Below are 57,671 nucleotides of genomic sequence, written 5' to 3'. Positions count from 1 at the left end.
CGCAGCCGCACCTCGGCGTTGTCCGTGCCGTCGAGCACGAGATCGCAGCCGGCAGCCGCCTTCTCCAGCACGCCCGGCGCCGTCAAGTCGGCGACGACCGCCTCCGCCGCAAGACCGCTGTCGACGCGACGCAGCTTTTCCACCGCCGCGACCGCCTTGGGCAGGCACTGCCGCGCATCCTCCTCGTCGAACAGCATCTGCCGCTGCAGATTGCTCCACTCGACATAGTCGCGGTCGGCGAGCACGATCGAGCCGACGCCCGCCCGCGCCATATGCTGTGCCAGCGCGCAGCCGAGCGAGCCGACGCCGGCGATCAGCACGCGGGAGCGGAATAGCGCCAGCTGGCCTTTTTCGCCGATCGGCGCGAACCGCATCTGCCGCGAGAAGCGCTCGCGCCGCTCCGCGCTCAGCCCTGCGACCGCTCCTTCCTCCGTCCGACCGACCTTTTCCATCCCGCCAGCCATCCCTGCTCTCGCTCCTGGCTCCATCCGTCCGGTCCCGCCTGCGACCAACTCTCCCTCCGTCCGACCGACCTCGCCTAAGACCGTTCCTTCCTCCGTCTGACCGGTCCCGCCTGCGACCGCCTCTCCCTCCGTCCGCCTCTCCTCACGCATAAATCTTGCCGCCGCCCGCCTTGAAGGCGTCCGCCTGCTCCTTCATGCCCGCCTCGATCGCCTCCGCTGTCTCCAGCCCCTCGCGCTCCGCATAGTCGCGGATGTCCTGCGTGATGCGCATGCTGCAGAACTTCGGTCCGCACATCGAGCAGAAATGCGCCGTCTTCGCGCCCTCGGCGGGCAGCGTCTCGTCGTGATAGCTCATCGCCCGCTCGGGATCGAGCGACAGATGGAACTGGTCGCGCCAGCGGAACTCGAAGCGCGCCTTGGACAGCGCGTCGTCGCGCAGCCTCGCGCGCGGATGGCCCTTGGCCAGATCGGCCGCGTGGGCAGCAATCTTGTAGGTGATGACGCCCTCCTTCACATCCTCCTTGTTCGGCAGGCCCAGATGCTCCTTCGGCGTCACGTAGCACAGCATCGCCGTCCCGAACCAGCCGATCATCGCCGCCCCGATCGCGCTCGTGATATGGTCGTATCCCGGCGCGATGTCCGTCGTCAGCGGACCAAGGGTGTAAAAAGGCGCCTCGTCGCACACCGCGAGCTGGCGGTCCATGTTCTCCTTGATGAGATGCATCGGAACATGGCCGGGGCCCTCGATCATCACCTGCACGTCATGCTTCCAGGCGATCTTCGTCAGCTCGCCGAGCGTGTCCAGCTCCGCGAACTGCGCTTCGTCGTTGGCGTCGGCGATCGAGCCGGGACGAAGGCCGTCGCCGAGCGAGAAGCTGACGTCGTACGCCTTCATGATCTCGCAGATCTCCTCGAAATGCGTATACAGGAAGTTCTCCCGATGATGCGCGAGGCACCACGCCGCCAGGATCGAGCCCCCGCGGCTGACGATGCCCGTCACGCGCTTCGCCGTCAGCGGCACGTAGCGCAGCAGCACGCCCGCATGGATCGTGAAGTAGTCGACGCCCTGCTCGGCCTGCTCGATCAGCGTGTCGCGGAACACCTCCCAGCTGAGGTCCTCCGCCTTGCCGTTCACCTTCTCCAGCGCTTGATAGATCGGCACCGTGCCGACCGGGACGGGCGAGTTGCGCACGATCCATTCGCGGGTCGTATGGATGTTCTTGCCGGTGGACAGGTCCATGATCGTGTCCGCGCCCCAGCGCGTCGCCCACGTCATCTTCTCGACCTCCTCCTCGATCGAGGAGGCGACGGCGGAGTTGCCGATGTTGGCGTTGATCTTCACATGAAAATGCCGCCCGATGATCATCGGCTCGATCTCCGGGTGGTTGATGTTGGCGGGAATGATCGCGCGGCCGGCGGCCACCTCGCTGCGCACGAACTCCGGCTCCATGCCCTCCCGGAGGGCGATGAACTCCATCTCCGGCGTCACGATGCCGCGCCGCGCGTAATGCAGCTGCGTCACGTTGCGGCCGGGCTTCGCCCGCAGCGGCTTGCGGCCGGTCGGCGGGAACCGCTCCGCGCCTTTTGCCGCCGCCTTCTCCGCATCTGTAAAGCCGTTGTCCTCCGGACGCACCTCGCGGCCGTCGTAGGCTTCCGTGTCGGCTCGCTCCGCGATCCAGCGCTCTCGCAAGGCGGGCAAGCCGCGCCGGATGTCCGCGACATAGCTTTCGTCCGTATACGGACCGCTGGAGTCGTACACGCGCACCGGCTCGTTGTGCACCTGCTGTCCGCGCATGTCGCTGTCCGTCAGCGCGATCTCGCGCACCGGCACGCGCACGCCCGGCGTCTTTCCGTCGATGTAGGCCTTGCGGCTCCCCGGCAGCGGCTTCGTCAGGATGGGCATATGAAAAAAACCTCCTCGCGGTTGTGGAATATCCGCTAGGAGGCTAGAGAGCAAAGAAAGCCGTGCTCGCGCATCGTTCCGTGACGGCTCGCCCTCGAGCCGGCACGGAGGGGCTTGGCCAGGTCTGCGCCCGCCGCCAGGTTGGGGCGGGCTTCGGGAGAAGGGTTCAAGGGCAGTCCGGATGGGAGTGATTCCCCCGCCTTCGACGCAAGGCAGCCGGCGAAGCCTTCCGACCGTGCCGCCCTTGTCTCTTTTGCCTTTCCCCTTCTTATCCGAACGTCGTCGCCTCCTTCCCATCCGCTTGGCGAGGCGCAAAAAAGCCGCCTCCCGGACAGGAAGCGGCGAATGGACGCAGACCGATACAAACGTTGCGCGATTCGACCACTTTCCTACGCTGGCATGACCCAGATCAGGTTCAAAGGGACCAAAGCTTCGCTTTATCTCAGCCCTTGCGGGCGCCCCTAGTGGATATCTTGGTTTTGAATATACGCTGTCTTTCAGGTGTCGTCAAGTTCGAACTTTTCATTCTACAAATAATAAAAAAAAACCACAAGGAGTGTTCTCGCATGTGGTTTTAAACTTAAGTTTCTAATCTATTGGTAGTTCAAACTAGCTCAAATCGAATCCGTTCATCAGCTTGGCCTTAAGGAGCCATTGGTACAGGGCTACGGCGGCGAATTCACGGTCAGCCGGGGCGTTGGGCTGATAATAGGTCTTGCCCGAAAGCAAGTAACCGTTCAAGACGCCCGCGTTCGTAAGCTTCTGGATGCTTTCTCTGGCATAAGCGGCCGCATGTGCCAGGTCTGTGTAAGCGACCGTTTGATCGGTCGTCAACTCGATGCCGGCAAGCTTCAATGCCCGCTCCAGGATAACAGCCAGATCCTGACGGGAGACTTTGTCATGTGGCGCGAATTTTCCCTTGCCGATGCCTTGGATCAACCCCGCTTCGCTGGCCGCCGCCACGTCGGCAGCAAACCAGTCGCCTTTTTTTACATCGGTGAAAGAGGCGAGCGCTGTTGACTTCAGACCGAGTGCCCGGACGAGCAGGGCGGTGAATTCGGCGCGGCTCAGGCTGGCATCGGGCGAATAAGTCGTCGCTGATGTACCGTTGATGATCCACTTGCCGGCCAAAGCCTCGATCACGCGAGCGGCGGCGGAGTCGTCAAGATCAGTAAAGTTCACGGTTCGAGTCGCCAAGGCGTACACCGAGAAGCCAGGGCGGCTGACGGTCACCTTCGTCGTGCCGTCCGCTTGCTTGCTCAAGATGGAAGCTACGGGAGAGACGGCACCGTCTTCTTCATACAGCACTCCTGCCTCGTCAAGCTCGAAGCTGCCGGGTACAGTGAATGTTCGGGTGATGAATAGATGGTTCGGGATGTCCACGGGCTTGCGACCGGCTGCAGTTGTCCAGTCGGCCTCAAATGAGACGGGTTGGCCGATTAGTTTGCCATTTCCTAAAGCAGTGACGAAAGCGCTGGAATCAGCAGCCGGCTTGATTTCCAATTCGAGACTGGAATTGGAGGGAGCGAGGCTCATCAGAGACAGCGGCAGAACAACGGACGATCCGCCAGCGCTGAAGACAACCGTGCTCTTCTTCGGCAAGGCTGAGAGCAGTTCGACTTGCCGGCCTGTCAATACAAGCTTGGCCTGCTCCTTGTTGGTCGAGATAACCAAGGATCCAGCGGAATTTCCAGCGGAAGCAATGGCTGCCGTCAGATCGGCGTCCGTGACGGTGACCATCATCATGCCGTCCTGAACGGTTTCGGTGCTTCTGATTGTATGTTCTGTATTCGAAATGACCGGAGACGGTTGCACGCTTGGAGCCGGCGACGCCGTCGGAATGCCCGGATCGGACGGAGCCGGTGACGGCGTCGGTGTTGATGACGGTGTTGATGACGGTGTTGATGACGGTGTCGATGACGGTGTCGGTGTCGGCGATGGCGTCGGCGTCGGAATATGAGGATTGTTGGCATCCTCATCTGAGATCACAGTAACCGTAGGGTCGATTCTGGATTTGTCGAAGGTTGCCCCTTCGGCATACCGGATCGTTCCTTTGCCCGTGACTTTTCCATTTACGACCAGGTCGCCGGACAAGAATAACACTTCATCTTCTGGAATGATCAGGCTGCCGTCTACGATCAGCTTGCCATAGATCGAGGTGGAAACCTGAGCGTGGTTCGGATTAAGCTCAGCTCTCGTCGAGCGATCGGTCGTGATGGTCGCCACTGCTTCTGCCGGTACGATGGAGCTGTCCAGAGTCGGAATGGTCGTGCTTCCGTCCCATTTTAGAGCCGGGAGCCGCTCCAGTGTATTGAACTTGACGAGGTCTTCCCGTTGAGAGTTCAGGACGACGGAGAGCTGCGCATCGTTGGAGAAGGTTCTCCATCCGAACGCATCGACCGAGCCGCCGAGTTTAGCTTCCTTGACTTGATTGAAAGCCCGAGACCCCAAATAGCGAACGGAATTCGGGATGGCGACGGAGGTCAAGCCGCTGTTGGAGAAAGCCTCATCCCCAATGTAGACCAATGAATCGGGCAGGTCGACCGAAGCCAATGCTTTTGCTCCCGAGAAGCCGCCGCGGTTGATCGCCGTAATCGAGTTCCCCATGACGATTTTCTTCAGGTTGTTCATAGCGGCGAACTGATACTCATTCACGAAGGTCGGACCGGCAGGAACCGTAATTTCCGTTTCTTTGATGCCGGCAAAGGCGCTGTCGTCAGCCCATTCGATTGATTGGGGAATTTCCAGATCGACGCCCCCATTATAGCCGGGCTCTTGTTGGCCGGAATAACCGAGCGCCTGGAAGCCCACTTCTTTCAGCTTTTTCGGATAGTTGAAGCTCTTCAGGTACAGATTCTGATCAAAGGCGCGCTCCCCGATGATTTCAATCGTATCCGGAAGCACGATCTTGGTCAAAGTCGGAACGCCCTTGGTCAGAAATGCCGCGATAGAGGTTACGGTATACGTCAAATTGTTTCCGCTGTCGGTTGCTTGCTCTGGAATGAACAGCTCCGATACCGTCTTGTTGTCAAGCGCTTGGACCTCGGCCGTCGTGTCGCTGGTCGGGCGGTAGAGGATGCCATCCGCCAGGAACAGCCCCGGAACATAATCAGCGAATTCGGAACCGCCGACGGTAATGGAAGCCGAGTAATTGCTACGGCGTATTTGCCGTGCCACCGTTTTATTGGCGGCGATCACATTCGTCTTCGCGCCGATGAAGGCATCCCGGTCAATCCGCAAGGCGTTGGCTCCAACCAGAATCGATTGGGAGGTCAGTCCCCTGAAGGCTTTCTCCCCCATTACCTGCACGGAATCGGGAATGATGACATCCGCCAGTTTCGCATTGAGATCCGAATAAGCAAAAGCTTCAATTCGGGTAACCGTAGACGGAATGGTCACGGAGGTCAGCTTGGATAATTGGAAGGCGCTAGGTCCGATAGCTTCAAGCCCTTGCGGCAGCTCAATGCTCGTAATTCCGGAGCCGTAGAAAGCTGCCCTCGGAATTCGTTTCAAGTCGCCGGGCAACCGGATTTCGCTCAACTTGGACGTGTTGATAAAAACATTTTCTCCAATGCCCTTGACTCCGTCAGGCAGATGCACCTTGGTCACCGAAGTCATCCCAAGCGCGCTATAGCCGAGCTCCTGAAAACCAGGATTGAGGATGACTTCCTTCAGCTTCTGATTGCCGGCGAAGGCATAGCGGCCGATGAACTTGACATTCTTGGGAATGTTGATCTCCGCGTTGCCCAGCCAGGAGAAAGCCTCGTCATCGATTCGCTCTACGGAATCGGGAAGAATGACCTTGGTCAGCTTGAAGGCAGAGTTGAAGGCTTGTTCCCCGATGATCTTGACTCCGTCGGGAACGATGACACGTTCTACATTCGAGGCAAAGTAGAAAGCGCGGTATCCGATGGAGGTAAGGCTGTATTCCTCCCCGCCATGCTCGATGGCTTTCGGCAGGATGATTTCTCCCTTTTTGTCGGGATAACGAGCCACAAAGGATGTAGGGTCTACCGTCTGATCTGCGATCAGCTGCACCTCGTGATGGCCGGTTACCCGATAATCAAGGCCGTCAGCTCGAAACACTTCGTTCAGATTGGCGACAATCTGGGCATGATTGCCCGCTACGGACAAATTGCCGTGCTGGCTGTCGTTGATATAGTTGGGCGGGGTTAAATTTTCATCCGTCTCTGTCATTCCTGTCCCATCCGGCAGCTCGGTATCGACATACAGCTTTGTCGTCGCTTTGAGGCCAGTGCCGGTCATAGCGGTAACGACAGCGATCCCCTTCGACTTGGCGGCAAATGTTCCGTCCTGGCCGATCGTTCCGACTGCTTCGTCATCCACGGACCAGACGACCGGATTGTTGCTGAATTTATCTGGCTTTACCGTGGCGTGAAGCTTGACGGCGGCACCCGATTTCACGCTCTGCGCCGGGTCCATGACAATGGTTTGCGGACCGAATTCGACATAATCAATACTGTAATTGGAAGCATAATCGTACGTATAGATAGCGATTTTTCCAGGATTGTAGCCTTTGCCCTGCATGTATTCGGCTAGGTTGCTGATGTCCACCCTCACCGTGATGTCTGACCCGTCTTGCTCCGGAATGTAATTGTCGAGAGCGTAAATATGTCCCGAGGTGTCGGTGAACATGAGATACTTGATATTCTGATTATCGGCAACATTCAATTCCAGATAGGTCTTGCCGTTTTCGGCGTAGGTCGTCGCGCTTGTGATCGAGGGGGCCGTGTTGTCGATCGTGAAGGGAAGGACCAGCTTCTGGATCGTAGTACCGCCCGCTACCGTAGCCTTAATGGTGTAATTCAGCTTCGTATTTTCCGGAACCGGCTTGCCGTTTTTGTCTTTGCCATCCCAAGCGGTCTTGGGAGAGGTCGTCGTGAAGCTGCCGCCGTTGGCGTAAAAATAGGTTTTGCGGGCAGATCCATATTCTTCGTGCCAGTATTCGGTTTTCCCGTCCTCACTGGTTACGGAGAAGTTCATGTTCTCCGCATTTCGAAGCAGGCTGATCCGAGAGGATAATCGGCCGCCGTCGGCTAGAACCGTGGAGAAGGCCAGCTTGTCCGTAAACGTTTTGGGAGTAGCCGCCTGGTTCTCGCCCAGCAGCCGTCCTACCAGACCATAGATGTCTTGATTGATTAGAGCGGTGTAAGCAGGAGACATCGGCATTCCGGCATACGGGGGAAGGTCAAAGATCGCCGGCTGATCCCAGTCGCCGTAATAGCCAAGAAACGGCAACGAGAGGTTGATTCCCTGCTCTTCCTGGCTCTCTAGCTGGACGAAGCCTTCCACATAGATGCCATTTTTGAATTGCTGCTGAAGCTCTTGTTTGACAGTATCGGATAGCGCAAGCGTTAGGGATACGTCCTTCTTGCCATGCGGCGGAACGGTGACCGTCTGGTCGCCGCTGACGACGATCTCCTCGGTCCGAAGCGTTCTCGGAGCCGTATCGAGGTAGATGCCACTTTTCACCTTGCCGGTCAGCGCAGTTGAATATACGGCGTAGGTCACCGTACGATCCGACGTATTGTTCACCGTGAAATGAATCGAATAAATCCCGTTCTCGCTCTCGCCTACCTCTGCCTTGGGGCGCTCCCCGTCGACGGTTAGATAAGCGGGAGAATGGACTGCCTTGAAGACATTGACCAGTCCGGCACCTTGCTGTCGGACCGGATAATAGTCACCGGAAGCATTCTTGATCGGAGATGCCGTGCTCATCTCAAGGTTGGTGATCAGCTTCGCCTTTCCCTCGGAGCTGAGGTCGCTGAACTGCGGATTCTCGTTTAAATATTGGCGGATCAACGCCGATACGCCGGCCAGATGCGGCGTTGCCATGGACGTGCCGCTCATAAGCTGATATTTGTTGCCATTCATGCTGGAATAAATATTTCCTCCTGGAGCGGTGATCTCCGGTTTGATCTTCAGATCGGGAGACGGACCGATCGACGAGAAGGATGAGATTAATCCACCGCCTGGGTTCTCGATGATGGATTCATTGGCTTTGGAGAGGTATATCGTCATGGGATTTGCATTCGCCAGAACTTCCCCGGCGTTCTGCGCCACCCCGACAAGGGGGATGATATTGCTGTTCATTACAGCAGGAGTAACGATCGCTCCGGGTTCATTATTCACGACAATGACAGCAACGGCTCCGGCCGCTTTCGCGTTCACGGCCTTTTGCTCAAAGGTAAGCTCCTTGCCGCCACCCCGATTGATGACCACAGCTTTTCCCTTTACATCCACGCCCTGATAGTCTTCCATGGATCCAAATTTATCTAACACGACATAGTCCAGCTTCTTGTCGTTGAACGTATTCGTAATCGGGAGCTGAGCATTCGTATTGGCATTCACGACATCGGCATAGGGAATTTTCACGCCGCCGATGTAGGTTGCCGAGGTGACGCTCGCTTCGCCTTCAGTCCCGTATGTGGCGTCAGTTACGCCGACAACCATATATTTGGACGAGAACATGACGTTTTCCGAGCTTGCTACGGACAGAGCGGAACGGACTGTGGATGGACTGCCGACGATTGCGGTGTCCGGATTATCGGCCGTATTCAGATTGAGGCCGGTCGTGTTGGAGACCGAAGACGAGCTGTCATTGCCGGCAGCGATGTCCAAATTGATGCCGGCGGCGATGACACTGGAGTAAACATCGTCCATATCCTGATCGCCGGTCGAACGGAAGCCTGCCGCTGCGCCAAGGCTCATATTGATGGTGTCGGCTCCGAGGGCGATGGCGTCCTCAAGGCCTTCGAGGATGATGTCATCCGAGGTAGAGCCGTTCCCATCCGAGAATACCTTCATCATCATCAGCTGGGCATCTGGAGCGACTCCCTTGAAAGCCTTGCTGGGGTCAGTCTGGCTGGACGTATTGTTTCCGGCGATAATGCCGGCCACGTGAGTGCCGTGATCCATCCCGCCGCGAACATTCGTATCCTTGTTCGCATAGTCGAATGCGAATGGAACTTTGTCGCTGACATAGGTCTTGTTGCCGCCAATGTCAGCCAGCTTCGAGGCTTGCAGAACCTTGCCGCTGATGAGCTCGGCAATCTTGTCTCTCGAATACTTCAGCGACGAAGCATCGGGCATTGTTTTGAAGGCTTCATGCTCTGTGTCCAGCCCGCTGTCGAGAATAGCGACAACGGTGTTTTTTCCCGTATAGCCGGTGGAATGGACCAGATCAGCGCCGATCATGCCTGAACTGTAGGCATCCTGCAGGGACGGAGAGACGTAGGCCGTCGTGTCGGGCAGCGCATAAGTGGCCACCTCAAAAACGGACCTCACGCCTTCGATCCGCATCACGTTTTCAATTGACTTGCGAGGCAATTCAACGGAGAAGCCGTTCAGAGCGACTGTGTACTGGACAGAGTCGACGAACGAGGCGCCGGCGATTTTGCTGGCAATCGCGCTCTTCACTTTTTTCTGCTCGTTCGCCATCAAGTCCTTCTCTCGCTGCGCTGCATCGCTCTGGATGTATTGCGATGGCGACAGCTCTGTGCTTGACAGGGAGTACTGGTCGATCAGCGACTTCTGCTTCAGCTTGACAATAACTTTAACTTGCTCATTCGGGTCGAGCATTCCCTCTATCTTGGCTGCTTGCTCAGCCAAATGAGAAAGATCAAGATCGGGCTTGCTCAGTTCCGCTGTGAGGACAAGACTTTTGGAGTCAGATAATCTCACGTCGCTTGCATAAGTCAACGATTGAAAGGGAAGAAGCAGAAGAGCAAAAAAGGAAAACAATGATCTCTTCCATCTAGCGTTAGACATTGTGCCAGCACCTCCTATTTAGTTTAGGAAAGTATAGCATCGACCTCCCTATAGTTCAATATGTTTCTAATTTACCATTAGACGACGGTCTAACAAATGAGCATGAAAAGAAACATCCTGCGATGCTTCTAGTAGAATGTCGATATTCAAGGAGAGCAGGCGGATGAAAAAGATGTCGCGAAATGCGAACAGAGGAAACGCCCGGCGGAAATATAGCTTCAGAAGAATACTCGTCTCAGGGACTCGAGCAGGTTTTGGACGACTTCGTGGTTCACTTTGTAGTCGATCCGCGTTCCATCCTTATATACATTGACCAATCCTTCGTTGACCAGGTTGTTCATATGATGGGAGACCGTCGCCGGAGTAAGATTCAATAGAGAAGCGATATCCTTTCCGCACATCGGCCCCTTCTTCAGTTCGCGCAAGATGCCGATCCGGTTGTTTTCCCCGATCGCCTTAAGTTGGCTGACGATCAATTTGTCATTGTTGCCGAACGTCTTGATCAGATCGCCTATCCTGTCATACAGGACCCCAATGAACACATAGATGCGGTTGGAGTACTCGTCATCGAATAGCTTGACGGCATTAAAACAAGTGACGGAAGGAATTCGAATCACTTCTTTGTCTTTCGTATCGCCAAGAATGCTGGAGACGAGTTGGTTGCAACTGTCCGAGTGGATGTCGATCCCGGAGTAACGACGGTAGAGCTCTTCATGATTCATGTACTCGCCTTCAACCCTGGCGATCAACTCAAGCAATTGATCCGTGATCTGCTTTGCATAATGGAGAAGGAGGATGCTTATCCAGCGTTTGTGATTGGAGGTCGGGAACCTGCGCAGGTACTCCACGATATCGTGGACGCTGTTGAGCGGCTTGAAGTTATCGAATTCGTCCGATATGACCTGCGAAATGACGAATTTGCGTTTTTCAAGTTCTACCTGGTCAAGCTGCTCTCCATCTGAAAATGGGTTGCCTGCTTGAGCAAAAAGATACAAATAGAAGGCAGGAGAGAAGTCAGCGGGCGACTCCACGTAAAAGAATTGATTGAAGTCCGACACGAATGAAGGAGCTTCGTAGTCGTTCAAAAACCCTTTTTTAGCCTTTTCGTAGGCTGAAGTTAGGCTTGTCGTCTCATCCTCGAAGCTGTCGATTGGGATATTATATTTCGTTGAAATCTCCTGCATGAGGATGGACGGGGAATTGCTGCTAAGATTAAGGTCCAGATAAAACTTCTCCAGCATGAAGATCGTATCGACATGAAGGCCTAATGAAAAAGTGGGATTCACCGTGCCAATTCTTCCTCTCCGATTAGGATTTTTATCGTTCTTCGCGATGCCATGCCTGTGGAGCGCTTTGCTTGATTATTCATTGTAGGCCCGAGCAAACATTTTTTCAATAGATCGCTGAACGCGCACCGGCTCGCGCACGCCCGGCGTCTTTTCATCGATGTAGTCCTTGCGGCTCCCCGGCAGCGGCTTTGTCTGGATGGGCATATGAAAAAACCTCCTCGCGTTTGTGGAATATCCGCTAGGAGGCTAGAGAGCAAAAAAAGTCGTGCTCGCGCATCGTTCCGTGACGGCTCGCCCGCGAGCCGGTATTTTGATATTGTGAAATAGCTAAGAAAGATTATTACTGCAAAGGGTATAACATTTAAGCATGTAGCTATGCGTACGCTATTTTTATTGAATTTATTACGGTAATGAAAAGGGTTAAGCATTTCAAATGTAACGCCCAACTCATTCCGCTGGGTAGGACTAGAAAGAAAGATCTTGAGGATCGCCCCCAAGGTCAAAGCAAAGTTATTCAAATTGTTGAAGGAAACTAGGTATCCAATCAGTTTTAGAATTATATTGCCTCTGATTAGTCTCCCATTGCTCTAAGAATTGAGATTTGCTTGAACTCCAGTCGGGGAATTTCAATTTGAAGGTAGATACAAACAACCCCTCTCCACCTAAAAGTGCATGTTCTTCATGTGAGATAATTACGCCCCACTTACCATTAGAAGAATAAATGGCATTTTCTAAAGGTAGCGTTAAATTGCAATAATCATTGTAACTTGTGTTAGCGTCTATTACCCAATGCCCCTGTTGATAGCCCTGTTCATTAGAAGGCTTTGAAAAGCAATCCCCCTCAATTTCAGAGATAATGAATATATTTTCATTAATTGAAAGGATTGCACTCATAAGTGCATTATATTGCTTTTCATTAAGATAATAACCATCGGTTGGAAACAAGATAATTTTTTGTTCAACTTCATTTGCAAATACAGATTCAAAGGGGTTTTTATTTTTGAATTCTTTTTGAAACACCTTTTCCAGTTCAGGAATACTATCTAGATTCACTTTTTTTATCATAATTAGTTCTCCGGTATTCTAACACCACCTACACCATTTACGTCAATTGTTGGCGGACCTGATTTAGAATCCGCCCTATACGCAAACGTTACTCCATTCGCATCTTCACCGACGTATGTGCCTGGTTTTACTTCCTTGAAATCTTTCACTTGTGCCTTGAAGAAATCAAAGGCATCCTTTGCGTCACCATAAATTTTTCCAATATCACTTTGGTCTGCCTTAGCAAGTTTCTTCAAGTCATCGTAACTTACTTTACCCCAACAAGCATTATGTGTCCAAACGCCTAAATTGGAAACAAAGTACGTGTGGGGTCTCTGACTTTACCCAACCTTTGCCGACAATCCAGAACGGATGCTCGTCAGTTGTCGTAATGACTTCGTCGCCAACGATAATATTATACGTTTCTTCAACGTCACGTTGGAAGAGCCATTCGACTTTCTTATTTGCGGCTCAAATTAGAAAAACCGCAAGAAAGCGAAGATAACAATAAACAGGTCATTCATAATGGTATCTGACCATAATGAACCTGTAATATGTAACGATAAAGCGTCACTAAGGTAAAAAAATTCAAGCATTTATGTGCGTACAAGCATATTAGAGGAATATCATCCGAGGGTGATGAGGGTTAAGTTCGTTCAGGACGTGCCGCCCGATTCATTCGGCACTGGGTGGGGGTAAAAGAAAAACCTTGAAGGAGCATCCCCTCAAGGTCTTTGAATTGGTTAATGTTATCGTTTAGTCAGTCCATTGATATGCCAATTACTCTTTCTTATGCTCAAACTAGCTTTCGACAAATCAGGTAAAAATGAAAGTGAATAATTTTCCGGCTTAAATTCATGTGGAGATAACTCAATTTCGGCTTCATGGTCACAAATAGCATAATCAAATTTCAATATCGGGTAAATTTCCTCAATGAAATCGATTATACTGTTAGTGGCTTTCTCCAAAGTTTGCATTGAATAGTTTGGCAACAACTTTTCTTCGTCTAATGATAAAAGAATTCCCCAATAATCCTCATGTTTATCTATCTTTATTTCCACACTTAAACGTGCGTACCGAAACAAATCAAAACATAGTTGAATTTGTCCGTAATAAGACATACTTATTTCCCCAAGAATAGTGTCATTAACTAGTGAATTATCCAATTCAGTCCAATTATCACCATCCGCATGCTCGCAATATTTTACAAATTCAATTTGACTATTTCTTTCTTTCATTAAATCAAGTATCTTCTTAATCCTGTCCTCAATGTTCGATGAATCACTATAAACTAAACCAATGTTTATGTTACTTCCCAAATGTCATCCTCCTCATTATTTTGTAAATAAAACCTGACCGTTGTTCGTATGGAATTCAACCTGAGCATCGCTAAACTTCCAACCGCCAACATAGTTACCATTCAAATCAGTATATGCCCCTAGTCCAGTATTCTTATCATAATAGACATATACATCATTTCCTCTATATTTGGATTTCCAAACATTTGATGCACCTTGAATATGTTTTTCTATTGCTTGTTGATATGACGCCCACCCGGCTTTGTTAGAGTTTCCGTTAATCCCAAAGTTTTTAGCATGTTTCCACTCATGCTGTAACTTTTGAGTCGTAAATGAAGTTACCGGAAGACGCTCAATATTATGAACCCAAATCCCTAAACTGCTTACAAAATACGTATGGAAATCGGCAACAGTAAAGTTATAGACCTTTACTTTCTCATCGTGATGTACAATTTCAATGTTGTCAATTTTTAGATGATTTCCGTTACTTTGTACTAACTCATCGCCCACCGTCAAATCAACAGCAAGTACCCAACCCTTGCCATCTACCCAAAATGGATGATTGTCAGTAATCTCAATAATTTGATTTCCCACCGACAACTTATAGGTAGTGTCTTTCTCATTACGATGAAGGGCAGTAACTTCCTTTTATCCTGTTGGCCTGTTACTTCATTCTTCGAGAGAACCCTATCTCCGACCTCAATGTCTTCGATATTCTTCTCCCTTCGTTAGTTAGAACTTTGATTCAGGGAATAAAGAAAGTGGCAACTATTTTCAGCTACCACCATTGTATCATTAGCTTGCCGCCCGTTCAGGTAGAGCGGTAAGACGGTATTCAGTTTTGTTCTTCAACATGCTGTAAAGAATGGTTACAAGTCTTCTCATAATGCAGATGATTGCCTGTTTCTTCTTTTTACCTTCACTCAATCGCTTCTCGTAGTATTCACGGAATAAGGGATTGAGCGGCTTACTGGAAGTTCTAGCAGTATGAACTTGCCTTACTGCTAGCCCCCACAGAATCTTATTCAACGCTCGATTCCCTTGCCGGTGGTTACGGTCTTACCTCTGCCGCCGCTGCTCATTTGGCTTGGTGTAAGACCTGCGTACTTGGCTAGCTTGTCAGCGCTCGTAAACCGGCTTATGTCTCCGATTTCCGCCACGATAGCCGAAGCCGTTACATCATCAATCCCAGTGAACGTATTCAACTTGAAGTCTAGCTTCTGCATGATGTGACGGATATTGTCCTCTGCATCGTTCATCTCACGTTGAACGTCACGAATTTGGTTTACATGACTACGGACAAGGAAATCACCAGCTAGTGCTGTTTGACTACCTGTTTTTTGTTATCTTCGCTCCTTCACGTAAAATGCGGCGTTGTAGGTACCGTGTACGGATAAGAGAGGGTGAGGTTCGGCACTGGGTGGGGTTAAAAAGAAAGCCCTGAAGGATTTATCCCTCAAGGCTGAACACTTGTTACATTATTATTTACTAAACTTCTCAAGTCTATCTGATTCAAGGAATTGTAACGAAGACTTGTTCACTACACCGAATTCATTAAAGTTATCACGGGCTTGAGCAAGTGTCATGTGGTTGGGGGAACTATAGTAGCCTGGGTCTGTATTTCCATCATCTTCCCAAAAGCATACTGGGCAAATATCGTATTCACCCTTTGTTGAAAGTGTCTTAAATTCACAACACGGACAACTATAAAGTTCTTCCTGCAGACCCTCAACCTCCTGATTAGAATCCAGGATAGCTGACACTCTCTTCGATAAATACTCGTTTCTGACCCCAAGATACTTTTTTCTTAAAGCTACAAGTAACAGTGCACTATAAACTTCATCCATTACATCTTTCTGAGGTTCATCATAATTGAGTATCTCCGATTGCAATATTTCCGGCAACTTATCAAATTCAGGATCGTCTTGGTCTATCCCCCACCAGTCAATTAGGATTTCTTCCCGTTCTTCCTTAGATAGATCCTCAATCGTTGTTTTTAAGATAATAGCTATTGCTTCATCTCGATTCATCTTTTCACCTCACTTATTAACCGCCACCGAGTGACTTAGCAAGATCAATTGCGGCTTGGAACGGGTCAGCAGATCGTCCATCATCTTTGTAAAATGTCCTTATTTGTCGATCTTTAATGTGACCTACAAGTACACGACCTGATGAAGGGTCGTATTTAACAAGGAAATTACCTACAACTTGTTCTTTGAACGAAGAGTTGGTTTCAGCGGCAAAACCCTTGGCAAGTTTTAGATAATCATTTTGGGAAATATCACCGAATTCATGCCCATGTTTTTTCCAATGGGACTTTAATTTTCCACTACCAAATCCTTTCCAGTTTATCTCAGCACATGAGATATTATGAACCCATATCCCTAGACTGCTTACATAATACGTACTGAAATCAGCAACTGTAAAATTATATACCTTAACCAACTCATCATGTATTACTTTTTTGATTTTGTCGATTTTCAAGGTATTCCCGTTACTTTGTTGTAGCTCATCTCCTACCTGTAAATCAGCCGCAAGCACCCAACCTTTTCCTTCAACCCAAAACGGATGGTTTTCGGTCGTTTCAATAATTTGATCGCCTACCGAAAGTTCATAGGTGATCTTCTTATCATTCCGATACAGATGAGTGACTTCCTTGTAAGCCTGCTCCCCAGTCTCTTCATCCTTGGCGAGAACCCTATCTCCGACTTCAATGTCTTCGATATTCTTCTCCCCTTCGTCTGTAATAACTTTTGTTCCTGCGGTAAAGCAATTACAAGCAGAAACAATCTTCCCGCCTATTTTCACTTCGCTGCCTAACAATTTAACACCTTTTGCTGCTACTTTGCCTCCTGGAACAATCCCTGCTAGTCCAATTACTCTATCGGCAACACTAAGGTTCTCTCCGGTCACTAAGTTTGTACCTGTTAAGGCTTCTTGTACACTTTTCACCCCACCTACAACTGGGATAAAATCAAGTGCACAATCCCCGACATCCCCCCAACTTTTAAAACCACAATGGCCTGTCGGATCAGTATAAATTAATGGATTATTGTATACATACGTGTACAAATTCAAGGTAAGCGGATTATTGAATTGACCTTCAAAGGTATCCTCACTCATAAACCGCCCCATACTTGGATCATACCAACGAGCTCTCAAATATTGAAGCTCCGTAGTTGAATCCCAAAATTCACCCGAGTAACGGAATGGATTTGCCACTTGCTCGGACACCGTTAACGGATTTCCCCACATATCATAACTGTACCGGTTCACTAGCGCACCAGTACTACTCCGAAGTTCTGTCACATCACCATGACCATTATAGTAATAAAAATGTTTTGTGGTGCCACTCAAACGAGCAATAAGCTGTTTCCCACGAATATATTGCGCAACCGGTGTGATGGTGGTTCCGTTAACCGTAGCTTCCGCAATGATTTGATCGCCATCATAATAGTACCGACGAGTCGATCCATTCTCGGCTCGCTCCACCATCAGACCATCGCCATTGTACTTGTAAGCAACGGGAGACTTTCCAACTACCGATGCTCCGGTCAGTTGATTAAACCCATCGTAGCTATAACTGGCTTCCTGCAGTTGGGGCGTTTGATTGCTCACAAGCGTTTGGCGATTTCCACGCAAATCGTAGACATAGAGCTCATTGAATTCGGTGGACGTTTCAATTCGATTGAGTGAGTCATATCCATACTGGACATTCTTAGATTGCCCCGCCACTAAATCCGTTTTAGAAAGTTGATTCCCATCAGGACTCCATGTATAGCTATGTCGGTTTAAAACCGTCGATGCACCTTGCAACTGAGTCAAGTCGCTTAAATCGTACCCATTGTAATTCATCGTGGTGGATGTTCCATTTTCCAACTTGATGTCTTTTAATAATCCATTCGAATGATAGCCATATTCAGCCATTGCGGTTGTTTCAGTTTGGCCGACCTTTTGAAGCCGGTTGAGTCCGTCGTAGCCGTAGTAGAGCTTTAGACCAAATGGATCCGTCATTGTTTCTCGGAGTCCTTGTTTGTTATACGTATACTGCAATTTTTTTCCGTCTGGATAAGTAGTCGTTTCAAGTACACCAACTCCAGGCGTATAATAATATCCCGTTACACCCGTTCCGTCTGTCATGCTGGTTCTTCTACCTGCGCTATCGTACTGATAGCCGATCGAGTTTCCACCAACTGTTTTGCGTGCTAACCAATTTCGGTTATTGTACTCATAGGTTGTTGTTTGGTAGCCTTTATCAATCAGTTTGGTCACATTTCCGGCTTTATCATAAAGATACTTTTTAGATTTTCCACTTCCATCAGTATGCTGCATCCGACGGCCCAGTTCATCATACTGGCTCGTTTCTACGGTACCATCTGGGTGCGTAATTTTTTTTAAAGCACCTGCCAAAGAATAGCTGTAGGCGGTCTTTTCTCCATTTGGTTGTTTTACTTCTATTAGCCGGTTTAAGGCATCATAAGAATTGATTTTGCTAAAAGTAGAATTCTGTTCTTCAACGGCATTTCCCGCAAAGTCATATCTCCAATATCCGCTTTGCTCAAAGCCTTTACCTTTGTTTTTATCAATCTCCGTTTTAATTTTCTGTCCTAAAATATCAAAAGTAACTCTGGATCTAACTCCCGTTGGATCTTGTATAGTTTGAGTACGTTGAAGATCATCGTAGATCGTTGTGGTGGTTTCACTTTTGGGAGTCGTGGAGGAAATTAACCGATCCCACGCATCATAGGAATAAGTGAAAAATCTATCTTCCGCATCCCCCTCACCGCTTACTCTTCCATAGGAATCATATTGGTAAGATTTCAGCTTTTGGTATCCATTTGGTTTGAATACCCCTTCTTCAATCTTCCAACCAAGCTCGTTCCATCTGAGTTTGCTTTGGACTCCGGTTTCGTCTTTAAGTACCACTTCATTTTGGGCATCATTATAAATTGCTTCTGAAAATGATCCGCCTGGATTAATGATTTTCCTTATTCGTCCATAGGCGTCATACTCATAGTTCGTTCGATTGTCACGGCCATCCTCTACCCAGCTCATCTCACCTGTAGATGTATTGTATTCCGCTTCCGTTATAATCTTCTGAGTGTCTTCAATCGTACTCACGTCAATTGTTTGCTTTCTCAAAAATGCATTGTCGGATCCATAGTTATTAGTTTGAACGATAGAACGATTATCGTCTTGAATTGTCACCTTAGTTGGATTGCCGTAGGAGTCTATTTCATAATTCGTCTTAGATAATACAGTTCCTAATTGATCCTTAAATACTGTTTCCGTAATATCTCCTTGATTATTTCTTGTATATTGCACATTGAGTGCCGATCCATTATTAATTGGTATATTCATAGAGGAAAGCAAATGTGAATTATTATCATACGAATAGGTTGATGTCACTTGATTAGCATTCGTTTGAGATATGACATTCCCGTAATCATCATAAAGGACTGAAGTTTTTTCAGGAGATGATGCTTGTTGCCCTTTATAAAAGGTTTTTGTAGTCTCTTGTGGAATTGAAATTTTCCTGCCTTCATCGTATTTAAAAGTAGAGATAGTCCTTTCATCGCCGGCTGTTGTTGTAATACTTTTCGTGTAGTACACGGATTTGGAATCATTATAAACTTTACGATAATCATATAAAGTATCCACCACTAAGTTATTTTTATTCGACCGGACTGTTGTTCCGAAACTATCAATGTTTCCATTGAAGCTAGATGCCAAATCAGAATGGTAAATATATTCATTAAAATTATAGGTTCCCGAGCTAGTTATATCCTTTCTAGACGTGACTTTGTAAACTTGATCTGTTGAATACATTCCATAGCTTCTTGTCGTAGGAGATGCTTGATAAGTAAATTCTGTGCGTGCACCCGAAGGGTGTTTAATGCTCTTAAGTAAATAATACGGATTATTCACTGGATAATTTAAAGCGTAATTTGTTTCCGCATTCTTATAGTCATAAAAATACTGTGTGTCAGGACCAACCAAATGCGAGACGTCCGTTAAATATGAAGTTGGTTGAAAACTTAAATATGGGAACGGTCTAGTATAGCCCGTAGTCTGAATCGTATATCTTATTTTGTCCGCACCTTTAGTCAACCATATTCCCCAATTATCGTATGTGATTGTTATAGTATTATCTAGAGCATCAGTTATAGTTGAAAGCACTTTCCCATACTTGGAATCGTTAATATAGGAAAATTTAATAGTATTATTATAAGCGTCAGTTATTAGAATTAATCGTCCATCTCCACCAAAGTAATAGCTTTTTTTCTCTTTTGTTCTCAGGACCCTTGAAGATCTCTCATTACCCACAACAATTGAACTTTCCTCAAGCCAGCGGTCTTTCCATGGATACCCTATCAGGGTATTCCCACTAATTTCATAACTCCCCTCAATGCCCATACTTAGATAGCTAGTGTTTGTTTCACTGACTGTTTTAATGAAAGGTATATCCCAAGACCAACCAGATCCAAGAGGATATAACTGCTGTTCGTAGGGTTTGTTACGTGCAATTGTTCTCCAAAAAGAAGTTAGGTTTCCGCCAATATCAAATCTTACGTCAGATCCGGTCCAAGATGCACTTCTGTAAAAGAGACCCCGATAATCCGGACCAGCCCAATTACCAGGGTTAACCGTTGTATTAATGGCTTTACTTGATAGATAACTATTATATGCCATTGCATCTTGTAAAACAGTATATGAACCGTCGTAATTGGGCATTCCTGGTTTAATATTCCCGTTTTCATTAATTGTTTCGTTATTCCATAGATAATATCCTACTAGATGTGTCTCATTATACATGACATTAATTTTATCCGCACTCCACTGAAGTCCCCAATACCCATCTATAGTTGTTGAACAGTTACAATATGGGGCATATTCAGTCTCTTTGTTATAAGCATTGGAGGAAGTTGAACTATAAAAACGTGTAAGAGAAAATGATAAACCGTTACGTCCAGGAAGAGTTAAGTCGGTTTCTTGAACTTGTACATCACCACTCAGAGTGGAAATGGATTCCGTTCCTGAACTTAAAGAATATAAGGATTGGGGCTCTTTTATATTCACCTTTTTGATAGCGTCAATGAGTTGAGGTTCGCGCGATGGTTCGCTCATTATCATCATGGAATTACGCTTATAAGTGTTTGTACTTACAGTTCCTTTTATAAATTCCGGAAAAATCAAGTATACATCTTGAGTGACATATCTTTCACCGTAAACGACATTGATAACAGATTGATTATCAAGATACGTATCACTTTGCACAGTGCTATTAACAGTGGCATCATTGGATTCATTATTTGAAATAGCATCTTTTCCATACACATTATTTAAAGAAAAAACGAATAATAAAACAGACATAAATAATGTAAATGTTTTTTTCATAACCATTCTCCTAAGCTCATATTAGTAATACCGAGAAAATTAATACTCACACAGCTTGGTGCAAATCTCAATAAAAGTAGATGTACTACCTATTGCTCTACTTGTTCCAAATCTATCATATGCGTATATATGAGTTATAATCTGATCCGTTCCTTTTAATACATGATTCTCAATAGTTACCAGCGCCCTCCAGGTAGTCGAGTCCACCTTAACACCATCGATCCATAAGATATCATCTTGACCGTTCTTAGAAGACCAAGTAGGAAACTTCACTGATTTCACATTTTGATCCACATTATTTGCATACACAAAATATGTTTTTTCTAAATTATTACTTGATCCAGGTGTAGATACAGAAACTCTAGATGGAACAACATTTAAGGCAATTCCTTTTATATATTTCCCATCTGCATAAACATGAATGAAATAATTCCCTGTGTTGTTACCATGTTCATCAAACTTAACTGTTCCTCTCCATGTATTTGAATCCATTTTCTCTGCTAATATCCATTTTAAATCGTCTTGACCATTTATTTCAGACCAAGTTGGAATTTCTAGTTTTTTCACAGATGAAGGAACGGACGTAATAACTACATCAAAAGAAGGTGCCGATAGTTCCACATAGGATGAAGAGAGGAACTCGTACGATGTTACTTTTCTTTTTTTAATGACGTTCCCATTACCATCAAATTCATTTGTTATTCCTTCACCTATTTTATTGGATCTATTAATTAATAGATTATTCGCACTATTTGAATAAGACAAACCATCAAACGTAGACTTTAATTCTATGTATTTATCAACCACAACCCATTTTCCATTAGAGATATAGGTTAATCTCCCCATGTAAGTCCCTGCAGAAAGATCATTACTTTTATATTCTCCATTTTTAGTGTAATAATCCGGGGTTACGTTTTTCCAGCCAATTACACTATTCCACAATTCGAGCCGATTTCCCCATGCATTTTGATCAGGATATGCAACTTTCCACTTTAATGAACTGGTGCTAGTTTGAACTACATCTATGACTGGATTTAAAATATTGCTTTGCAATTCAGATTGTACGTTTGCACTACTTGAAACCGCTCTAATGTTATTCCCTAGAGAAGGAGTTGGAGTAGGTGCTGGTGCTGGGTTTTCAACTTTTGAAGGTTTGGATGGTTCGGCTCCAGTGACAATACCATTATTAAGTTGAATTATTACGACAGTAAGTAATAACAAACTCAAACATGACCTTAAAAATTTCCTTCTCATCGACTCTTCCCCTATCCATTTAAATTAGCTCTAAAAGACTAATTTCCGAGCTACTGTATACAAGATAATACATATTTAATTTTTTATCTATGACTTATTATGTCGAATAGAGTAAACATTTGATGATAAATGGATATTTTGATTAATTTGACTTAGGCCTCGTCCTAGATAAAAATTCCTGTTAATATAAATCCATACAAGGAGGGATTTCGTTGAATCAATCCGCTTTAGAGACGTTCAGCTGGATGAATGAAAGCCGCGTTCAATTCGATTCGGACCGGATCATCCTGCATGCGCCGGAAAAAACCGACTTCTTTTGTCCCCATGGCACGGAGTCCGAAGAAGGGACGCTGCCCGAGAGCCTTCTCAACGCGCCTTTCTACTACACCGAGGTTGCCGGTGATTTCGTCATGCGCGTCAAGGTGGAACATGACTTTACAAGTCAATACGACTCCGCCTCGATCATGGTCATGAAGGATCTGGACGTCTGGGCGAAGGCCTGCTTCGAGCTGACGGACTTCGGCACGCATGCCGTCGTCAGCGTCGTCACGAATTCGGTATCGGACGATGCGAACGGCTGCGACATCGAGGGGAACTCCGTCTGGCTGCAGGTGGCCCGCACCGGCCCATCCTTCGCGTTTCATTATTCGCTCGACGGCATCCGCTTTTTCATGATGCGGTATTTCAGCCTGCCCGTGGAGGAGACCGTGAAGGTCGGCCTGCTGCCTCAGTGCCCGACCGGATCTGGCGGAGATCGGATTTATTCGGGTTTCTCCCTTGAAAAAAGAACGGTGAAGAACATCCGCGCCGGCCAATAACGGCTGCAGGCGCAAAGGCTCGAACGCCAAAGACCGCATCCCCGAATGAAGGAGATGCGGTCTTTTTTTGCCTTGCCGGCGGTATGCTGTAACGGTACAACCCGTTCCGCCCTGGTCCGCGGCTTCGCGTTCAGCCGCTGCGGCCGCCTCGCTCCCCGCTCGCTCAGGGCCGCTTCGCCGTTTCGGCCAGCACCTCCAGCCAGCGCCGGGCCGTCGCCTGCCAGGTGAAGCTCTGCTCCACCCGCGCCCGGCTCGCTCGGCCCATCCGCTCCCGCAGCTGGCTATCGCGAAGCAGCTCGAGCAGCCGGTCGCCCAGCTCCTGCTCGATCCGCGCCGGATCGGCGAGATACCCCGTCTCGCCGTCGACGACGATCTCGCGCATCCCGCCCGCGCGCGAGGCGACGACGGGGATGCCGCTGGCCATCGCCTCGACATTGACGAGGCCGAACGCCTCGCGCGCGCCGGAAGGCACGGCGGCCATATCCGCCGCCAGGAACCAGTCGGGCACCGCATCATGCGGCACGTACGGCACGAACTGCACATGCCCGCGCAGGCGGCGCCCGAGCCGCTGCAGCATGCGGCTGTAGCGAGTCGTCCGATGCGAGCCGTAGAACGGGCTGCCGACGACGACGAGCAGCACGCTCGGATGCTCGGCGATTAGGCGGGGCAGCACCCGCAGCAGGTGATGGACGCCTTTGAGCGGGATGACCCTTCCCATGAACAGCACGACGTCCCGCCCTTGCCAGCCCCGTGCCTGCCGCAGCCGCTCGCGCCGCGCCGCTCCCTCCGGCTTCCAGCGCGACAGGAAGCGCTCCGCGTCGACGCCGATGTGCACGACGCGCACCTTGGCCGCCGCCTCCGGCACGCGGCGCACCACCTCGTCCCGCAGGAACTCGCTGTTGACGATGATGCGCTCCGCTCTGCGGAAGCTTGCGCGAAGCCGCTCCCGGGCTATCGCGTCCGCGCCGATGAACGAGGTCGAGTGCAGGTTCAGCCAGATCCGTGTCGCCGGATGCCGCCTGCCGAGCGTCAGCACGTAGCCCGGCCGGTTCTCCACCTCGATCAGATCCGGTCCGAGCCGGCGCGCCGAGGCGCTCACCGCCCGTACGTAAGCGCCCTTGTCCTGCGCCGGATAGCGGACGCAGCGGACGCCGCCGACCTGCCCGATGCGGGCCAGCCCTTTCGCGCTGCGGCCGTAGATGACCGGCTCGACGTCGGCCGCGAGCCACGGCACCATTTTCTCCACGACGCGCTCGACCGAGCTGCTGCCTGCCGAGGGGATCGGGAACGACCCCGGCGTCACGAACGCGACCTTCTGCTTCGACACGAACCTCTCTCCTTGCTCTATCTCCATTCGATAGATGTCAGCTAGATTAAGCTATTCGAGCGGACGCGGACGCGTGAGGGTCAAGCGTCATGGAGGGACAGCCGCCGCTGCGAGTCCTGCGCCGGGAGCAGCGCTAGCTCTAGCGCGACCGAGGTCCGACTGGGCTGGTTGATCCATGCCCTCTTCGGTGAATATATACCCGACAGTTAAAAAAAAACGATGCCGATGGAAGCATCGGCTACAAGGAGGATGTCCATGAACGCCATCTCTGCCCGCAGCGCCGCCACCCCCGTCTGGCTGCGCGCCGCCAACACGGCCGCCTACATCCTGATGATCGTCATGAACGCGCTGGCGACGCTGCTGCCGCTCGGCGGCAAGACGACCGGCGAGCTGTCGGACCAATATCCCGTGCTCATCACGCCTCCGGGCTATGTATTCTCGATCTGGAGCGTCATTTACGCGCTGCTCGCCGGCTTCATCTTGTACCAGTGGACGTCCGTCGGCGCCTCGCGCGAATCGGTGCGGCGCATCGGCCTGTGGTTCGTGCTGAACGGGCTGGCCAACTCCGCCTGGATCGTCGCCTGGCAATACGAGCAGCTCGGCCTCAGCGTCGTCATCATGCTGCTGCTGCTCGTCACGCTGATCGTCCTTTATCACCGCACGCAGCGGGCCGGCGGCCCGAAAGCTCCAGCCGGAGAGGCGCTGCTCGTGCAGCTGCCGTTCAGCCTCTATCTCGGCTGGATTTCGGTCGCAACGATCGTCAATGTGACCGTACTGCTGTACGACGCCGGATGGGATGGCTTCGGCCTCGGCGACACGGCCTGGCTGACGATCGGGATGCTCGTCGCCGCCATCGTCGGACTCGTCATCGGCTTCCTCTACCGCGATCCGTTCTTCGGGCTCGTCCAGGCCTGGGCGCTGAGCGGCATCGCGACCAAAAGCGAGCTTGCCTCCTCTTCGTCGACGCTCGCTTGGGCGCTCGCGGGCCTGCTCGTGCTGTCCTGCCTGTTCCAAGCCTGGAGAAGATGGGGCCGCGCCTAGAGGCTCGCGCGCCTTGCGCCCGACCTTGCCGAAGAGGCTCATTGATTCTTCTCTTCAATTATGGCAAACTAGTCGGGATGGCCTATGCGAGAGAGAGGAACGCCTTTCCTTGCTCCGCAGCAGACGGCCGCGAAAGGACGTGACTTCGGAGGCATGTGGACCTGGTTCTTCCGACATTTGACGGAGCTTGGCTCTCGCAAATGGCTCTCCCGCACGACGGGCAGGCTTGCCAAATCCCGAGCCAGCCGGGGCTTCATCCCCCGCTTTGCCCGCACTTACGGCATACGCGTCGAGGAAGCCGAGAAGGCTCTGCGCGACTATGCGACGCTGAACGAATTTTTCACCCGGCGCCTGAAGCCCGGCATGCGGACGATCGATCCGGCAGCCGACGCTGTCGCCAGTCCCGTCGACGCGCTCGTGACGGGGGCCGGTCCGATCGAGGACGGCACGATGCTCGGCATCAAGGGGCAGGACTATACGGTCGAGGAGCTGCTCGGCGGCTCCCCGCGCCTTGAAAACTACCGCGACGGCTACTACATCGTGCTTTATCTCAGCCCGACCGACTACCACCGGATCCATGTGCCGGTCGACGGCTCGATCATCGAGCGCGAGCATCTGCCGGGACGTGTCTATCCGGTCAACGAGTTCGGCCTCACGCGCATGAAGAGAGTGCTCAGCCGCAACGAACGCCTCGTCACGTATTTGACCCATGGCTCTCGGGAGCTCGCCATCGTCAAAGTCGGCGCGCTCAACGTCAGCAGCATCCGCTATGCGGAGCCTCAGCGCCCCAAAGCGGTCAAAGGAGACGAGCTCGCCTACTTCGAGTTCGGCTCCACCGTCGTCCTGCTGTTCCAGGACGACAGCTTCATCCCTCGCGAGGACCTGGCCGTCGGCCTCAAGGTCCGCATGGGCGAACGTCTCGGACAGCTGGCTCCTTGAACCGGCTGTTTTTTATTCCCGCTTTGCCGACCGCCACGCCTCCGCCAGCCGCTTCATGCCCTCCCCGATCTCCTCCTCCGTCAAATGGGCGAAGCCGAACAAAGCTCCCGGCTCGGGACGCTTCGTCTCGCCCGGCTGCGCAATCCAATACTTGCGGCCGTCGCTCCATCCGATCTTCCGCTCCTGCGCCAGCCGCAGCAGCCGCTCGTAGCGTTCCTCTCCCGCCGTCCACGCCGCGTACTGATGCAGTCCGGCATGAGCCGGCGACCAGCGGAACGGCTGCCCAGACAGCGACGCCAGCCCTGCGTGCAGCGCCGACAGCCTCCGCCGGTACTGCCTGCGGATGCGCCCCAGATGGCGGGCGTAGCGTCCTTCCTGAAGAAAGCGCGCCAGCGCGAGCTGCTCGAGCTGCCCGGACGAATACGGCTCGTAGAACGACTTGGCGCGGACGAGCCGCGACACGAGCCACGGGGGCGCGACCGCGTAGCCGATCCGCAGCCCGCTGTACATGATCCTGGAAAAGCTGCCGAGATAGACGACGCGCCCCTGGGCGTCCATCGCCTTGAGCGGCTCGCCCGGCCTGCCGGTGTAGCGGAACTCGCCGTCGTAGTCGTCCTCCAGCAGCAGCGCCCCTCTTCGCTCGGCCCAGGCCAGCAGCTCCGCTCGCCGCGAAGCGGGCAGCACCGCGCCGGTCGGGAACTGGCGGTTCGGCGTCACGGCGGCCAGCGACGCGTCCCAGTCATCCGGCACGATTCCGAGCTCGTCGACCTTTGCGCCCAGCACCTCCGCGCCGGCCGCGAGCGCCGCTTCCCGGATGCCGCCATAACCCGGATTCTCCATGACGAAGCGCTCTCCAGGACCGATCAGCGTCTGCAGTAGCAGCGCCAGCGCCTGCTTGGAGCCGCTCGTCACGACGATGCTCGCCGGATCCGCATGGATGCCCCGCTCACGCCTCAGCAGCGCCGCGATCGCCTCCCTCAGCTCCGGGCTGCCCGCCGGCGTCAGCTCACGGCCTCCATCCTCCAGCGGCCGCTCCAGCGACTGTCGGACCGCCGCATAGAGCGCCTGCTTCCATTCACCGGCTGGGAACAGCCGAAAGTCCGTCCGGCCCGACGCGAATCGCTGCGCGGCAGCCTCGAGGCTGTCGGCCGCATCGGGCAAAGCGGCCGGCGGCGAAGCCGCCTCGAGCCGCTTGAACCAATCGCTGCCGCTTGAGCGGGCCTGCGGCCCGATCGGCTCCTGCTCGCGCTCCTGGCCTTGCCGCAGGACGCCGGCCTCGTAGGCGGCATAGGTGCCGCTGCCTTGCTCGGCATCCACATAACCTTCCGCCCGCAGCATGTCGTACGCCTGGCTGACCGTGCCGCGGGAGAGGCCGTACAACTCCGCCATGCGGCGCGTGCTCGGCAGACGTTCGCCGCTGGCCGATCCTCCGTCCAGAATCTGCGCCTTCAGCGATTCATACAGAGCCTCGCGCTTGCTTCTTCCTTCATCCAGCAGCCGCTCGTAGGCGAGCCTCGGTTCCATGCGCCTCATCCTTCCCGCGGCAAAGTGGTCTAATGAATTTACTATAAACCGGATCTTTTCCATTTGCCACTTTTCCCTTACCTTTAGCAGCAGAGGGCAGAGGAAATTCACCGCTGCCGGGAGAGGAAGAGACAAGATGAGAAGAAAAGAATTCGATCAAAGCCACGACCAGGCGGAGCTGGAAGCCTTCTTGCAGGAGATGAGCTTCGGGTTCCTCGCGTCGGTCCGTCCCGACGGAACGCCAGGAATTACGCCGCTGAACTTTGTGTACCGGAACGGCTCGCTCTACTTCCACGGCAGCCGCGCCGGCGAAAAAATCAAGAGCCTGAAGGCAAACGAGCAGGTCTCCTTCTGCGTCGCCCGGGAATATGCGCTGATCCCGTCTTACTTCGAGGATCCGGAGCTCGCATGCCCGGCGACAGCCTACTTCAAGTCCGTCCTGCTGCGAGGCACGGCGTCGCTCGTCGAGAATCTGGAAGAGAAGGCGGATGCGCTGCAGGCGATGATGGCCAAGCTCCAGCCGGAAGGCGGGCATGAGCCGATCCGGGCGGACGACGCGCGCTATCGGGGCAATCTGAAGGGCGTGGCGGTCATCCGCTTGAATGTCGAGCACATCAGCGCCAAGTTCAAGTTCGGCCAGAACCTGACCGAGCCCAAGCGGGAAGCTGTAGCAGGCCAGCTCGAGCGGCGCGGCTGTCCGTTCGACCACGAGACGGCTGCGCTGATGCGGCGTTACGCGCCGGATGGAGACGGACAGCCGCAGCCAGCGGAGTAGCAGGCTCAGCTCGGAGAGCAGCAGGCTCAGCCCGCGGAGCAGCACGCTCGGCTCGGAGAGCGGCAGCAGCACGCCTCCGCCTCCGCTGCTTTTCCGGAATGCGGGCGAGTCGCGCTCCCTGGACTGGACCAGCTCGCCGGACAGCAGACAAAAAAAGCTCCGTCCCACCCGAAGGGGGACGGAGCTTTCTGTGTTGCGGAATGAAGCTCGATTAGGAGACTTGACCCAGCACGCGGTCGAGGATGACGGCCGCTTGAGCGCGGGTCGCCATGCCTTTCGGCGCGAAGGTTCCATCGCCCATGCCGTTCAGGATGCCGGATTTAACCAGCTGAGCGACAGCGTTCTGAGCGTAGGAGCCGATTTTCGCCTTGTCTTTGAATGCGGACAGAGCGTCCTTGTCGACCGGCTGCTCCTTGCCCGCATACTTGAGGGCATTGGCGACCATGATCGCCATCTCCTCGCGGGTAATGTCGCGGTTCGGCTCGAACTTAGCGAACTTGCCGTCGCCCATGCCGTTGATGATGCCCAGAGCAGCCAGCTTCTGGATCGCAGCGACAGCCCAAGTGTACTTGGCGATATCGCCGAACTCAGGAGCCGCGCTAGGTGCAGGCGTAGCCGATGGTGCCGGCGTCGCGCTCGGAGCCGGCGTCGCGCTTGGAGAAGCGGACGGGCTTGCCGTAGGCGTCGGCGTCGCGGACGGATTCCATGGCGTCGGCGTCGAAGTCGCTTCCTTCACGTTCGTGATGCGTCCTTCGATCTTGGCGGTGATTTGGCCGCCTTTGAATGTCTTCACGATATAGTTGTAGAACTCGTCCAGGTCGATTGGACCCGGTACAGACGATTTGGCTTCGGTCAGCACTTTGTAGTTGTCGCCGCCGGCAGCCATGAAGTTGTTGACGACAGCCGTATATTCCTTGCCGTCTTCGATCGGCGTTCCGTTCGTCAGCGTCAGATTCGCGACGCGCTCAGCGACAGGCTTGTCCATCAGAGCCGTGTACTTGAGGCCGGAAATCTGCAGCGTCTTCGTATTCGCGGAGCCGTCCGCGTTCGTACCCCACTGCTGCTCGAGCAGCTTCTTCACTTGAGCGCCCGTCAGCGTAAGCTTCACGAGCGTGTTGCCGAACGGCTGGACTTTCGCCAGGTCGCCGAACTTCACGTCGCCTTTCGGCAGGTCGGCGCGGATGCCGCCCGGGTTCATGAAGGCGAAGTCGGCTTCGCTCTTGCCGTCGCCGAAGTTGGCGAAGCGCATGGCATCCGCGATCAGGTTGCCCAGCGGAGCTTCGTTGTTGTAGGCGTCCGTGCGGACGACGGAGCCGTCCGTCGTGCCGACCGGCTTGGTCAGCTCCGGATGAAGCGCCAGGTATTTGTCCACCAGAGCGACCGTATCCGCATCCGGCGTCTTGCCGGCGTGGAACGTCGTGGAGACGACGGCGGATTTTTCTTTGACATCGCCCGTCTTGTGGTCGATAACGAGCTTGATGTCTTCGTATGCCGTACCGTAGGAATAAGCTTGGACGATCAGCTTGCCGTTGACTTCCTGGTTGGCGAGAGCGTGGTCGTCGCCCGCGACGATGACGTCGATCGGGGAGTCGGCCGGCAGCGCCTTGGCAAGATCGACGGATTCGCCGACCGTGACGGTCGGCTTGCCGTCCACGAAGGTCGTTTTGGCCGGATCATGCGCCAGCACGACAATGGTCTCTACGCCTTGCTCCTGCAGGGCTTTGGCATAGGCGTTGACCGCTTTTACTTCTTCGGATGCTTCCATGAAGCGCACGCCTGCCGTTCCGGATGGAGCGACCTTGTTCGGCGTGGATTTCGTGACGAGGCCGATGAAGCCGATCTTCACGCCGCCGACTTCCTTCACGACGTACGGCTCGATCAGCGTCTTGCCCGTCTCCGTGACGATGACGTTGCCGTTGACGTAGTCGAAGTCGACGCCGCCGTGCACGACGGTTTTGTTTTTCGGATCCGCGCCGCCGTACAGCTGCGCCTTCAGCGCGTCGACGCCTTGGTCGAATTCATGGTTGCCGAGCGAGCCGATGTCGAACTGCATCATGTTCAGCCATTCCAGCGTCGGCTTGTCGCGCTCCAGCGACGATACCGGAGCGGATGCGCCGACGGAGTCGCCGTTATGGAACAGGATCGTCGGCTTGCCGTCCTGCGCGTATTTCGCGCGGGCTTCCTTCAGGTAGGTCGCCAGGATGGCGGCCGTGCCTGCAGGCTTGCTGCTCACCATGGACTCGGTGTCCAGCTGGCCGTGCAGGTCGTTGATGCCGAGCAGGTGAACTTCCACGTCGGAAGTCGCCGGTACGAATGCCTTCTTCAGCTTCTCGAGCTTGAAGATGCCGAAGCCTTTTTCATTGTTGGCGGTCGTGTAGGAGATGCCTGGCACCAGAGCGTCCGCCGCTTTCGGCGACGAGGTGAACGTCACGTTGACGTTGCCAGCGATCGGCTGCAGCGACCAGTTGCCGTCTGCCGTCGGATTGATCGTTCCTTTTTCGACGATATAGTCCATCAGCACCTGGCGGTTCTCGTCCTGGGAGTCGACGATCAGCTGAGCGCCTTTGACGCCAGGGAAGTTGCCGCCGCCGCTTGCGCGGTAATTGTTCGTGACGACGATGAAGTCCTGGTTCGGGTCAAGCGGCTGGCCGTTGTACGTCAGTTCAGTGACGCGGCTGGAGCCCGGGTTGAGCGGCTTGCCGTTCGGGTCGTACTTGGCCGGCTTGGTGACGTCGTACTTGTAGTTCACGCCGTCGATGACGTCGAAGTTGTACACGGCGAAGGCCGGGTTCAGCAGCGACTGGGCCGTCGTCTTGCGGGGGCTGATCGTGTTGAACGCGCCTGCGCTCATCTCCAGCCATTCCTTGACGACCGAGCCTTTGACCTTGATCGCCTTGAGCGTGTTGTCGTACAGATACAGGTCGCTCGCGCTGCGGATCGTCAGATCGCCGGCAGCGATGTCCGTATATTCATCCGGACCGTTGCGTCCCGCCTTGAACGGCGCGCCGACGCTCAGGATCGGCAGATCCTTGTAGACGGAGTCGTTCACGGTCAGGTAGTTCTGGACGTACCATTTTTGAGCGTCCGTCACGGCCTGGACCGTCGGATCGTCCTGCACCATCGCGAAGAAGCTGTTCATCGCGGCGCTTGTCGTGCCGAGCTTCGCGCCTGTGTAGGCGATGGTCGCGTTGTGGGCGGCCGCTGCGAGCTGTTGTACCTGAAGGTCAGGAGCAACAGTCGAGGAGTTCACCTTGTCGACCGTTTTGAAGATCGACTTCGTCGAGGTCTTGGAAGCCGCTTTGTCGACGACCCATTTGCCGCCGCTTTGCACGACTTTGAGGTCGATCAGGCCGATGTTGTTGCCGCCGTAGCCGGCTTGCACGGCCGGCGTGCCGTTGATATGGCCGTTGACGTTGTCAACCTTAACCGCAGCCGTGTTGAAAGGCTTGCTCGTGCTCGGATCCTTGAAGCTGGCGTCGAGCGCCGCTTCCGTCGCCGCCGGGAATACTTTATGGGAGTGAGAGAACGTGACGGCGTCGATGCCGGGAACTTTCGTCAGGGCATTGACCGCGTTCTCTTCGCCTGCGCCTTCCGGAGCTGTCGCGTCGAAGCCCGTATGCGCCAGGGCGATGACGACATCCGCGCCTGCCGCGCGTACGATCGGAGCGAATTTCGCCGCCGTCGTGCTGATGTCTTCCGTATAGACCTTGCCTTCGAGGTTGACCTTGTCCCACTCCATGATCTGCGGCGTGACGAGGCCGATCAGGCCGACCTTGATCGTCTGCTCATTGTTGTTGGAGTCTTTCACTTTCTTTTCCAGGATGACATAAGGCTCGAAGGCATTTTCATCGTTGGATTTGTCGTTGTCGCCGTCAACTTTGTAGATGTTGGCATTGACGTAAGGGAAGGCTGCGCCCGGGAGATTCTTGTAGACGCCTTCCGCTACCGTGCGGTCGAGGAAGTCGAGGCCGTAGTTAAACTCATGGTTGCCGAACGTAGCCGCATCGTACTTGAGATAGTTCATGACCGCCATCATCGGATGGATGGCCTGAGGATTCGTCTTCAAGTCCGAATGCTTGGCCATATAGGTGCCGAGCGGCGTGCCTTGGATCAAGTCTCCATTGTCCACGAGCAGCGTATTTCCATTGCGGTTCTCATTGATCAGCGTCGCGGCGCGGTCCAGGCCGACCGTGATCGAAGCGGCGTTTTTGAAATAATCCCAGCCGTAGACGTTCGTATGAATGTCCGTCGTGCTCAAGACGCGAAGATCGATCGTCGCGTCAGCAGCCGCCTCCGCCGTTCCCGTGAACAGCACGGCTCCGCCAAGAACCTGCGCGGACAGCACGGATGCCGCCAGCACGGAAGCGGTCGGTTTGTTCCATTTCGGCTTCCATCTCATAAAGTGATGAGTCCTCCCTTTTTGTTTCTTGCCTCGACATTATACCAACAGAGGAAAATCGAAAATCATAGAAATCATAAAATATTCGTTGAGGTTATGTAAAGAAAAATATCACTAGTCAAAGAAAAATGACGAATATGAATAAAAATCCATCCTTATACATCGCTTTTTTTGTATACCGAAAAGATCGTTTTCCTTTTCGCATGGCAATCGAAACGCGCCATATCAAGAAAAAACAACCCTGCAGCGCCTGAAGGCGTTGCAAGGTTGTTCATTCCCCCTTGAACCGATGTTCAATATTTATGCATCGAGTCGATGTCAGATTCCGTCACGCGACGCTCCAGCACCAGGGTGATGCGGTGATGGCCGCCATCATCCGGAAGCGGAATCCGCGCCTCCGCGGACGCTTCGGACGGCTGTCCGCCGTTCATGACGACGACCGCCTCCGAGGCGTTCAGGCGATGCGGATTGAGCACGCGGATGTCCAGCCGGGACGTTCCGATGCGGTAGCGGATCGCATAGGAAGGCCACTCCGCCGGAATGCGCGGACGCACGATCAGCTCGCGCCCCTCGCGGCTGAGCCCGAGAATCCACTCCAGCCCAGCCTGGTACATCCAGCCCGAAGCGCCGGTGTACCACGTCCAGCCCGCTTTGCCGCCGTAGGTGTCGGTCGTGTAGACGTCCGCCGCCATGACGTAAGGCTCGCCGCCGTAGCGGCGCACGTCGCCGGGAGACTTGGCGTGGCTGACCGGATTGAGCAGGCGGAACAGCTCCGCCGCCTTGCCGCCCTCGCCGAGCGCGCTCCACGCGACGATGCTCCAGATGACGCCGTGCGTATACTGGGCGCCGTTCTCGCGCAGTCCCGGTGGATAGCCTTGGATATATCCGGGCGTCGGCTCGGTCTTGTCGAACGCCGGCGTCAGCAGCCGCGCCAGCATGAGGCCGCGGTCGACGAGCTCCCGGTCGAACGATCCCATCGCCTTGCGCGCCCGCTCCGGAGGCGCGCCTCCGGAGATGACGGACCACGACTGGGCGATGGCGTCGATCCTGCATTCCCGCGCTTCGTTCGTGCCGATCCAGACGCCTTCGTCGGTGCAGGCGCGGCGGTACCATTCCCCGTCCCACGCATGCTCGTTGATCGCCGCCATGATCCGCTCGCGCTCCTTGCGGTAATGGGCCGCGCGGACCTCGTCGCCCATCCGCAGGCAGACCGGAGCGAACTTTTCCAGCACGACGCACAGAAACCATCCGAGCCACACGCTCTCGCCCCTGCCCTCGTCGCCGATCGAGTTCATGCCGTCGTTCCAGTCGCCGATGCCCATCAGCGGAATGCCGTGGCGGCCGGCGGTCAGCCCCTTCTCGATCGCGCGCACGCAGTGCTCGTAAAGCGTGCCCTCCTCGCCGGAAAGCACGGTCGCCTCGTAGCGCTCATGCTCCTCCTCGGAGAGCGGCTCGCTCGTCAGATAAGGGGCTCGTTCCCCGAAGACGTCCCAGTCGTCGGTGAAAACGGCGTAGCGCGCCGACGCGTACGGCAGCCAGAGCAGATCGTCGGTGTACTTGGTGCGGATGCCCTTGTGCGTCTCCTCATGCCACCAGTGCTGCACGTCCCCCTCCAGGTACTGATGCGAGGCGTTGAGCAGCAGCTGCCGGCGCGTCAGGTCGGGCCGCGCATGGAGCAGCGAGAGCGAGTCCTGCAGCTGGTCGCGGAAGCCGTACGCGCCGCCCGCCTGGAAAAAGGCGGTGCGGGCCCAGACGCGGCAGCTCAGCGCCTGGTACAGCAGCCAGCCGTTCAGCAGCAAGTCCATCTCCTTGTCCGGCGTCTCCACCTCGATGCCGCCGAGCAGCTCCCGCCAGTGCGCCTCCGAGGCGGGCAGCACGGCCTCGCAGGCTTCGGGCGATGCATATTTGCGAGCGAGGCCGAGCGCCTCTTCCCGCGTTCCGCCCGCGCCGAGCACGACGTACATCCGCCGTTCCTCGCCCGGAGCGAGCACAAGCTCCCTCCGCACGACGCCGCAGCTGTCCGCCGCCGCTCCCGCGCGCCCGCCGAGGGCGGCCCGGCCCATTCCCGCCGGACAATACGGCCCGTGCCCGCGGCCGATGAATTCCCTGCGGTCATCCGTATAGTCCGCCGGCATGCCGCCATCCCCCGCGCCGTCCGCCGTCACCAGCAGGAACGCCTCGGCATCGCGGAACGTCTCCTGGTAAGCGTTGCGGGCCAGCAGCGCCTCCGCCTCCGCGTCCCACTCCGTGGCGATCGCCTGGACGCCGCCCGTGCTGACGCCGAGCACCCAGGCGCAATAGGCGGTCGCCGACAGCCGGCGCGGCCGGCCGGAGTCGTTGCGCAGCCGCAGCTCGGTCACTTTGACCGGATCCTGCGGATGCACGGCGACGCTCGCCTCCTGCGTCAGCCCTTCCATGCGGGTCAGCAGCCGCGTGAACCCGCGTCCATGCTCGATGCGGAACTCGCGCGCCTCGCCCGGAGCAGGAGACGCGGTCCAGAACTTGCCGCTCTCCTCGTCGCGGACGTAGATCAGCTCGCCGGCCGGATCGACGACAGGGTCGTTGGACCACGGACTGAGCTTGAACTCGCGGCTGTTGCTGAACCAGCTGTAGCCCGTGCCCCGCTCCGTGACGAGCGTGCCGAAGCGCGGATTCGCGATGACGTTGCTCCAAGGCACCGGCAGCGGCTGGCCCGGCTGCAGCCGGATGACGTAGTTCCCCCCGTCCGGGCGGAATCCGCCCCAGCCGTTGAAGAACAGCAGCTCCTCCTCCGGCTCGAGCGGCAGCGCCGAGATGCCCGTCCGCTTGCGCGTCTCCAGCGCGGCTTCGTCCCAGTCGACTAGCTGCAGCGCGAACGAGTCCGGCGGCAAGCCGACGACGTCACGCTCCGATTCGGGAATGCGTTCTCGTTCTATTCCTTCCATTAAAAGGTCGCGATTCGAATAACTATTTCGATCCGCTTCCGGAAGAACGACCCGCAGCTGCGCGCCGAGGCTCGGTCCGTCCGCCCGCAGCGCGACGCGCGCCGCCGTCTCCAGCAGCAGCGCCTGCTCCTCCGTCAGCCTCGACGAGGCGATCGGGTACAAGCCTCCTCCGACCGCATACGGCGGATAGGACACCGCCGATTGGACCGCCAGCAGCAAGGCGTCCTGCAGCGCCTGCTGGTAGCCCTCGCCGCTTTCGTTCAGCAGCACGAGGTCGAACGCGAGGCCGAGCCGGCGCAGGTAGCCGTGGCCGTTCACCAGCCTCGTCGCGAACGGCATGTCCGCGGCGTCCTCGATGCGCAGCAGCACGATCGGCAAATCGCCGGACAGGCCGAGCGGCCACAGTCCCGGCTGACCGAGGCGGTTGCGGCGGATCGCTTCGGCGCGCTCCTTGGCTTGCGGCGGAGCGTACAGGACCCGTCCGGCCAGCATCTGCATCGCCGCAGCCTCGGCCTCGTCCAGCCGATGCTGCCGCAGCGCGATGGCGCTAAGCGTCCAAGCGAGCTCGAACGCGGCTTCCCGCTTGCCGGGCGCGAGCAGCTCGCGCACGAGCTGCAGCGCTTCGCCGCGCGAGGCGGCCAGGCCGCTCACCGCGGTCAGCACCGTCCGCGCGCCAGGCTCGAGACGCAGCTTGCGGCGCATGACGAACGCTGGATCGAGCACCGCTCCGGTCGAGCCTTCGAGCTTCTCGTCCGCGCAGCGCGGAGCGGCAAGCGAGTGGCCGCGGCCGATGAACTTCGCGCGGTCCGTCTCGTATTCCGCCGGTCCGACCGCTTCGGGTCCGGCATGAAGCATGTGCACCGCCCACAGCGGCTTCTCCTCCTGCGAGCGCGGCCTCCGCCAGGCGAGCAGCGCGCCGCTCGCCTCGTCCCGGGACGTCTGCACGAACAGCTTGCTGAACGCCGGATGCGCATCGTCGACGGAGGGCGGCGCAAGCGCGAGCTCCACATAAGTGGTCACCTCGAGAAGACGCGTTTCGCGGCTTTCATTCTCCAGCGTCAGCGTCCGGATCTCCGCCGCATGCTCCGGCGCGACGACGATCGCCATCTCGCAGCTGACGCCGCCCTCGCTGCGCCGGAACTCGGCGCGGTCAAGCCGGAAGCGCGCGCTCGCGCCGCTGCCCTCGCTGCCGACGGGATAAAAGCTGGGCGACCAGAACAGCCCCCCGCTCAGATCGCGGATGTAGACGGCCGGCCCGTACGCCGGCACCACCGCGTCCTCCCGCCAGCGCGTGAAGGACAGGCCCTCGCTGCGCAGCTGGCCCGTGCCGTCGGCCGTCACGAAGGACGTGAACGTGCCGTTGGACAGCACGCAGGCTTCCGGCACCGCGGTCACCGGATGCTCGAACATGCGCGTGCCTCGGCCGTCCTCGGCCGGAGCCGTGCGGGACGCGCCCGAGCGCAGCGCCTGCGGAGCGATGACCGTCGCCCGGTCCGGCAGCCGCTCCTGCAGCAGCAGCTCCGCCGCCTGGACGCGCGGATCGGCATGGAAGCGGTCGACCATCGAGACGTCGAGCAGCAGATTGCCGAGCGTCATCAGGCTCATGCCCTGATGATGCGCCATGAAGCTTTTTACGACTCGATGGCCGGTCCCGTCCGGCAGCCGCGACGGCTGCAGGTCGACGGCCTCGTAAAAGCCGTATTTGCCCCTCGCGCCCATCCGCTCGAAGCGCTCCAGGTTGTCCATGCCCTCGGCCGGGTCCCATGGCAGCGCCATGACTGCCGCATACGGGGCGAGCACGAGCTCCTTGTCCAGCCCGCGCTGGAAGCCGAGGCCCGGCACGCCGAACGCGCGGTACTGATAGTTCATGTCGTAGTCGAATCCGTAGTAGCCCGATTCGGAAATGCCGTACGGCACGTCCTTCGACCGGGCATAGTCCTTTTGCCGCTGGACGACGGCCCGGTACGTGCTGTCCCAGAGGGAGCCGCGATACGTGCGCATGAGCAGCGCCGGCATCAGGTACTCGAACATCGTGCCCGACCAGCTGAGCAGCGCCGGCCGCCGGCCGATCACCGTCAGCGAGCGGCCGAGGCGGAACCAATGCGACGCGGGCAGCTGGCCTTGCGCGATCGCGAGGAAGCTCGCCTGCCGCGCTTCCGAGGCGAGCAGGTCGTACAGGATGTCGTCTCGCCGATCCTGATCGGCATGGTAGCCGAGCGCGAGCAGCTGCGCCTCGCTGTTGTAGAGCGGCCGGAAGTCCGTCTCGCGCGCGTAGGCGTCGAGCCGCATCGCCAGTCGGGCCGCTTCGTCCGTCCAGGGACCGCTCTCGCGGGCGGCGTATTCCTCCACGCCGGCCTTGGCCGCGATCAGATAGGCGACGAGGTTGCCGGAGTCGACCGTGGACACGTACCGCGGATGGAGAGGCTGCAGCGTCGTCGTATCGTACCAGTTGAACAGATGCCCGTGCCATCGCTCCATCCGCTCGAGCGTATCCATCGTGCGGCTCATCCGCTCGATCATCTCGGAGCTGGCGATGAAGCCGAAGTCGCGCGCCGTCACCGTGCAGGCGAGCATGAGCCCGATGTTCGTCGGCGACGTGCGATGCGCGACCCCGCGGTCAGGCTCGAGCTGCACGTTGTCCGGCGGCAGCCAATGATCCTGTTCGCCGGCGAAGTCGGCATAATAGCTCCAGATCGAGGCGGCGAGCGCGCGCAGCTCCTGCCGCTCCTCCGCTTGCAGGCGCGGCTCCGAAACGGACGGACGGCCGTTCAGCCACGTAGCGGCAAGCGGCGCGGCCAGCCAGGCGACAGCCAGGATCGCGCTCAGCGCGAGCAGGCCGGACGGCGCTCCGGATAGCCATGCCGCGGCAGGCACGAGCAGCGCCAGCGCCGTGCCGGAAGCACGGAACGCCAGCAGCCGGCGGTCGGACGCGCGCTCGATGTCGGCGGCGCTTTTCCACTCGAGCAGCCTCCGGCGGCTGATGCCGGTCCGATACAGCGTGCGCGCGATCGCATCGGCCATGAGCGCCGTCTGATACGGCAGCAGGATCAGCAGCAGCAGCGACTGCAGCAGCGAGGCGCCGAGCCGGCCCGGATGGCGCAGCACGTACGCCGGCGCGGCGAGCGCCTGCAGCAACGGCAGCAGCGCCGTCAGCAGGGCGGCCGCCAGCAGCGCGGCGCGGGAGCCCGCCGGCAGCAAAGGCGCGAGCAGCGCGATCATATACAGGGCCGGCGGCATGAGGCTGCGGCGCAGGTTGTCGACGATCTGCCAGCGCGTGATCGGCCCGAGATCGACCGGCCGCGGCGTGCCCGCGCAGTCGCGCACCTGGCGCTTCAGCCAGCAGAGCAGCTGCCAGTCGCCGCGCACCCAGCGGTGCAGGCGCAGCTGCCACGCGCGCAGGCTCGCCGGATGGCTGTCTACGAGCTCGATGTCGGACAGCAGCCCGCCCCGCAGGAAGCCCCCTTCGAGCAGATCGTGGCTGAGCACCGTATTGTCGGGGATGCGCTCGCTCAGCAGGCGGCGGAACAGTCCGGCATGGAAGATGCCTTTGCCCGTGAAGATGCCTTCGCCGACGCCGTCCTGATACGGATCCGACACCGCGAAGGCGTACGGGTCGATGCCCGGCGTGCCGGCCCAGAGCGCGGCGAGGCGCGAGGACGAGGCGCTGTCGCTGCTGATCGCGATTCGCGGCTGCAGCACCGCATAGCCTTCCTTGACGCGGGTGCCGGCCGCGTTCAGGCGCGGCGCGTTGTACGGCAGATGCATCGTGCCGACCATGCGCTGGGCGCTGCCGAACGGCAGCTGCGTGTCCGCGTCGAGCGTGATGACGTAAGCGATGCGGGCGTAGACGGAGGCGTCGGATTCGCGATGCGTGAATGTCGTGCCTTCGTCTCCGGCGAGCAGCCGGGCGAGCTCGACGACTTTGCCGCGCTTGCGCTCCCACCCCATCCAGACGCCCTCCGCCTCGTTCCAGACGCGCCGCCGCTGCAGCAGGTGGAACGTCGTGCCGTCCTCGCCGTACTTGCGGTTCAGCCGGCGGATCTCCCCGGCAGCGAGCTCGACCAGCTCGGCGTCGCCGCTCGCATGCTCCTTCGGCGCATCGGCGAAGTCGCCGAGCAGCGCGAAGTGGAAGCGGCCGTCGCGATTGGCGAGATAATGGAGCTCCAGCCTGCGGGCGAGCTGGCGCACTTCCTCCTCCGTCGACCAAATGACCGGAATGACGATCAGCGTGGAAGCGTCCTCCGCTACCCCGTCCGCATAATCGTAGCGCAGCAGCGGACGCGTCGGCATCGTCCGGCCGATCGCGCCGTGCAGCAGCGCGACCGCCCATTCCGAGGCCGGCAGCAGGAGCAGCAGCGCCGCCCCCAGCCACATCCATGCCGTCCATGCCTGGACGGATGCCCCGCGGACGAGCAGCAGCAGCGCCGCGGCGCAGAGGGCGAACGAGCCGGCCAGCAGCGTCAAATAGACCGCGCTGCGGCGGCGCAGCAGGCCCGTCTCCGGCAAACGCCGCGAGCGGACGGAGCTGCAGATCTCGACGCGCAGCCGATGCCGGCCCTCGGGCTCGAGCAAGTAGTAGGCCGCGTACGCCGCGCGCGGCGGCAATCCTGCCGCCGGATCGTCTTGCGGAGCAAGCGCTGCGGTCGCGGCGATAGGCCGTCCTGCAGCGGACGACTCTCGCGCCGCCGCATCCGCCAAGAAGCTCTCGCCGGTCGCCTTCGCCGCATCGGCGTCGCGGCCGCCCGTCCGTCCGCGCGCCTGCTGCGCCGGCACAGCCTCCGGCAGCGGGCCGGCCGCTGCCGCCAGCGCCTCGGCCGCCAGCCGCACGGCATGCTCGGCGACGAGCTTCTCCGGCAGGCCGAGCCGCGCCGCCAGGCGCGACGCCGCGCCGCGCAGCGTCGCGCGGCTCTCGGCGTCGAGGCGCGGATACATGCCGCTCGCTTCGCCGCGCAGCACGCGCTCGGTCACGCTCAGCTCCTCGAGCAGCCGCTCCCAAGGCGTGCGCTCGGCAGCCCGCAGGCTGCCGATGAGACGGCCCGCCTGCATCTGATAGGATGCCTGCAGGCGCGTCTCGTAGGCGTTCAGCCGGGCGAGGCTCTCGCTGCCGTTGTCGAGCCGCAGCAGCAGCCAGCGCCGCACCTCCTCGGAGTCGTCCGCCCACTCCCGCAGCCGGGCGACGAGATGGGCGACGACCGCTCCCGAAAGCGCAATGTCGCGTCCGGCGCGGTCGAGCGCCTCGGTCAGGCTCAGCGCATCCGGACGGCTCTTGGCGGAGATGGCGGCGCGCAGGATGCGCTCGGACGCCATGCAGGCGTCATGCCTCTGCCCGACCTCGCGGAATACTTCCGAGAGGCGGCGGAACAGGCAGCAGCGCAGCGCCAGGGGCAGCGCCCACGTCTCGGCGAGCGACAGCACGGATACTTCCTGGTAGGCATCGAGATAAGTCCGGAAGGTCGCGGAATCGTATTGGCCCGAGACGGCATCCAAATAGCCGTCGCAGACCGCCTCGGCGCGCGTATGGCCCGAGCGCCGGATCCAGGGCAGCCGGCTCAGTCCGCCCTGCCGCAGCTCCTGCTCGGCATGATAGCCTTGCTCCTGGATGAATTCGGCATGGTCCAGCAGCCATTCCGCGGCAGGCTGGACGCAGCCGTCCTCGCCGCTCTGGCGGAGCCGGTCCGCGAAGCCGGTCATCGAGGCCAGCTGCCGGCCGAGCGCTTTGCGCTGGCGGACGGGCGAGCGCCCTCTCGCCGTATCGTGGGTCAAGGCAAGCTCCCGGGCCGCCTTGATGATCAAATCCATAGTCGTCATGATTCCCCCTGGGTAGCCTGAAGTGTACTTCAACTAAATATTCCCAAGGGGGGACGATTTTATAAAAAAAAGATCCGGCGGCTACCGGATCTCGGACGGACTTTTGCCCGTGTACTGCTTGAATTGGCGGCTGAAAAAAAAGATGTCGCGGTAGCCGAGCGCGTCGGCCACCTCGGTCACGTTCATGCCGCCGTGCATGAGCAGATGCTGCGCCCGCTCGATGCGGGTGCGGATCATGTACGTCTGGACGGGGATCCCGATGATCTCCTTGAACTTGATGCTGAAATACCTCGGCGAAAGGCCCGCGCGGCCCGCCAGATCCTCGACGCGATGGGAGATGCCGGGATTTTGACGGATGTAGTTGGCGATCTCCTGGATCGCCTCCGTCAGCTGGTTGCTCGCCTTGCGCTCCACCGGAGCCTGGCGGTCGTCCCGCAGCAGATGGATCATCAGCTGCTTGAGGAGGAGCCTCGCCTCCTCCTCGGCGGCGAACAGCTGGACGAGGAACAGGCGCACGTAGCGCGAGAGGAGGTATTCGAATTCCACCGTATCTTCGAGGACGCGGTGACGGGCGGGCACCTCGCCGGGGTCGCCCTCGACATCGAAGTGGATGTAGGTCAGGACGAGCGGCTTTTGCGGGTTGTGGACCGCGCTCGTGTAGTCGCCGGGGCGGAACAGAAAGCAGCTGCCGGCCTCGAGCGGATAAGGCTCGTTGTTCAGCAGCAGCTCTCCTTCCCCGCTCCAGACATAGAACAGGTCGTAGTTTGCCATCGGCTTGTCCCGGCGGGGCCATTTCCAATTCGGCTCGCAGACGATCTTGGCGAAGGATGGAAGCAGGACGAACGATGAGGGCGGTACGTGCAGCATGTAGACCTCCCCGGTTTCACGGTACGTTTTTCGTCATCATACCTTACTGGAGCGACCTCCGGCAAGAAGCAGAAAGAATGCTTTTTGTCCCTCCCCGGCAAGGTCATAAAATGGTATAATGACACCCGAACGCCAATGCCTGCCGGGACTGCGCCGACGCGGCCCGGACACATCGACCCTGGAAGGACGGAAGAGGAATCATGAATCCACTTGCCCAGCAGTTGAACGCCGCGCTGGAAAAAGGCAACGCCCATGTGTACGCCATGCTGTCCGGACTTGGACGGCAGCTGTATTTCCCGAAGGAGGGCATCCTGAGCCAGTCCGCCGAGGCCAAGACCAAGGCCCGGAAGTTCAACGCCACGATCGGCATCGCCACGGAGAACGGCGTCCCGATGCATCTGAAGCTGATTCAAGACACGCTGTCCGCCTATGATCCGAAGGATCTTTACGAATACGCTCCGCCTGCGGGCAAGCCCGAGCTGCGCTCCGCCTGGCGCGAGAAGATGATCGTGGAGAATCCCTCGCTCCAGGGCCGCTCGTTCGGCAGCCCGATCGCGACGAACGCGCTGACGCACGGCCTGAGCATCGTCGCGGACCTGTTCGCGGACGCCGGCGACGCCGTCGTCATCCCGGACAAGAACTGGGAGAACTACGAGCTGACCTTCGGCGTGCGCCGCGGCGCCGAGATCGTCGAATATCCGCTGTACGCCGCGGACGGCCGCTTCAACGCCGACGGCCTGCGCGAAGCGCTGCTCGCCCGGCGGGACAAGGGCAAGGCGATCGTCATCCTCAACTTCCCGAACAATCCGACCGGCTACACGCCGGACCGCGACGAGTGCGAAGCGATCGTGGCGGCGCTTCTGGCCGCGGCGGAAGCCGGCATCCGCATCGTCGCCGTCACCGACGACGCCTACTTCGGGCTCTTCTTCGAAGAATCCGTGCACGAGTCGCTGTTCGGCCGCCTGGCGGGGCTCCATGAGCGCATCCTGCCGGTCAAGATCGACGGCGCGACCAAGGAAGAGTACGTCTGGGGCTTCCGCGTCGGCTTCATCACGTACGCCTCCGACTCCGCCGACGTGCTGGCCGCCCTGGAGCAAAAGACGCTCGGCATCATCCGCTCCACCATCTCCAGCGGGCCGCATCCGTCGCAGACGTTCATCCTGCATGCGCTGCGGCATCCCGACTTCGAAGCCCAGAAGGCCGAGAAGTACGCCATCATGAAAAGCCGCGCGAGCCGCGTCAAGCAGCTGCTCGACAGCGGCCGCTACGACGGCGCGTGGAGCTACTATCCGTTCAACTCGGGGTACTTCATGTGCCTGCGGCTCGAGGACGTCAGCGCCGAAGCGGTGCGCCAGCGCCTGCTGAACGCCTACGAGATCGGCACGATCGCGCTCGGCGATACGGATCTGCGCGTCGCGTTCTCCTGCACTGAAGAAGCGAACCTGGAGGATCTGTTCGACGCGATCCATCAGGCTGTCCAGGACATCCGTCAAGGCATCACGACCTGATCGGAGCCGGGCGGCGTCGGCCTCGATGCGACGCCGCTCGAGCGAGCAGGCAGGCAAGGCAAAAAAAGGCTGTCCCCGAGTCGCTCGGGAACAGCCTTTTTTTCGTTCAATCCTCCTCGTCCTCGCGCTGCTGCCGCTTGAGCAGCCGCCGGGGACGAAGCAGCACGTACACGGCTGCCAGCAAGGCCGCGGCGGCCGGCGCGGCAACGAGGCCGGCCGCGAGCAGCGGCACGCCGGCGGCCAGCCAGAGCAGCGCCGCCACGACCGTCAGCGCGCCGCGGTCGACTGCCGCCGCCGAGCGCAGCCGGCCGCTCTCCGGCAGCGGATACACATGCCGCCAGACGACATGGCGATGCCACCCTGTCAGCGCCGCCGACTGCAAGCCTGCGATCAGCAGGAACAGCAGCGCGCAAGCCGCGGCCGCCCAGCCGTCCAGCCAGCCGCTTTCGCCGAGCCAATAGCAGCAAAGCATGCCGAGCAGCGTCATCCGCAGCAGCATGCCGCCCAGCTCGGTGCGGGCGATGCTCAGGCTGTACAGGTAGGTGTAGGTGCTGCGCTTGCGCAGCGGGACCCTGGACGCGATCCACGACAGCCACGGACGCGAGCGCACGCTCGGCTGCAGCGACGGCACCTCGGTGAACCAGCCGAAAAAGCGGATATAGCGGCTCTCCGTCCGCCGCTCCTCCTCGATCAGCCGCTCCCACGGCAGCGCGATCCGCTTCGGCAAGCGCGAAGCGGCCCACCACAGCAGCGCCGCCGGCGCGGATACGAACGCCGCCGTCAATGCGTGCTCCTCCAGCCAGACGTAGAGCAGCCAGACGGTGATCGCCAGCCGCAGCAGCTTGAGCGCAGTCCGGCTCGCGCTCCAGGCGATCTGCCGCTCTCGCCAGGCGGCCGCCGCCGCCAGCGCCTTGAGCGCCAGCACTGCCGCCAGCGCCGGCAGCAGCTCCGGCGTCCAATTCGTCAGCTCGTCTGCCGGCACACGGGCGCGGATCGGCCAATAAAGGAGCAGGACGGCGGCAGCGAGCACGAGTCCGCCGGGCAGCGTATGCAGCCAGGAGCGCCTCAAATAGCCTTTCATCGCTGCCTCGCGAGGCAGGAGAAAAACGACATCGGCCGGCTGCAGCCAAGTGCGCATCGGATTCCAGTACAGCGCCGGCGTCAGCAGCAGCGTGCCGAGCGCGGCGGCGGGGAAATCCGCGGGAATGCGCTCAAGCAGGCCGGCATAGGAAGCCGAGCCGACGATAATCAGCGCGAACAGCGCCAGCGGCAAGCCGCTGCGGGCCATGTCGCCGAGATACGGCAGGCAGTCCTTGTAAAACGCCAGCGCCCGCCGGCGCCATTCGCGGTCAAGCCCCGCGTCCATCGGCGTCACTCTCCTCCACGACGCGGTAGAAGATCTCTTCAAGGGTATCTCCTTCCGCCCCTCGCGACATCCGCACCTCGTCCATCGTGCCCATCTCCCGGATGCGGCCTCCATGCAGCAGCATGAAGCGGTCGCAGTACGTCTCTACCGTCGACAGGATATGCGTGCTCATGAGGATCGCGGCGCCTTTGGCGCGCTCCTCCGTCAGACGGTCGAGCAGCGAGCGGATGCCGAGCGGATCCAGGCCGAGGAACGGCTCGTCGATGATGTACAGTGCCGGCTGGGCCAGCAGCGCGTTCATGAGCATCACCTTCTGCTTCATGCCCTTGGACAGATGGGCCGCGCGCGCTCCGCGCTTCGGCCCCATGCGGAACTCCTCCAGCAGCCGGTCGCGCCGCTCGGCGTACCGCTTCTCGTCGAGGCCGTACGCCATCGCGGTCAGCCGCAGATGCTCCTCCACGGTCAGCTCCTCGAACAGCACCGGCGCCTCCGGCACATAGGCGTAGGAGCCGCGGTAGCGCTCCGGATCCGCCTCCAGCGTCGTCCCGCCGATCTTGACTTCTCCGCGATGCGGGGCCATCAGGCCGAGCAGATGCTTGACCGTCGTGCTCTTGCCCGCGCCGTTCAGTCCGATCAGGCCCATCATCTCCCCTGCGCGGACCGTAAAGTCCAGCTCATGCAGCACCGGACGGCGCGGGCTGTAGCCGCCGGTCAGCCCTTTCACCTGGAGCACCTCCGCCCCAGCCTGGAACTCGCTCATCGAGCGCCGCCTCCCTTTTTTCAGCTCTTCGGCGCTTCGTCTTGTCCGCGCTTGGCTTTCAGCCATTTCGGAGCGCCTTTGTTCTTGTCCGCCTTCGCGGTCCGAGCCTTGGACTTCGCCGGCTTGGAGGCGCTGGCCGCTTTGGCCGCGCCGGCCGGCTTGGCGGGCAAGGTCGGCTTGACGAAGCTGGACGGCTGCACCTTGCTAGCCGGCTTGGCGAAGCTGGATGGCGGGACGGCGCGGGACAGCCTGGCAGCTCCGTCCCCCGCCGGCCGAGCCGCGCCGGCCGCCGGGCCGCGCCCCGCATCTTGCCGGGCAGGCGCGGCAGGCGGCGTCTCGGCGGCCTTCCTCGCCGGAGCCGCTTTCCGCGTGTCCGTCTCGCTGGCGCCGCCGGCAACCGATGCGCCGGCACGGCGCTCCGGCGCCGCTGCCGACGCCGAGCCGGCGCCTTTGGCGCGCGCAGGCGCCCCGCCGCTCCGGCTGCGCGGAACTTCGTGCGGGTCCCACAGCTTGCCTTTGTACAGCGTCTTTTCCTGAAGCTTGATGCCCAGCTTGCGCTCGTACTTCTCGATCAGGTACGTCTCGTTCGGCGCGGCCAGCGTCAGCACGACGCCCTCGCGGCCCATCCGGCCCGTGCGGCCCGAGCGATGCACGTACTGGTCGGCGTCCGCAGGCGGCTCCAGATTGACGACGAGCGGGAGGCCGGGGATATCGAGGCCGCGCGCGGCGACATCGGTAGCGAGCAGCAGCTTCGTCCGGCCCTCGCGGAAGCGGGCGAGCGTAGCGGCGCGCTTCTGCTTGTCGGCATCGCCGTAGATCGATTCCACGTCGAAGCCCTCGAACGCCAGCTTGGCCTCATAGTTCGCGATCAGATCGGTATTGTTGATGAACACCAGCGCGGACTCCGGCTCCAGCAGCCGCAGCAGGCGGCGAGCGGTATCGGTCTTGTCGCGCCAGTCGCAGACGACATAATAGTGGGAGATCGTCTCCGACACGCGCTGCTCCGGCTCGATGTCGATGCGCAGCGGCTCCTTCATCCACCGCTTCTCCAGCGTCTTCATGACGTCGGGATGCGTCGCGCTGAAGAAGGACAGCTGACGGCTTTTCGGCGTCGCCCACAGGATCGTCTCCACCTCGCCCGTCGAGCCGAGCGCGAACACCTGGTCCGCCTCGTCGACGACGACCATGGACGCCTGCGTCAGCTTGAGCTTTTTCCCCTTGACCAGCTCGTTGATGCGGCCCGGCGTGCCGACGACCAGCTGCGGATTCAGCTTCAGCTTCTCGAGCTGACGCTTCACCGCCGCCCCGCCGATCAGCTGCTGGGTGCGGATGCCGAGCGGCTCGCCGTACTCCTGGGCGACGCGCACGATCTGCATCGCCAGCTCCTGCGTCGGCGACAGGATGATCGCCTGGATCGCCTTGCTGCTCGCGTCGATGCGCTGCAGCAGCGGGAGCAGGTACGCGAGCGTCTTGCCGGTGCCCGTCTGCGAGCCTGCCGACAGGTCCTTGCCCGCGAGCAGCGGCGGGATCGCCTGCTGCTGGATCGGGGTCGGCTCCCCGATCCCGTTTGCTTCAAACCGTTCGAAAGCCGCCTCGGACAGGCCGAGGCGACTCCAGCTTTCATAGGTCATTTCGTTCGTACTCCTTCAGGTAGGACGCTATTTTTTGTTCAGCATCGGTCCGGCGATGCGGCTTGCGATTCCCGGGAACAGCTGGTACAGGCGGGTGCCTGCGGCAAGCAGCCACGGCAGGTCCAGTTCGTCGCGCGGACGCTCGACCAGGCCCGCGATGCGGCGGGCGACCCGGTCCGGCTTCATCATGATCCAGCCGATGTTGCGCACATAGGCGCCATCCGGATCCGCCTGCTCGAAAAACGGCGTGTCGATCGGCCCCGGATTGACCGCCGACACGGCGATGCCGCTGCCCGCCAGCTCCTGGCGCAGCGCGTTCGTCAGGCCAAGCACGGCATGCTTGCTGGCGGAATAGCCGCTCGACTTGGCCGTAGCCAGCTTGCCGGCGATCGAGGCGACATTGATCACATGTCCGGAGCCTTGCGCCTTCATCGCGGGCAGCGCAGCCTGCGTGCAGCGCACGATGCCCATATAGTTTGTCTCCATCATGGACCGGAATTCCTCGAGCGGCGTCTCGTCGAACCGCTTGAACAAGCCGAAGCCGGCATTGTTGATCAGCACGTCGATCCGTCCGAACTCCGCGAGCACGGACCGGAACGTCTCCTCGACCGAACGGTCGTCCGTCACGTCGAGCACGCGCGTCGCGCAGCGCCCTCCGGCGGCGGCGGCCGCTTGCCGCAGCCGCTCCTCGTTGCGGCCGCAGAGCACCGGCATCGCTCCCGCGCGGACCAGGTGGCCCGCCGTCAGCGCTCCGATGCCGCTGGACGCTCCGGTCAGCACGACAATCTTGTTTTTTCCCATGGTCATCACCTGCCCCAAGTGTACTGCATCCGCGGACGGTTGGCAAAAGACGGCTCGCGCCGGACGAACCGGAAACGGCCGTCCTCCGGAGGCGAGGCGAGCCTCGTTCCGAGAAAGCTCGGACGGTCAGGAGCGATCCGCATCTCCTTTCGGCATCCATCCATGAAAAAAAGCCCCCCGAAGGGAGCTTTCGCAGCGCTAGGACGCCAGCAGCACTTGAATGTCCATCTGTCCGATGCCGTCCAGGAAGACGGGCACGGTCAGCGCCTTGCGCGACTCCAGCAGCTGGAGCTGGGAGCCCTGGAGCAGCGCGGGCGGCGTGATGTCGACATGCACGCCCTGGCTGGACAGCTTCGTGCTCGCGTTGCCGCTGATCATGTTGCTGAGCTCGGAAATCGCGCTCTTGCCCATGTCGTCAAGCGACGAGATCTGGAATCCGCCCATCATCGCAGACACGATCTTGAGCGCGGACACCTCGCTCATGCCGAAGACGATATCTCCGCTCACCTGGCCGAACAGCTGAATCTGAATCCAAATGAAATCCGATTGACCTCGCAGCTCCTTGAGACCGACCGGCCCCGTCTGCGGCTTGATCTGGACGACCTGCTCCAACACCATGACCGCAGATTCCAGGAAAGGATTGATAAATTCAGCTTTCATCCGCGTCGATACGCCCCTTATCCGTCAAGTATCTTCTGCTTGAGTATATAGGAGCCATTATACTAAAGATCCTAGGACAAGTATACCAATTCTTGCATATCCGCGACTATTGTCCTATGTTGTCAACCCTATGGAAGGTCTCATTTTGAATATGCCTTCCAGGTCATCCGACGCTCCGCCCAGCCGCATTCTCGCGCTTGCAGCGCATCCGGACGAGCCGCAGCCGATCGTAGACGAGCTCGATCTTCATGCCGGGCGCCGGCTCGGCTCCGTATACCTTATGCAGGATCGGCTTGAGGTACTTGTCCCCCTCCTGCGCAAGCGCCTGCCGGATGCGCGCCAGCTCCTCCGACGGCACTCCCTCAAGCTCGCGCGCGATGAGCGGCTCGAGGTCGTAGCCCTCCTGGTCGAGCTGCTCGAGGCGCTCCATCAGCTCCCGCCGGGGCAAGCCCGTGTCGGCCTGCAGCTCCTCGAGCGACTTGTCCGCGCGGATGCCCTCGAGAATCAGCCGGCTCGACTGCTGGCGATCGAGGCGGCTTTTGTATTTGTGCTCCTTTTGCTTGTACAGCCACTGCACGTACGCCTTGGAATCGAGCGCCTCCTCGACCCAGTCGAGCGGAAACGGACGCGGCTGCGCCGCCTTCTCCGTCAAAGCCAGCACCTCGGCGGAGTACGAGGCGCCCTTGCCCGGCCCCCAGCCGGGAATCGCCGCCAGCTCCTCCTCGGTCCGCGGCACGAATGCCGCGATCATGAGCAGCGTCCGGTTCGTCGCCACGAGATACGCCGACTTGCGGTCGGATGTCGCCCGCAGCCGCCGCCAGTCCCGCAGCTCCTCGTACAGCGCGGCGTCGGCATGGAGCTCGCCGTAGCATTGCAGGAGGCTGACCGTGCCGCCCCGCGCCGACGGACGCTCGTCGAGCATGCCGTCCACGAGCGGCGAGAAGCCCTCGCCCATGCGCACCGCCACGCCGTGGCGGAACGCGTTCATCATTTCTTCCCAGCTGGCGCCCTCGTACCAGAGATCGGTCGTCTCCGAGCTGCCGTGCCGGCTGCCGTTCCAGATGACCGACCACGTTCCTTGCTGCTCGCAGATGGTCAGCTGCGCCGTGTCCAGCCTTCCATCTCCAAGCGGTTTTTCGAATGAGTTCAAAAATACGATCTGCATGATGGCTCGCACCTCCGTAGAATAGGCCGATAAGGGCTGGAGAACGCAAAAAAAGCACCTCTCCCGCTCGCGTCTGCAAGCAAGAGAGGTGCTTCCTCCCGGTCAATCCTTATCTGGTAAATCCATCCTATCATAGCGGGGCCGGATTCGGCAATCGCTTTTTCCGCCGGTCCGGCGAGGCCGGGCGGCCCCTTCCCGTGCTATACTAGCTCCATCAGCGCCGGACGCCGCTCTTCGGGCGGCGCTGCCGGGCGCAAGGGGAGGAACGCATCATGCAGCTCAAAGACTACGATTTCATGTCGGACTCCACAGAGGAGACGTCGACTCGCTTCATTACGCTGATCACGCCTGGACTCAAGCGGTTCGACCTGGCCATCCTGACGACCAACCGCTTTTACGGCAAAAAGCTCGTCACCGATCTGCAAGGGGGCCGCACCGCCATCATCGGCCAGGACGACCTGGAGGAGGAAGGCTATCTCGAGCATGTGTTCAAGCTCACCGAGGAGGAGGCGTCCGAGCTCGGCGCGTTTCTGTCGCTCGTCGTAGGCGAAGTGAATTTTACCGACTGAGCGGGAAAAGCTACTACGGCACCCATCCGGGCACAGGCTTTTCAAGCCTGTGCCACCTAAGGAGGCAGCCGCAGCATGCCAGACCAGCCCGAGGACGGACGGTTCGTCGGCCGTCCCGACACCGACGCGGCGACGGAGGAATCCCGCCGCGAGAAATACACGGATCTATCGACCGTGGAGTCCAGCCGCAACGATCTGACCTTCGAGGAATTCCCCGAGGGCCCCTACGGCGCGTCGCTTCATCCGGAAGCTCCGGTCAAGGAGAGCGAATGGCGGCCGGAGCAGCGCCAGCCCAATCGCTTCGGCTACGAGAACCGCCGCCTTCATGGCGAGCAGGAGCGCGATTATCCCGGCGACGACCGCAGCGGGGCCGGCAACGGATCCGTGCCGGACGGCACGCAGCAGGCTTGAAGCGATCTGCGGGACATAGGCCCGCACAGGCGGACGTGCGTCTCGCGGATCGACAGCAGCGACGATGCCTTTCGGCCGCCGCAGCGCAAAAAAGGACTGTTCCTTGCAGGAAGGCTTTTTAGCCGGCCCGCGGGGACAGTCCTTTTTTGGGGGATGAAAATATCTTCGCGCCGCCCGGAGGTCAGATCCAGCCGATCATCGTCAGCACGAGGCCGATCAGGAAGCCGCATACCGCGCCGTTGACGCGGATCCACTGCAGGTCGCTGCCCACCTTGGACTCCAGCATGTCGACAAGCTGCTTGTCGTCGAGCTTGTTGAGGTTGTCGCGGACGAGCAGGCCGATGCGGTAATGGTTGCTTTCGATCGCCTGCACGAGCAAGCTCGACAGCCGGTCCTCCCAGCCGCGCACGAGCTCCGGCTCGGCCGCCAGCCGGTCGCGGACCGCCTTCATCGCCGCCAGCACGAAGCGGCCGCCTTTGCGCTTGTCCTGCTCCAGCACGTCCAGCAGCTTGCGGCGCAGCTCCTCCGCCTTGGCGGAAACGAATTCGGCAGCCTCGGCCGACTCCAGCTTCAGCGCGGCCCATTCCTTGGCTTTGCCCAGGCTCTCGCCGTCCTCGGCCAGGCCGACCAGCCGCGAGCGCAGCTCCAGCAGCAGCGCATCGCGCTGGCGGCTGCCCGGCGTCGTCAGATCCTTCACTCCGGACAGCAGCATATGCTGGAGCATCGCGCCCATCTTGTCCTCGTTCATGAAGCCGGCGAAAGCCTGCACGGCGAAGCCCATGAAGCCGCCGACCTGCAGCTCCTGCAGCTTGGCCTGAGCAAGCTCGCCGAGCATCTTGCCGGTGGACGGCTTGGAGATCCAGTCGATCGCCTGATCCAGCGCGTAGTCCAGCGCCTTCTCGTCCCATCCCTCGCGGATGACCGCGCTTGCAGCCCGCTCCGCCAGCGGCTGCAGCTCGATCCCTCTTGCATAGCCCGCCGCACCCTGCAGCAGCGAGGCGGCGAGCTTCTCCGCAGGCAGCCTCTCGACGACGCCTTGGAGAGCGGTCAGCACGGCCTCGCGGTTGTGCCGCTTCGCGAGCATGCGTACGGCATACCGGCCGGCGCTCTGGATCAGGTTCAGGTTGCGCAGCCGGGCGCTGATGCTCTCCTTGTTGAGCAGCTCGTTCTCGAGCGAGGAGACGAGCGCGTTGATGAGCTTCGGCTTGTTTTTGAGCAGCAGGTTCGTATGGGGTATTTTCAGCCCCAGCGGATGGCGGAACAGCGCCGATACCGCGAACCAGTCGGCGATGCCGCCGACAAGGCCGGCCTCGAAGCCGCCCTGCAGCAGCTCCACCGCGCGTCCGCCGCCGTCCGCCAGCGCGGTCGTGACCGCGAATCCCGCCGCCATGACGCCCAGCGAGGCGGTTGCCGCATATCTCGTTTTCATGATGATCCCCCGATTCGGCATTAAGCTACTTTATTGATTATAACCAAGTTGCGGGCATAGCGAAAATAGCGCGTCCGGAAATCGGCTGCCGAAAAAACGCAAACGCGGGAAAAGGCGCTTCGCCTCTCCCCGCGTTTGCGTCTGGCAAGCGCTCCAAACCGGAGCGCATCCACAGCCTTCCTTCTCGTCCTCAGTCGGCCGCGATCCAGTCGACCGAGCCGCTCGGAGGCGGTCCGAACCGGGTGCGGACGACGGCGAGAATCGCGCAGTCCGCTTCTTTTCGGCGGATGACGACCGAGCAGGACGGATGGTCGCAGCTGACGGCGAGCGAGTAGGCCGCCTCGCCGAAGCTTCGGTCGAAGGCGATGCGCAGCTCGACCTCCGCGTCCGTCTCGCCAAAGGCGAAGGGGACGATTCCATGCGCAGTCTGCCGGCAAGCGGCCAGCCTCGCTTGCGCGTCGGCAAGAGTAGCGGCCGCATCCTGGACATCCGCCTGCAGCTTTTGGCAAAGGGCCTCGGTCCGGGCCAGCGCGTCCTCCATCGTCTGGCAGCGGGCTTTCCACGTTTCCAGCTCATGCGCGAGCTCCTGCCTTCCGGCTTCCGCCAGCTGGCGGAAATGCTCCAGCACGTCTTCGTTCAGGCTGGAGAGCGCAATCGATCCCGACTGCAGATGACGGCTGCCGACCGCGCCTTCCGCCAGCTGCTCCGAGCCGACGGCTCCGAGCTCCAGCCGGCTCCGGTCTACCGCGCCTTCCGCCAGCCGGCTTCGATCCACAGCCCCTTCGGCCAAATGCTCCGTGCCGACGGCGCACGCTTCCAGCTGCTCCGAGCCTACTGCTCCGGCCGCCAATCGGCTTCGGTCCACCGCTCCCGATGCCAGCTGCTCCGTACCGACGCTGCCCGGTTCCAGCTGATCGGCTCCTACCGCTCCGGCCGCCAATCGGCTTCGGTCCACAGCGCCTTCCGCCAGCTGCTCCCGTCCGACGCTGCCTGCCTCCAACTGCTCCGAACCTATCGCTCCAACCGCCAGTCGGCTTCGGTCCACCGATCCTTCCGCCAGCTGCTCCGTACCGACGCATCCCGGCTCTAGCTGCTCCGAGCCTACTGCTCCGGCCGCCAATCGGCTTCGGTCCACAGCACCTTCCGCCAGCTGCTCCCGTCCGACGCTGCCTGCCTCCAGCTGCTCCGAGCCTATCGCTCCAACCGCCAGTCGGCTTCGGTCCACAGCGCCTTCCGCCAGCTGCACCGTTCCAACGGCGCCTCGCTCCAGCTGCTCCGTCCCAACGGCGCCTTGCTGCAGCTGCAGCCGTCCGACCGAGTCCGGCGCCAGCTTGGAGGCGGCGACGCTCTGGTCCGCCAGCTTGTCGCCCGTCACGGCCCCGGCCACGAGCTTATCCGTGGATACCGACTCCGGAGACAGCTTCAGCGAGCTGACCATATAGTCCGCCAGATGCCGGGCGGTCACCGAGCGCTCCGCCAGCACCCTGCCGTCGACCGCTCCATCCGCAAGCTGAGGGCTTGCGACCGAGCGCTCCGCCAGCGCCTGCAGCTCGACCGAGCCTGGAGCCAGATGGCGGGCCTCGACCGCATCATCGGCCAGGCGGGAGGCGTCGATCGCTTTTTCCGCGACATGATGAAGGCAGACGGCTTGAGGCGCCAGGTGGCTGCGGCCTACCGATCCTGGAGCGAGCTGGACCGGACCGACGCTGCCGTCCGCCAGATGACGGCGCTCTACCGCTTCCTCGCCCAGCTCGCCGGGGCCGACCGCCTCGGCCGCGAGCTTGCTGCGCGACACCGCGCTGTCGGCCAGCGCATCCTCCCCGACCGAGCCGTCTGCGTAGTGGCTTTCCCGCACCGCTCCGGCTTGCAGGGCGGAAGCGCCGACGCTGCGGTCTCGAAGATGCTCCTGCCGGATGCTCCCGGCCTGCAGCTGATTGGCTCCCACAGCCCCCTCGCCCAGATGGAACTGCCGGATGGAGGCGGCGCCGATCTTGGAGCCGTCCACGCTGCCCGGCGCCAGATGGCGGGCTTGCACCGCTTCGACGCCAAGCTTGGAGGCGGAGATGCTGCCGTCGGCCAGCTTGGCGGGAGTGACGGCATGATCCGACAGATGCATGGTCGTCACCGAGTCAGGCCGCAGCTTATCCGAGCTCACGCTGCCGTCCGCCAAATGCCGGTTGCCAAGCGCGCTGTCCGCCAGATGGCGGCTCTCCACGCTGCCGGGAGCGAGCTGGCCGCCTCCGACCGAGTTCAGCTGCAAGGCGTCCAGACCGACGCTTCCCGGCGCGAGATGGCGGGCTTGCACCGCTTCGGCGCCTAGCTTGGAGGCCGCGATGCTGCCGTCCGCCAGCTTGGCGGAGGTGACGGCATGATCCGCCAGCTGCACGGTCGTCACCGCGTCAGGCCGCAGCTTCTCCGAGCTTACGCTGTCATCCGCCAGCTGGCGGTTGCCGACCGTGCCGTCCGCCAGATGGCGGCTCTCCACGCTGCCGGCGGCCAGCTGGCCGCTCCCGACCGATTCCGGCTGCAGGACATCCGGACCGACGCTGCCCGGCGCCAGCTCGCGGCTGCCGACCGCATGCTCCGCCAGCTGCTGCGACCCGACCGAGCCGTCCGCCAAATGGCGGGCCTCGACGATTCCCTCCTGCAGCTGGCCGGAGCCGACCGAGCCGTCTGCCAGATGGCGGGCCTCGACGGCGCCGCCGCCGAGCTTGGCTGCCGTCACGGAGCCGTCTCGCAGCTTGGAGGCGGTCACGGCCTGCTCCGCCAGCTTGGCGTTGTCGACGCTGCCGGCCGCGAGCGCTTGCGAGCCGACCGATTCCGAGCCGTACAGTCGGCTCGTCAGGCTTCCATCCGCCAGCGTGTCGGACGAAATCGCACCCGGACGCAGATGCCTTCCTTCGATCGCGCCGTCCTCAAGCAGCGAGCCGGGCAGGCTCCGGGCCGCCAGCTTCTCCGGCGTGACGCTGCCGTCCTGAAGCTTCGACGTCGAGACTGCCCCGTCGCGGAGCTTGCCGCCGCTCACGGAGCCGTCGGCCAGATGCTCCTCCAGCACCGCTCCGTTCGCGAGCTTGCCCGATCCGACCGAGCCGTCCCGCAGCTTGATCCCGCTCACCGATCCGTCCGCGAGCGACCTTTCCGTCACCGCCTCATCGGCCAGCTTTTCAGCAGATACGCTTCCCGGCGCGAGCTTCGTTTCCGATACGGAGCCCTCCGCCAGGTCGGATCCGTATACCGAAGGCGCCGCACTCGGTCCGCGCCTTTCCTCCAGCAGCCGCTGCAGCCGCTCCTCTGCGCTTGCTTCGGGCTGCGCGACGGGCTCCGCATGCGCGGCCGCCCGAGTCGTCTGCGTACCTGCCTCCGATTGAGCTTTCACCGAATCGACAGCAGCCCGGTCCTCCGCCTCGTCTGCCGCTTCCGCCGATTCCGCCGCCTCCGACTCCATCACCGCTTCTGCCTCCGCCGCGGCCGGAGGGATCTCCGGGGCTGCGACTGCGCTCACCTGCAGCTTCTGCGGAACGAATTCCATTTCATCGATCCAGCTGATTTCCGAAAATGTCGAATCCTCTACCTGCAGCACCTTTCTGCGCGGCTTCGGCTGCTTGCCCTTCCGATTGTTTGCCATCGCTCTCTCCCTTGGTCCCGACATCGTCCGTTACTCACGATATGCGGGCATGCGGCCGTTCTGACCCATTTCGGGACAGCCCGCTCGACAAAAAAAGCCCGTCCGGACGCCGTTCGGCGTGCAGGACAGGCTTAATGAAAAGGGGAAAGCGAAGGATGGACGAAGGAAGAGCGCTATCCTTCCTGCAGCCGGCTCATGAACTCCTCGACCGCGCTGTAGCCTTGCTGCTGCAAGTACCAGTTGTTGGCGGCGGCCTCGACGAGGCTCGCCACGTCCCGGCCCGGCTGCAGCTGGATCTGGATATGAGGGATGCGCACGCCCATGTAGTCGGTGTACCGCTCCTCGACCTCCAGCTCGTTGTTGAGCTCGTTGTCGCGCCACTTGGTCAGCTCGATGTCGAGCGCGATGCGCGTCTCCTCCTGGAACGCCTTGCGGCCGTACAGCCGCACGACGTTGATGAGGCCGATGCTGCGCAGCGCCAGGAACTCCTTGGTCTTGCCGTTATGCGTCCCCAGCAGCGTGCGCGGGCTCAGCTTCTTGAGCACGATCACGTCGTCGGCGACGAGCCGATGCCCGCGGCGGATGAGCGAATGCGCCGTCTCGCTCTTGCCTGCACCGGACGAGCCGCGCAGCAGGATGCCGATGCCGGACACGTTGACGCATACTCCGTGGATCGCGATCCGCTCTGCCAGCTCCTTGACGAGGAAGGCATCCATCACGGCGATGAATTCCGTCGTCGGCAGCGGCGTGCGCAGCAGCGGGATGCCCTCCTCCTCGCAGTAGCGCATCAAGTACTTGAGCCCGTCCTCCTGCTGGCCCGACGTGACGATGAAGCAGGGCGGATGGTACTTGACGATATTGCCGATGTGGAGGTTGCGCTCCA

Annotated in this window: 34 protein-coding genes and 1 riboswitch (2 of these 35 cut by a window edge); of the genes, 7 read left to right on the top strand and 27 right to left on the bottom strand. The window is 58.7% G+C overall.

The genetic code is table 11. From position 1 onward, the window contains the following. The 13 genes from B8V81_RS25880 to B8V81_RS17455 all read right to left on the bottom strand — a co-directional run. Nucleotides 1-452, bottom strand: the 5' portion of a protein-coding gene (locus tag B8V81_RS25880) for a ThiF family adenylyltransferase (protein WP_228551366.1). Its footprint begins 772 nt before the window's first position; only the first 452 of its 1,224 coding nucleotides appear in the window; its start codon is at nt 450-452; its stop codon lies off the left edge, out of view. A 154-nt stretch (nt 453-606) separates the two neighbouring features. Then, complete coding sequence (gene thiC / locus B8V81_RS17500) at nt 607-2,367, bottom strand: phosphomethylpyrimidine synthase ThiC (RefSeq protein WP_101808847.1); 1,761 nt, start codon at nt 2,365-2,367, stop codon at nt 607-609. 369 nt (nt 2,368-2,736) lie between these two features. Next, a riboswitch (TPP riboswitch) is annotated at nt 2,737-2,840 on the bottom strand. Between the two features lie 136 nt (nt 2,841-2,976). Next, on the bottom strand, nt 2,977-10,158 hold the full coding sequence (locus B8V81_RS17495; protein WP_101808846.1) for a leucine-rich repeat protein: 7,182 nt from the start codon (nt 10,156-10,158) through the stop codon (nt 2,977-2,979). A 218-nt stretch (nt 10,159-10,376) separates the two neighbouring features. Continuing rightward, nucleotides 10,377-11,444 (bottom strand): ArsR/SmtB family transcription factor, encoded by a 1,068-nt coding sequence (locus B8V81_RS17490; RefSeq protein ID WP_101808845.1) that lies wholly within the window; start codon nt 11,442-11,444, stop codon nt 10,377-10,379. A gap of 75 nt (nt 11,445-11,519) precedes the next feature. After that, nucleotides 11,520-11,651: a hypothetical protein gene (locus tag B8V81_RS26065; RefSeq protein ID WP_255309753.1), complete on the bottom strand. Its 132-nt coding sequence runs from the start codon at nt 11,649-11,651 to the stop codon at nt 11,520-11,522. Between the two features lie 306 nt (nt 11,652-11,957). After that, nucleotides 11,958-12,512: a hypothetical protein gene (locus B8V81_RS24975; RefSeq protein WP_146000528.1), complete on the bottom strand. Its 555-nt coding sequence runs from the start codon at nt 12,510-12,512 to the stop codon at nt 11,958-11,960. Between the two features lie 2 nt (nt 12,513-12,514). Continuing rightward, entirely contained in the window at nt 12,515-12,748 is a 234-nt protein-coding gene (locus tag B8V81_RS24970) for a hypothetical protein (RefSeq protein WP_146000527.1), read from the bottom strand. Nucleotides 12,749-13,240: 492 nt separating this feature from the next. Further along, on the bottom strand, nt 13,241-13,810 hold the full coding sequence (locus B8V81_RS24965) for an Imm64 family immunity protein (RefSeq protein WP_146000526.1): 570 nt from the start codon (nt 13,808-13,810) through the stop codon (nt 13,241-13,243). A gap of 15 nt (nt 13,811-13,825) precedes the next feature. After that, nucleotides 13,826-14,383 carry a colicin D domain-containing protein gene (locus tag B8V81_RS25875; RefSeq protein ID WP_244912788.1) on the bottom strand — a complete coding sequence of 186 codons (558 nt, stop codon included), beginning with the start codon at nt 14,381-14,383 and terminating at the stop codon, nt 13,826-13,828. A 431-nt stretch (nt 14,384-14,814) separates the two neighbouring features. Further along, a complete protein-coding gene (locus tag B8V81_RS26300; RefSeq protein ID WP_425320499.1) occupies nt 14,815-15,015 on the bottom strand; it encodes a transposase in 201 nt (66 codons plus the stop codon). 255 nt (nt 15,016-15,270) lie between these two features. Further along, nucleotides 15,271-15,819: a CPCC family cysteine-rich protein gene (locus tag B8V81_RS17475; RefSeq protein WP_101808843.1), complete on the bottom strand. Its 549-nt coding sequence runs from the start codon at nt 15,817-15,819 to the stop codon at nt 15,271-15,273. Nucleotides 15,820-15,835: 16 nt separating this feature from the next. Continuing rightward, the gene (locus B8V81_RS24960; RefSeq protein ID WP_180968479.1) at nt 15,836-21,187 is read right to left on the bottom strand and encodes a polymorphic toxin-type HINT domain-containing protein; all 5,352 of its coding nucleotides are present in this window, start codon (nt 21,185-21,187) and stop codon (nt 15,836-15,838) included. Nucleotides 21,188-21,226: 39 nt separating this feature from the next. Continuing rightward, a complete protein-coding gene (locus tag B8V81_RS17455) occupies nt 21,227-22,441 on the bottom strand; it encodes a GBS Bsp-like repeat-containing protein (protein WP_084136874.1) in 1,215 nt (404 codons plus the stop codon). Between the two features lie 212 nt (nt 22,442-22,653). On the opposite strand from B8V81_RS17455, the gene B8V81_RS17450 reads away from it, so the two are divergent. Next, the gene (locus B8V81_RS17450) at nt 22,654-23,259 is read left to right on the top strand and encodes a DUF1349 domain-containing protein (RefSeq protein ID WP_244912787.1); all 606 of its coding nucleotides are present in this window, start codon (nt 22,654-22,656) and stop codon (nt 23,257-23,259) included. 163 nt (nt 23,260-23,422) lie between these two features. On the opposite strand, the gene B8V81_RS17445 is transcribed toward B8V81_RS17450, so the two are convergent. Beyond that, nucleotides 23,423-24,586, bottom strand: coding sequence for a glycosyltransferase family 4 protein (locus B8V81_RS17445; protein WP_028598137.1), 1,164 nt, complete (start codon nt 24,584-24,586; stop codon nt 23,423-23,425). A 255-nt stretch (nt 24,587-24,841) separates the two neighbouring features. On the opposite strand from B8V81_RS17445, the gene B8V81_RS17440 reads away from it, so the two are divergent. After that, nucleotides 24,842-25,627: a tryptophan-rich sensory protein gene (locus B8V81_RS17440; RefSeq protein ID WP_101808842.1), complete on the top strand. Its 786-nt coding sequence runs from the start codon at nt 24,842-24,844 to the stop codon at nt 25,625-25,627. A 153-nt stretch (nt 25,628-25,780) separates the two neighbouring features. Then, nucleotides 25,781-26,566 carry an archaetidylserine decarboxylase gene (asd, locus tag B8V81_RS17435; RefSeq protein WP_101808841.1) on the top strand — a complete coding sequence of 262 codons (786 nt, stop codon included), beginning with the start codon at nt 25,781-25,783 and terminating at the stop codon, nt 26,564-26,566. Between the two features lie 12 nt (nt 26,567-26,578). Here asd and pdxR read toward each other — a convergent pair whose 3' ends face one another. Beyond that, nucleotides 26,579-28,090 carry a MocR-like pyridoxine biosynthesis transcription factor PdxR gene (gene pdxR / locus B8V81_RS17430; RefSeq protein ID WP_180968478.1) on the bottom strand — a complete coding sequence of 504 codons (1,512 nt, stop codon included), beginning with the start codon at nt 28,088-28,090 and terminating at the stop codon, nt 26,579-26,581. Between the two features lie 136 nt (nt 28,091-28,226). Between pdxR and B8V81_RS17425 the strand changes: the two genes are divergently transcribed. Beyond that, nucleotides 28,227-28,865 carry a pyridoxamine 5'-phosphate oxidase family protein gene (locus tag B8V81_RS17425; RefSeq protein ID WP_101808839.1) on the top strand — a complete coding sequence of 213 codons (639 nt, stop codon included), beginning with the start codon at nt 28,227-28,229 and terminating at the stop codon, nt 28,863-28,865. Nucleotides 28,866-29,076: 211 nt separating this feature from the next. Here B8V81_RS17425 and B8V81_RS17420 read toward each other — a convergent pair whose 3' ends face one another. The 3 genes from B8V81_RS17420 to B8V81_RS17410 all read right to left on the bottom strand — a co-directional run bounded on the left by B8V81_RS17420 (nt 29,077) and on the right by B8V81_RS17410 (nt 42,863). Further along, nucleotides 29,077-33,264, bottom strand: coding sequence for a bifunctional 2',3'-cyclic-nucleotide 2'-phosphodiesterase/3'-nucleotidase (locus B8V81_RS17420; protein ID WP_101808838.1), 4,188 nt, complete (start codon nt 33,262-33,264; stop codon nt 29,077-29,079). A 293-nt stretch (nt 33,265-33,557) separates the two neighbouring features. After that, the gene (locus B8V81_RS17415) at nt 33,558-41,996 is read right to left on the bottom strand and encodes a glycoside hydrolase family 94 protein (RefSeq protein WP_244912786.1); all 8,439 of its coding nucleotides are present in this window, start codon (nt 41,994-41,996) and stop codon (nt 33,558-33,560) included. Nucleotides 41,997-42,077: 81 nt separating this feature from the next. Further along, nucleotides 42,078-42,863 (bottom strand): helix-turn-helix domain-containing protein, encoded by a 786-nt coding sequence (locus tag B8V81_RS17410; protein WP_028598142.1) that lies wholly within the window; start codon nt 42,861-42,863, stop codon nt 42,078-42,080. Nucleotides 42,864-43,063: 200 nt separating this feature from the next. Here B8V81_RS17410 and B8V81_RS17405 point away from each other — a divergent pair, with 200 nt between their 5' ends. Continuing rightward, the gene (locus B8V81_RS17405) at nt 43,064-44,371 is read left to right on the top strand and encodes an aminotransferase class I/II-fold pyridoxal phosphate-dependent enzyme (protein WP_028598143.1); all 1,308 of its coding nucleotides are present in this window, start codon (nt 43,064-43,066) and stop codon (nt 44,369-44,371) included. Between the two features lie 106 nt (nt 44,372-44,477). On the opposite strand, the gene B8V81_RS17400 is transcribed toward B8V81_RS17405, so the two are convergent. The 6 genes from B8V81_RS17400 to B8V81_RS17375 form a co-directional block, all read right to left on the bottom strand. Further along, nucleotides 44,478-45,779, bottom strand: a complete 1,302-nt coding sequence (locus B8V81_RS17400; RefSeq protein WP_127464555.1) for an ABC transporter permease — start codon at nt 45,777-45,779, stop codon at nt 44,478-44,480. Beyond that, entirely contained in the window at nt 45,721-46,497 is a 777-nt protein-coding gene (locus tag B8V81_RS17395) for an ABC transporter ATP-binding protein (RefSeq protein WP_028598145.1), read from the bottom strand. Before B8V81_RS17395 ends, B8V81_RS17400 begins: the two co-directional genes overlap by 59 nt. Nucleotides 46,498-46,517: 20 nt before the next feature. Further along, a complete protein-coding gene (locus tag B8V81_RS17390) occupies nt 46,518-48,128 on the bottom strand; it encodes a DEAD/DEAH box helicase (RefSeq protein ID WP_028598146.1) in 1,611 nt (536 codons plus the stop codon). A 27-nt stretch (nt 48,129-48,155) separates the two neighbouring features. Then, nucleotides 48,156-48,929: an SDR family NAD(P)-dependent oxidoreductase gene (locus B8V81_RS17385; RefSeq protein ID WP_373864130.1), complete on the bottom strand. Its 774-nt coding sequence runs from the start codon at nt 48,927-48,929 to the stop codon at nt 48,156-48,158. 198 nt (nt 48,930-49,127) lie between these two features. Beyond that, the gene (locus B8V81_RS17380) at nt 49,128-49,589 is read right to left on the bottom strand and encodes a chemotaxis protein CheX (protein WP_101808836.1); all 462 of its coding nucleotides are present in this window, start codon (nt 49,587-49,589) and stop codon (nt 49,128-49,130) included. A gap of 163 nt (nt 49,590-49,752) precedes the next feature. Then, nucleotides 49,753-50,754: an HRDC domain-containing protein gene (locus B8V81_RS17375; RefSeq protein ID WP_028598149.1), complete on the bottom strand. Its 1,002-nt coding sequence runs from the start codon at nt 50,752-50,754 to the stop codon at nt 49,753-49,755. Between the two features lie 272 nt (nt 50,755-51,026). Between B8V81_RS17375 and B8V81_RS17370 the strand changes: the two genes are divergently transcribed. Both B8V81_RS17370 and B8V81_RS17365 read left to right on the top strand, forming a co-directional pair. Continuing rightward, nucleotides 51,027-51,323 carry a DUF3055 domain-containing protein gene (locus B8V81_RS17370; RefSeq protein WP_028598150.1) on the top strand — a complete coding sequence of 99 codons (297 nt, stop codon included), beginning with the start codon at nt 51,027-51,029 and terminating at the stop codon, nt 51,321-51,323. Between the two features lie 75 nt (nt 51,324-51,398). Further along, nucleotides 51,399-51,734, top strand: a complete 336-nt coding sequence (locus B8V81_RS17365) for a hypothetical protein (RefSeq protein WP_052333077.1) — start codon at nt 51,399-51,401, stop codon at nt 51,732-51,734. A 181-nt stretch (nt 51,735-51,915) separates the two neighbouring features. Here the strand turns inward: B8V81_RS17365 and B8V81_RS17360 are convergent, their stop codons facing one another. From B8V81_RS17360 to hprK, 3 genes are all read right to left on the bottom strand, one after another. Beyond that, nucleotides 51,916-53,163 carry a DUF445 domain-containing protein gene (locus B8V81_RS17360; protein WP_028598151.1) on the bottom strand — a complete coding sequence of 416 codons (1,248 nt, stop codon included), beginning with the start codon at nt 53,161-53,163 and terminating at the stop codon, nt 51,916-51,918. Nucleotides 53,164-53,353: 190 nt separating this feature from the next. Next, nucleotides 53,354-56,788 (bottom strand): WIAG-tail domain, encoded by a 3,435-nt coding sequence (locus tag B8V81_RS17355; RefSeq protein WP_101808835.1) that lies wholly within the window; start codon nt 56,786-56,788, stop codon nt 53,354-53,356. Nucleotides 56,789-56,961: 173 nt separating this feature from the next. Continuing rightward, nucleotides 56,962-57,671: the 3' portion of an HPr(Ser) kinase/phosphatase gene (hprK, locus tag B8V81_RS17350; RefSeq protein ID WP_028598153.1), read on the bottom strand. The gene runs 205 nt beyond the window's last position; the window shows 710 of its 915 coding nt (coding positions 206-915); its start codon lies off the right edge, out of view; the stop codon is at nt 56,962-56,964.

Origin of the sequence: Paenibacillus pasadenensis (genome assembly GCF_002864175.1) — a bacterium.
GTDB classification, from domain to species: domain Bacteria; phylum Bacillota; class Bacilli; order Paenibacillales; family Paenibacillaceae; genus Paenibacillus_O; species Paenibacillus_O pasadenensis.
Note: the sequence above shows the minus strand (reverse complement) of the source record. Positions and strands in the feature narration are given on the sequence as shown.

Bases quoted from the DNA above. Each gene is read 5' to 3' on its own strand.
- thiC (WP_101808847.1), bottom strand. From the start codon at position 2,367: ATGCCCATCCTGACGAAGCCGCTGCCGGGGAGCCGCAAGGCCTACATC.
- B8V81_RS17495 (WP_101808846.1), bottom strand. From the start codon at position 10,158: ATGTCTAACGCTAGATGGAAGAGATCATTGTTTTCCTTTTTTGCTCTT.
- B8V81_RS26065 (WP_255309753.1), bottom strand. From the start codon at position 11,651: ATGCCCATCCAGACAAAGCCGCTGCCGGGGAGCCGCAAGGACTACATC.
- B8V81_RS24975 (WP_146000528.1), bottom strand. From the start codon at position 12,512: ATGATAAAAAAAGTGAATCTAGATAGTATTCCTGAACTGGAAAAGGTG.
- B8V81_RS26300 (WP_425320499.1), bottom strand. From the start codon at position 15,015: ATGCAGAAGCTAGACTTCAAGTTGAATACGTTCACTGGGATTGATGAT.
- B8V81_RS17475 (WP_101808843.1), bottom strand. From the start codon at position 15,819: ATGAATCGAGATGAAGCAATAGCTATTATCTTAAAAACAACGATTGAG.
- B8V81_RS24960 (WP_180968479.1), bottom strand. From the start codon at position 21,187: ATGAAAAAAACATTTACATTATTTATGTCTGTTTTATTATTCGTTTTT.
- B8V81_RS17455 (WP_084136874.1), bottom strand. From the start codon at position 22,441: ATGAGAAGGAAATTTTTAAGGTCATGTTTGAGTTTGTTATTACTTACT.
- B8V81_RS17440 (WP_101808842.1), top strand. From the start codon at position 24,842: ATGAACGCCATCTCTGCCCGCAGCGCCGCCACCCCCGTCTGGCTGCGC.
- asd (WP_101808841.1), top strand. From the start codon at position 25,781: ATGTGGACCTGGTTCTTCCGACATTTGACGGAGCTTGGCTCTCGCAAA.
- pdxR (WP_180968478.1), bottom strand. From the start codon at position 28,090: ATGGAACCGAGGCTCGCCTACGAGCGGCTGCTGGATGAAGGAAGAAGC.
- B8V81_RS17425 (WP_101808839.1), top strand. From the start codon at position 28,227: ATGAGAAGAAAAGAATTCGATCAAAGCCACGACCAGGCGGAGCTGGAA.
- B8V81_RS17420 (WP_101808838.1), bottom strand. From the start codon at position 33,264: ATGAGATGGAAGCCGAAATGGAACAAACCGACCGCTTCCGTGCTGGCG.
- B8V81_RS17415 (WP_244912786.1), bottom strand. From the start codon at position 41,996: ATGACGACTATGGATTTGATCATCAAGGCGGCCCGGGAGCTTGCCTTG.
- B8V81_RS17410 (WP_028598142.1), bottom strand. From the start codon at position 42,863: ATGCTGCACGTACCGCCCTCATCGTTCGTCCTGCTTCCATCCTTCGCC.
- B8V81_RS17405 (WP_028598143.1), top strand. From the start codon at position 43,064: ATGAATCCACTTGCCCAGCAGTTGAACGCCGCGCTGGAAAAAGGCAAC.
- B8V81_RS17395 (WP_028598145.1), bottom strand. From the start codon at position 46,497: ATGAGCGAGTTCCAGGCTGGGGCGGAGGTGCTCCAGGTGAAAGGGCTG.
- B8V81_RS17390 (WP_028598146.1), bottom strand. From the start codon at position 48,128: ATGACCTATGAAAGCTGGAGTCGCCTCGGCCTGTCCGAGGCGGCTTTC.
- B8V81_RS17385 (WP_373864130.1), bottom strand. From the start codon at position 48,929: ATGGGAAAAAACAAGATTGTCGTGCTGACCGGAGCGTCCAGCGGCATC.
- B8V81_RS17380 (WP_101808836.1), bottom strand. From the start codon at position 49,589: ATGAAAGCTGAATTTATCAATCCTTTCCTGGAATCTGCGGTCATGGTG.
- B8V81_RS17375 (WP_028598149.1), bottom strand. From the start codon at position 50,754: ATGCAGATCGTATTTTTGAACTCATTCGAAAAACCGCTTGGAGATGGA.
- B8V81_RS17370 (WP_028598150.1), top strand. From the start codon at position 51,027: ATGCAGCTCAAAGACTACGATTTCATGTCGGACTCCACAGAGGAGACG.
- B8V81_RS17365 (WP_052333077.1), top strand. From the start codon at position 51,399: ATGCCAGACCAGCCCGAGGACGGACGGTTCGTCGGCCGTCCCGACACC.
- B8V81_RS17360 (WP_028598151.1), bottom strand. From the start codon at position 53,163: ATGAAAACGAGATATGCGGCAACCGCCTCGCTGGGCGTCATGGCGGCG.
- B8V81_RS17355 (WP_101808835.1), bottom strand. From the start codon at position 56,788: ATGGCAAACAATCGGAAGGGCAAGCAGCCGAAGCCGCGCAGAAAGGTG.